57 protein-coding genes (1 of these 57 running past the window's edge) are annotated in these 56,907 nt (G+C 50.7%); 39 read left to right on the top strand and 18 right to left on the bottom strand.

Annotated elements, in window-relative coordinates:
• The 3 genes from BCV73_RS23995 to BCV73_RS23985 all read right to left on the bottom strand — a co-directional run.
• A protein-coding gene (locus tag BCV73_RS23995) for a glycosyl hydrolase (RefSeq protein WP_089548806.1) crosses the window boundary here: on the bottom strand, positions 1–2,462 show its 5' portion. The gene continues 2,017 nt to the left of window position 1, outside the view; only the first 2,462 of its 4,479 coding nucleotides appear in the window; it begins with the start codon at positions 2,460–2,462; its stop codon lies off the left edge, out of view.
• A gap of 362 nt (positions 2,463–2,824) precedes the next feature.
• Positions 2,825–3,775 carry an aldo/keto reductase gene (locus tag BCV73_RS23990; protein ID WP_089548805.1) on the bottom strand — a complete coding sequence of 317 codons (951 nt, stop codon included), beginning with the start codon at positions 3,773–3,775 and terminating at the stop codon, positions 2,825–2,827.
• 107 nt (positions 3,776–3,882) lie between these two features.
• A complete protein-coding gene (locus tag BCV73_RS23985; RefSeq protein ID WP_089548804.1) occupies positions 3,883–4,704 on the bottom strand; it encodes a helix-turn-helix transcriptional regulator in 822 nt (273 codons plus the stop codon).
• A 170-nt stretch (positions 4,705–4,874) separates the two neighbouring features.
• Between BCV73_RS23985 and BCV73_RS23980 the strand changes: the two genes are divergently transcribed.
• Both BCV73_RS23980 and BCV73_RS23975 read left to right on the top strand, forming a co-directional pair.
• Complete coding sequence (locus tag BCV73_RS23980; protein WP_089548803.1) at positions 4,875–5,291, top strand: hypothetical protein; 417 nt, start codon at positions 4,875–4,877, stop codon at positions 5,289–5,291.
• 149 nt (positions 5,292–5,440) lie between these two features.
• Positions 5,441–5,926 (top strand): EVE domain-containing protein, encoded by a 486-nt coding sequence (locus BCV73_RS23975; protein ID WP_179232157.1) that lies wholly within the window; start codon positions 5,441–5,443, stop codon positions 5,924–5,926.
• A gap of 421 nt (positions 5,927–6,347) precedes the next feature.
• Here BCV73_RS23975 and BCV73_RS23970 read toward each other — a convergent pair whose 3' ends face one another.
• On the bottom strand, positions 6,348–6,920 hold the full coding sequence (locus tag BCV73_RS23970; protein ID WP_089548802.1) for a TetR/AcrR family transcriptional regulator: 573 nt from the start codon (positions 6,918–6,920) through the stop codon (positions 6,348–6,350).
• 294 nt (positions 6,921–7,214) lie between these two features.
• Here BCV73_RS23970 and BCV73_RS23965 point away from each other — a divergent pair, with 294 nt between their 5' ends.
• The 14 genes from BCV73_RS23965 (at position 7,215) to BCV73_RS23895 (ending at position 19,969) form a co-directional block, all read left to right on the top strand.
• Positions 7,215–7,991 carry an SDR family NAD(P)-dependent oxidoreductase gene (locus BCV73_RS23965; RefSeq protein ID WP_089548801.1) on the top strand — a complete coding sequence of 259 codons (777 nt, stop codon included), beginning with the start codon at positions 7,215–7,217 and terminating at the stop codon, positions 7,989–7,991.
• Positions 7,992–8,470: 479 nt separating this feature from the next.
• Entirely contained in the window at positions 8,471–9,031 is a 561-nt protein-coding gene (locus BCV73_RS23960; protein WP_089548800.1) for a TetR/AcrR family transcriptional regulator, read from the top strand.
• A 7-nt stretch (positions 9,032–9,038) separates the two neighbouring features.
• A complete protein-coding gene (locus BCV73_RS23955; protein ID WP_089548799.1) occupies positions 9,039–9,362 on the top strand; it encodes a DMT family transporter in 324 nt (107 codons plus the stop codon).
• A gap of 1 nt (position 9,363) precedes the next feature.
• Positions 9,364–9,798: a YvaD family protein gene (locus BCV73_RS23950; RefSeq protein WP_089548798.1), complete on the top strand. Its 435-nt coding sequence runs from the start codon at positions 9,364–9,366 to the stop codon at positions 9,796–9,798.
• Positions 9,799–10,144: 346 nt separating this feature from the next.
• Entirely contained in the window at positions 10,145–10,648 is a 504-nt protein-coding gene (locus tag BCV73_RS23940) for a GNAT family N-acetyltransferase (protein ID WP_076173880.1), read from the top strand.
• Between the two features lie 192 nt (positions 10,649–10,840).
• Positions 10,841–11,119, top strand: a complete 279-nt coding sequence (locus tag BCV73_RS23935) for an ArsR/SmtB family transcription factor (protein WP_076173879.1) — start codon at positions 10,841–10,843, stop codon at positions 11,117–11,119.
• 89 nt (positions 11,120–11,208) lie between these two features.
• Positions 11,209–12,285: an LLM class flavin-dependent oxidoreductase gene (locus BCV73_RS23930; protein WP_089548797.1), complete on the top strand. Its 1,077-nt coding sequence runs from the start codon at positions 11,209–11,211 to the stop codon at positions 12,283–12,285.
• A 104-nt stretch (positions 12,286–12,389) separates the two neighbouring features.
• Positions 12,390–13,538, top strand: a complete 1,149-nt coding sequence (locus tag BCV73_RS23925) for an MFS transporter (protein ID WP_089548796.1) — start codon at positions 12,390–12,392, stop codon at positions 13,536–13,538.
• A 504-nt stretch (positions 13,539–14,042) separates the two neighbouring features.
• A complete protein-coding gene (locus BCV73_RS23920; protein WP_076174015.1) occupies positions 14,043–14,771 on the top strand; it encodes a hypothetical protein in 729 nt (242 codons plus the stop codon).
• A gap of 10 nt (positions 14,772–14,781) precedes the next feature.
• Positions 14,782–16,467 carry a vWA domain-containing protein gene (locus BCV73_RS23915; RefSeq protein ID WP_076173876.1) on the top strand — a complete coding sequence of 562 codons (1,686 nt, stop codon included), beginning with the start codon at positions 14,782–14,784 and terminating at the stop codon, positions 16,465–16,467.
• A 28-nt stretch (positions 16,468–16,495) separates the two neighbouring features.
• Positions 16,496–17,635 (top strand): toxic anion resistance protein, encoded by a 1,140-nt coding sequence (locus BCV73_RS23910; protein ID WP_076173875.1) that lies wholly within the window; start codon positions 16,496–16,498, stop codon positions 17,633–17,635.
• Between the two features lie 151 nt (positions 17,636–17,786).
• Positions 17,787–18,455, top strand: coding sequence for an FMN-dependent NADH-azoreductase (locus BCV73_RS23905; RefSeq protein ID WP_089548795.1), 669 nt, complete (start codon positions 17,787–17,789; stop codon positions 18,453–18,455).
• Positions 18,456–18,535: 80 nt separating this feature from the next.
• Positions 18,536–19,471 carry a sigma-70 family RNA polymerase sigma factor gene (locus BCV73_RS23900; RefSeq protein WP_089548794.1) on the top strand — a complete coding sequence of 312 codons (936 nt, stop codon included), beginning with the start codon at positions 18,536–18,538 and terminating at the stop codon, positions 19,469–19,471.
• Positions 19,472–19,564: 93 nt separating this feature from the next.
• Positions 19,565–19,969: a pentapeptide repeat-containing protein gene (locus BCV73_RS23895; protein WP_089548793.1), complete on the top strand. Its 405-nt coding sequence runs from the start codon at positions 19,565–19,567 to the stop codon at positions 19,967–19,969.
• A 52-nt stretch (positions 19,970–20,021) separates the two neighbouring features.
• On the opposite strand, the gene BCV73_RS23890 is transcribed toward BCV73_RS23895, so the two are convergent.
• Together BCV73_RS23890 and BCV73_RS23885 are read right to left on the bottom strand one after the other, a co-directional pair.
• Positions 20,022–20,894 carry an SDR family oxidoreductase gene (locus BCV73_RS23890; RefSeq protein ID WP_089548792.1) on the bottom strand — a complete coding sequence of 291 codons (873 nt, stop codon included), beginning with the start codon at positions 20,892–20,894 and terminating at the stop codon, positions 20,022–20,024.
• A 148-nt stretch (positions 20,895–21,042) separates the two neighbouring features.
• On the bottom strand, positions 21,043–21,903 hold the full coding sequence (locus BCV73_RS23885; protein WP_256992972.1) for a helix-turn-helix transcriptional regulator: 861 nt from the start codon (positions 21,901–21,903) through the stop codon (positions 21,043–21,045).
• Positions 21,904–22,126: 223 nt separating this feature from the next.
• On the opposite strand from BCV73_RS23885, the gene BCV73_RS23880 reads away from it, so the two are divergent.
• A complete protein-coding gene (locus BCV73_RS23880; protein ID WP_089548791.1) occupies positions 22,127–22,783 on the top strand; it encodes an SDR family NAD(P)-dependent oxidoreductase in 657 nt (218 codons plus the stop codon).
• A 107-nt stretch (positions 22,784–22,890) separates the two neighbouring features.
• Here BCV73_RS23880 and BCV73_RS23875 read toward each other — a convergent pair whose 3' ends face one another.
• Together BCV73_RS23875 and BCV73_RS23870 are read right to left on the bottom strand one after the other, a co-directional pair.
• Positions 22,891–23,850, bottom strand: coding sequence for an aldo/keto reductase (locus tag BCV73_RS23875; RefSeq protein ID WP_089548790.1), 960 nt, complete (start codon positions 23,848–23,850; stop codon positions 22,891–22,893).
• A 40-nt stretch (positions 23,851–23,890) separates the two neighbouring features.
• Positions 23,891–25,087 carry an MFS transporter gene (locus BCV73_RS23870; protein ID WP_089550382.1) on the bottom strand — a complete coding sequence of 399 codons (1,197 nt, stop codon included), beginning with the start codon at positions 25,085–25,087 and terminating at the stop codon, positions 23,891–23,893.
• Between the two features lie 136 nt (positions 25,088–25,223).
• Between BCV73_RS23870 and BCV73_RS23865 the strand changes: the two genes are divergently transcribed.
• From BCV73_RS23865 to BCV73_RS23840, 6 genes are all read left to right on the top strand, one after another.
• Positions 25,224–25,838: a TetR/AcrR family transcriptional regulator gene (locus tag BCV73_RS23865; protein WP_076173867.1), complete on the top strand. Its 615-nt coding sequence runs from the start codon at positions 25,224–25,226 to the stop codon at positions 25,836–25,838.
• Positions 25,839–25,881: 43 nt separating this feature from the next.
• The gene (locus BCV73_RS23860; RefSeq protein ID WP_089550381.1) at positions 25,882–26,829 is read left to right on the top strand and encodes a helix-turn-helix transcriptional regulator; all 948 of its coding nucleotides are present in this window, start codon (positions 25,882–25,884) and stop codon (positions 26,827–26,829) included.
• Positions 26,830–26,895: 66 nt separating this feature from the next.
• On the top strand, positions 26,896–27,438 hold the full coding sequence (locus BCV73_RS23855) for a DinB family protein (protein WP_089548789.1): 543 nt from the start codon (positions 26,896–26,898) through the stop codon (positions 27,436–27,438).
• 273 nt (positions 27,439–27,711) lie between these two features.
• Positions 27,712–27,990 (top strand): ArsR/SmtB family transcription factor, encoded by a 279-nt coding sequence (locus BCV73_RS23850; protein ID WP_076173865.1) that lies wholly within the window; start codon positions 27,712–27,714, stop codon positions 27,988–27,990.
• Between the two features lie 229 nt (positions 27,991–28,219).
• A complete protein-coding gene (locus BCV73_RS23845; RefSeq protein ID WP_089548788.1) occupies positions 28,220–29,389 on the top strand; it encodes an MFS transporter in 1,170 nt (389 codons plus the stop codon).
• Positions 29,390–29,509: 120 nt separating this feature from the next.
• A complete protein-coding gene (locus BCV73_RS23840) occupies positions 29,510–30,934 on the top strand; it encodes a hypothetical protein (RefSeq protein WP_089548787.1) in 1,425 nt (474 codons plus the stop codon).
• Here the strand turns inward: BCV73_RS23840 and BCV73_RS23835 are convergent.
• Positions 30,923–31,567 carry a TetR/AcrR family transcriptional regulator gene (locus BCV73_RS23835; protein WP_218828180.1) on the bottom strand — a complete coding sequence of 215 codons (645 nt, stop codon included), beginning with the start codon at positions 31,565–31,567 and terminating at the stop codon, positions 30,923–30,925. The genes BCV73_RS23840 and BCV73_RS23835 overlap by 12 nt on opposite strands.
• Positions 31,568–31,701: 134 nt before the next feature.
• On the opposite strand from BCV73_RS23835, the gene BCV73_RS23830 reads away from it, so the two are divergent.
• Complete coding sequence (locus BCV73_RS23830) at positions 31,702–32,178, top strand: nuclear transport factor 2 family protein (protein WP_089548786.1); 477 nt, start codon at positions 31,702–31,704, stop codon at positions 32,176–32,178.
• 118 nt (positions 32,179–32,296) lie between these two features.
• Here the strand turns inward: BCV73_RS23830 and BCV73_RS23825 are convergent, their stop codons facing one another.
• On the bottom strand, positions 32,297–33,592 hold the full coding sequence (locus tag BCV73_RS23825; protein WP_089548785.1) for an amidohydrolase family protein: 1,296 nt from the start codon (positions 33,590–33,592) through the stop codon (positions 32,297–32,299).
• Positions 33,593–33,753: 161 nt separating this feature from the next.
• Between BCV73_RS23825 and BCV73_RS23820 the strand changes: the two genes are divergently transcribed.
• Complete coding sequence (locus tag BCV73_RS23820) at positions 33,754–34,182, top strand: MarR family winged helix-turn-helix transcriptional regulator (protein ID WP_089548784.1); 429 nt, start codon at positions 33,754–33,756, stop codon at positions 34,180–34,182.
• An 85-nt stretch (positions 34,183–34,267) separates the two neighbouring features.
• Here the strand turns inward: BCV73_RS23820 and BCV73_RS23815 are convergent, their stop codons facing one another.
• Positions 34,268–34,717, bottom strand: a complete 450-nt coding sequence (locus BCV73_RS23815) for an SRPBCC domain-containing protein (protein ID WP_089548783.1) — start codon at positions 34,715–34,717, stop codon at positions 34,268–34,270.
• Between the two features lie 102 nt (positions 34,718–34,819).
• Here BCV73_RS23815 and BCV73_RS23810 point away from each other — a divergent pair, with 102 nt between their 5' ends.
• Positions 34,820–35,611, top strand: coding sequence for an AraC family transcriptional regulator (locus tag BCV73_RS23810; protein WP_089548782.1), 792 nt, complete (start codon positions 34,820–34,822; stop codon positions 35,609–35,611).
• A gap of 139 nt (positions 35,612–35,750) precedes the next feature.
• On the opposite strand, the gene BCV73_RS23805 is transcribed toward BCV73_RS23810, so the two are convergent.
• Complete coding sequence (locus BCV73_RS23805; RefSeq protein WP_089548781.1) at positions 35,751–36,545, bottom strand: SDR family NAD(P)-dependent oxidoreductase; 795 nt, start codon at positions 36,543–36,545, stop codon at positions 35,751–35,753.
• A 195-nt stretch (positions 36,546–36,740) separates the two neighbouring features.
• On the opposite strand from BCV73_RS23805, the gene BCV73_RS23800 reads away from it, so the two are divergent.
• Complete coding sequence (locus tag BCV73_RS23800) at positions 36,741–37,496, top strand: hypothetical protein (protein ID WP_089548780.1); 756 nt, start codon at positions 36,741–36,743, stop codon at positions 37,494–37,496.
• Between the two features lie 76 nt (positions 37,497–37,572).
• Here BCV73_RS23800 and BCV73_RS23795 read toward each other — a convergent pair whose 3' ends face one another.
• Complete coding sequence (locus tag BCV73_RS23795) at positions 37,573–38,445, bottom strand: LysR family transcriptional regulator (protein ID WP_089548779.1); 873 nt, start codon at positions 38,443–38,445, stop codon at positions 37,573–37,575.
• A gap of 115 nt (positions 38,446–38,560) precedes the next feature.
• Here BCV73_RS23795 and BCV73_RS23790 point away from each other — a divergent pair, with 115 nt between their 5' ends.
• Complete coding sequence (locus tag BCV73_RS23790; RefSeq protein ID WP_256992971.1) at positions 38,561–39,802, top strand: YbfB/YjiJ family MFS transporter; 1,242 nt, start codon at positions 38,561–38,563, stop codon at positions 39,800–39,802.
• Between the two features lie 26 nt (positions 39,803–39,828).
• The gene (locus tag BCV73_RS23785) at positions 39,829–40,644 is read left to right on the top strand and encodes an alpha/beta fold hydrolase (RefSeq protein WP_089548777.1); all 816 of its coding nucleotides are present in this window, start codon (positions 39,829–39,831) and stop codon (positions 40,642–40,644) included.
• Positions 40,645–40,856: 212 nt separating this feature from the next.
• Here BCV73_RS23785 and BCV73_RS35145 read toward each other — a convergent pair whose 3' ends face one another.
• A complete protein-coding gene (locus BCV73_RS35145) occupies positions 40,857–41,030 on the bottom strand; it encodes a hypothetical protein (protein WP_179232053.1) in 174 nt (57 codons plus the stop codon).
• Between the two features lie 181 nt (positions 41,031–41,211).
• Between BCV73_RS35145 and BCV73_RS23780 the strand changes: the two genes are divergently transcribed.
• Positions 41,212–41,925: a class I SAM-dependent methyltransferase gene (locus BCV73_RS23780; protein WP_089548776.1), complete on the top strand. Its 714-nt coding sequence runs from the start codon at positions 41,212–41,214 to the stop codon at positions 41,923–41,925.
• A gap of 141 nt (positions 41,926–42,066) precedes the next feature.
• Here BCV73_RS23780 and BCV73_RS23775 read toward each other — a convergent pair whose 3' ends face one another.
• Positions 42,067–42,576, bottom strand: a complete 510-nt coding sequence (locus BCV73_RS23775) for a tetratricopeptide repeat protein (RefSeq protein WP_089548775.1) — start codon at positions 42,574–42,576, stop codon at positions 42,067–42,069.
• A 131-nt stretch (positions 42,577–42,707) separates the two neighbouring features.
• Between BCV73_RS23775 and BCV73_RS23770 the strand changes: the two genes are divergently transcribed.
• Positions 42,708–43,022: a hypothetical protein gene (locus BCV73_RS23770; RefSeq protein ID WP_089548774.1), complete on the top strand. Its 315-nt coding sequence runs from the start codon at positions 42,708–42,710 to the stop codon at positions 43,020–43,022.
• A gap of 351 nt (positions 43,023–43,373) precedes the next feature.
• Positions 43,374–45,488: an S-layer homology domain-containing protein gene (locus BCV73_RS23765; protein WP_089548773.1), complete on the top strand. Its 2,115-nt coding sequence runs from the start codon at positions 43,374–43,376 to the stop codon at positions 45,486–45,488.
• A 181-nt stretch (positions 45,489–45,669) separates the two neighbouring features.
• On the opposite strand, the gene BCV73_RS23760 is transcribed toward BCV73_RS23765, so the two are convergent.
• A complete protein-coding gene (locus tag BCV73_RS23760; protein WP_089548772.1) occupies positions 45,670–46,578 on the bottom strand; it encodes a LysR family transcriptional regulator in 909 nt (302 codons plus the stop codon).
• A 119-nt stretch (positions 46,579–46,697) separates the two neighbouring features.
• On the opposite strand from BCV73_RS23760, the gene BCV73_RS23755 reads away from it, so the two are divergent.
• Positions 46,698–47,855, top strand: coding sequence for an MFS transporter (locus BCV73_RS23755; RefSeq protein WP_089548771.1), 1,158 nt, complete (start codon positions 46,698–46,700; stop codon positions 47,853–47,855).
• A 58-nt stretch (positions 47,856–47,913) separates the two neighbouring features.
• On the opposite strand, the gene BCV73_RS23750 is transcribed toward BCV73_RS23755, so the two are convergent.
• Positions 47,914–48,762 carry an AraC family transcriptional regulator gene (locus BCV73_RS23750; protein WP_256992970.1) on the bottom strand — a complete coding sequence of 283 codons (849 nt, stop codon included), beginning with the start codon at positions 48,760–48,762 and terminating at the stop codon, positions 47,914–47,916.
• A gap of 352 nt (positions 48,763–49,114) precedes the next feature.
• Between BCV73_RS23750 and BCV73_RS23745 the strand changes: the two genes are divergently transcribed.
• The 4 genes from BCV73_RS23745 to BCV73_RS23730 all read left to right on the top strand — a co-directional run bounded on the left by BCV73_RS23745 (position 49,115) and on the right by BCV73_RS23730 (position 53,185).
• A complete protein-coding gene (locus BCV73_RS23745; RefSeq protein WP_089548769.1) occupies positions 49,115–50,494 on the top strand; it encodes an ABC transporter substrate-binding protein in 1,380 nt (459 codons plus the stop codon).
• An 80-nt stretch (positions 50,495–50,574) separates the two neighbouring features.
• Positions 50,575–51,474 (top strand): carbohydrate ABC transporter permease, encoded by a 900-nt coding sequence (locus BCV73_RS23740; protein ID WP_089548768.1) that lies wholly within the window; start codon positions 50,575–50,577, stop codon positions 51,472–51,474.
• A 15-nt stretch (positions 51,475–51,489) separates the two neighbouring features.
• Positions 51,490–52,347: a carbohydrate ABC transporter permease gene (locus tag BCV73_RS23735; RefSeq protein ID WP_089548767.1), complete on the top strand. Its 858-nt coding sequence runs from the start codon at positions 51,490–51,492 to the stop codon at positions 52,345–52,347.
• Between the two features lie 40 nt (positions 52,348–52,387).
• Entirely contained in the window at positions 52,388–53,185 is a 798-nt protein-coding gene (locus BCV73_RS23730; protein WP_089548766.1) for a histidinol-phosphatase, read from the top strand.
• 86 nt (positions 53,186–53,271) lie between these two features.
• Here BCV73_RS23730 and BCV73_RS23725 read toward each other — a convergent pair whose 3' ends face one another.
• Entirely contained in the window at positions 53,272–53,835 is a 564-nt protein-coding gene (locus BCV73_RS23725) for a GNAT family N-acetyltransferase (RefSeq protein WP_089548765.1), read from the bottom strand.
• A 202-nt stretch (positions 53,836–54,037) separates the two neighbouring features.
• Between BCV73_RS23725 and BCV73_RS23720 the strand changes: the two genes are divergently transcribed.
• Together BCV73_RS23720 and BCV73_RS23715 are read left to right on the top strand one after the other, a co-directional pair.
• Positions 54,038–54,886 (top strand): stalk domain-containing protein, encoded by an 849-nt coding sequence (locus BCV73_RS23720; RefSeq protein WP_089548764.1) that lies wholly within the window; start codon positions 54,038–54,040, stop codon positions 54,884–54,886.
• Between the two features lie 339 nt (positions 54,887–55,225).
• Positions 55,226–56,907 (top strand): hypothetical protein (locus BCV73_RS23715; protein ID WP_218828179.1); only part of this gene is annotated, 1,682 nt, incomplete at its 3' end.

The raw sequence follows: 56,907 nt of genomic DNA, 5'->3' as shown, positions 1-56,907 counted from the left end.
GGAGAGGCGATATGCATGGAGCCCTGTTCGGAGGCGGTGTTGACCTTTTTATCATAGGCGCCAATGACCCCGTCGCTGAACAGCGTGTACGCATCCTGGTAGTACTTTTTAAAATCCGGCAGCATTTCATGCTCCTGATTTGGATCGCCGGTCGGGTAAGGGACGTAAATGGAGTCCGGCCCAAAGTTGGCCCAGGTCAGCATGAACGCCATCTTTTTCGCGTCCGGATCGGATTTGAGCGTGTTTGCCAGCTTCGTGTAGAAGTCGGGCGTCGTATTGCCAGTGACCTTCATTTTCTGGTAGCCGAACTCGGTAAAGGCAGCGACTTTTCCGCGGCTGTCCGCGATGTTGGACACGGTTTTGGCTTCCGTCTTGACGCCGTTAAACCAGGAGTCGCCCTCGCCGTTGTAGTAGCTGTCGAACCCGAGAATGTCGACGTAGTCGTCGCCCGGGTAGGTTTTTAAGTAGGTATCCGCAGAGTCGCCAAAACCGCCGCCCGGCGAGTAGGCGTACAGGAAGTTGTGGACGCCTTTCTTGTCGCGGAGATACTCAACTGTATAACGGTAGATCTCCTTGTATTCGTCAGTCGTTGTAAAAGCAGCCCCCCACCAGAACCAGCTTCCGCTCTGCTCATGGAACGGCCGGAAGATGACCGGAATCGGCTTGCCGTCATCGGTTTTGAGGTGCAAGGCGAAGTCGGCGATCTGATCGAGAAAAGCGTTATACGCTGCGTTCTTGTCCCCGCCAGGCAGGATGTGGGATACGACGTTGCCCTTGGTGTCGTAAAAATCCCCGCCGGTGACGAAGTTCGGCATATGAGAGCTGAGTGTCAGCACGCCGCCGTCGGCGTAGGCTTTCTTCATGACGGCGACGAGGTTGTCGCGGCTCTGTTCGGCATTGCCGGCCACACCTGGCTTTTCTTTGCCTTCCAAGCTCAGCGTATCCCAGCCGAACAGCCCCGGATAGGCACCGACGCTGTTGAAGGTGTCTGATTGGGTTCCGTCCTTCGCCGTGATGGACATACCTTCGGTCGTGGCATGCTGCTGGCCGAACAGGATGTTCTTGCCGCGGAGCTGGTTCAAATAGACGAACAGCGATTTGGTGCGGTCGGTTGCCGCTGCGTCCGTCAGGTTGACGGTCGTGACGTTTTCCACCGGACTGCCGCCGTTGCCACCGCCGCTGCTGTTTCCGTTCCCGCCGGAATTGGAACCTCCGCCTGTACTGCCCGAAGGGCTGCCGCCTGTGCCTGTGGTGCCTGTGCTTCCGGAAGGCGCAGGGCTTGCATTGGCTGCTCCACCTGAGATGCTGGTCGTTCCAGGCGGAAGCGCCTTGCCGTTCAGCGTGACGCCGCTGCCCTGGATCACCGCCTGCTTGATGCTGCCCGTGCCCGTGATTGCGGTGCCTGCGGCTGACGGGTTCACGGTCAGGGAAGCGATGGAGGCGCTGACGCCGAGGGCCAGCTGCATCGGCTGATTGAACTCGGCGCTGTCGATGATCGAGCTGTCACCCGCGTCCAGTTGGGACGGGCTGTTTGCCGTCAGCTGCCCGATATGGGTCGTACCGGACAGCTGTACATGCACCTGGCCGTCGCGGCGGTTGACGAGAACGCTGCCGAGGTCGGAGTCTTTGACGATGACCGTATGGGCGCCGCCGCCTTCGATGAAAGTGGTGCCCTGAACCGTGACATGATCCAGGGTGACTTCGCCGTCGCCAATTCCTGGCGCCAGATATAAATTGCCCTGAATGACGGCGTCCTTCAGGACGACACCCCCGTGGTTCACCACGGCGCTGCTTTGAATCTTCCCGGCGGTATAAGTACCGGCAGCCGGATAGTACGCGCTGACCAGCTTATCGATCAGGGTAACGATTTCCGCGCGGGTAATCGGTTCCTCGGGACGGAAGGTCCCGTTCGGGTAGCCTTGGAAGTAACCGGAGAGGGTCCGGACCGCTTTGCGGGCGTACACCCCGATGTTCTCTTGGTCTAGATAGCTAAGGGAGGAGGCTGTTTCGTTTCCGCTGAATTCAAACGCCCGGGCAAGCAGCACCGCAGCGTCTTGACGGGTTAGCGGTTCGCTGGGCTTGGCCGCGTTGCCGGGATATCCGGTGTAGTAACCGGCTTCTCTGGCAATGGAGAAAGCGCTTGCAAACCAGGTGTCGGCAGGGACATCCGCATAAGCTTCCTTCGACTGGGCTGTAAAGCCGAACAAATGATTTAAGAGAGATACGAATTCTGCACGTGTGATTTCTGCATTGGGGCGGAAGGTGTGATCCGGATAGCCCTGGATCAGCCCGCTGCTCAGCCATTTTTGCACGCTGGCCTGTGCCCAGTGCCCTGTAAGGTCATTGGCGGTCATGCCGCTGGTGTCCGTTTGGACAGCTGCCGATCCGTAGGCAGGAGACAATAGTGAAGCGATCAATACCGCCGATAGGGTAGTGCCCAGCCATTTGGATGACTTTTTCATGAAAACTCCCCTTGATTGATAGAAGATAAAGGGCTAACAAAGCGGTTGTTAAGCTAACAGAATATCATATTCAAGAAATATGTAACCGCTTTATTTATCCCTTTTCGAGTCAATATACTATCATAACGGGGTGCGACTGGCAATATTTAAGTTATGTAAATTTACTAATAAAAATATAACAAATATAAAATTGTTATATTTTTTTCTGAATCATCGTTCAAAAGAACAAGCCCCCACATTCCAAAGGAATGAGGAGGCTGAGGGATTATGCGCTTTTCAATGGAGGGGAGGGAGCATGAATGAGCCCCGTTGGGCGCCCTTCATCTGTTTAAGAATCATATTCTGACCGGTTTTTATATGAGTCAGGCTTGACGAAAACGGCTGCCGGAGGCAATGCCCTTAGGTGAGATTCGCTCGATCTCCGCCAAATCGTCGGCCGTTAGTTTGACATTCAGCGCGCCAAGGTTTTCCTGCACACGGTCAAGCCGTTTCGTTCCCGGAATCGGAACGATCTGCTCGCCTTGGGCCAGGAGCCATGCCAGGCTTAGTTGGGCGGGGGTGCAGCCTTTTTGCGCGGCTAACTTCTCGACCAAGGAGGCAACCTCAACGTTCTTGACGAAATTCTCGCCTTGAAACCTTGGGAAACGATGCCGGTAATCGTCTGCCGGCAAGTCCTCAGGCTTCTTGATCTGACCGGTTAGAAAGCCGCGGCCAAGCGGGCTGTAAGGGACGAGGCCGATACCCAGCTCCTTAAGAACAGGGAGGACTTCATCCTCCACTTCCCGGCTCCACAGCGAATATTCAGTTTCGACTGCGGTGATAGGGTGGACGGCATGGGCTCGCCGGATGATGTCCGTGGGTGCCTCCGATAACCCGATGAAGCGGATCTTTCCTTGCTGAACGAGATCGGCCAGCGTTCCGACCGTTTCTTCGATGGGAGTGTTAGGATCGGGCCGGTGTTGGTAATAGAGGTCGATGTAATCGAGGCCCAGGCTGTAGAGGCTGGCATCGACGGATTTTTTTATATAGGCGGGGTCGCCTTTCGGGCCTTGGCCGTGTGTGATCCCGAATTTGGTAGCGATAATCGCCTCGCCGCGTCGGCTTTTCAGGGCGCGTCCGACAAGCTTCTCGTTCTCACCGAACCGGCGGAATTCCGGGTCGCCGTAAAAATCGGCCGTATCGAACATCGTTACGCCCAGATCCAACGCTCCCTGGATCGTGCGAACGGATTCCTCGTTATTCGGCATCGTCATCGTGCCCAGACTGATGGCTGACACTTCAAGTTCTTTACCTAGTTTTCTTTTCTGTACCATAGAGATTCCCTCGTTTCCTTCGTTAGTATCGCTCGAACATGAACCAATTCTAAGCGATCCAACTTGAGGCAACCACACAGCGTTTTTACTAGTAAAAATATTACCCGTCAGTCTTTCTTATCCACTGCAGCCGGCATATAGACGCAGATGTGCAGATCCGGGCTGTCGGACAGATTCGCGAGCGGCCGGATGTCATAAGCCACAGGGGTATCAGAGGGCGAAGGCTGTAAAATAACCCGGTCTAATTTCTTGAGTCGAATCTCGTACGGCTTCCACAAGCGGTTAAATTCCTCGCTGCTTTGGATCAGATGCTCCACCGTTGTTTCAAACCAAAGATCGTCCCGGTGTTTATCATAATGGGTTCTGAATACCGCAACCCCATAACTCGCGAATTCATCGATATTCACGATCCGTCGGCGCAATTGTTCATTTTCGAAAGCCAACCGAATTAATGAACGCTCCTCAGCTGGAATGGAAGCAAAATCGGTTAACATTCTGCTGGCCGCCTCGTTCCAAGCGAGGACTTCAGTTCTCTTATTGGTGATATATGAGGGGTAGGCTACTTGATCGATGATCTTCTGCAGCTGTGGATCCACGGCAGCGGGAGGCGCCGAACTCGCAGCATTGGGATCGGGCTCATATGGATTCCACAGCTGAAGCAAATGGCCTCTCTCGTCCGGAGACAGTTGAAGAGCATTGGCAATGCTCTCGATGACTTCCCTGGAGGCGGATAGCTCTCTTCCTTGCTCCAGCCACGTATAATAAGTGGCGCTTACGCCTGCCAGGATGGCTACCTCCTCCCGTCGAAGGCCGGGTGTTTTGCGCTGACCGCTGGAGAAGTTTAATCCCGCATCCTCTGGCGAGAGACGTTCCCTGCGCGATTTGAGGAACGCCCCCATCGTTTTGGCCCTACTGTTATGTACCGTCATTAATGTCGATCACCACCTGTTGGTTTGGGTTTCGTTCAAGGTATCAGCATGATCATTGAGGCTGATTTACGATACAAGTATACCATAGAGACCTTTGACGATAGGAAGGGTATAGACTGAATCAAGTAGCCGTCACTCAGGTGTAAGTTTTGTTTTGAAAGGAGCTTAACATGAACATCGATTTTTTAAAACAACTTCAAAGAATCCTAAGATTAAAGGATTTGGAAGCATGGGATGTTGCCATGAACGGTAAAGATTGCAAGATTATCATTGTGGATGAGGGGCGGCCAAGCCGTGATGAGGATTTTCCATGGCTTAAGGATGGAATAGGGGAGGACAAGAGAGAAAATCATATCACGGCGCATGTATTTTCATCTAAAAGTTTGGAGAAAAGTGAAGAACGCATGTTGTACCACATCGCCGAACATCTGACGGATCATGTGGCACTAGCACACTGCCATGTCACGGTACTCTTTCAGCAGGAGGACGATTATGATCTTGCTTTAAGCCGCTTGCTGCAAGCCAAGGGATATCTGGAGTACCACTCCATGCCTCTTAGCAAGTATTTTCGTTTTTCTCAGGATTAGTGAGGACTATTTAGAAGTCATATCATTGGTTTGTACCCAGATGCTAAAACGCTACTGACAGACCGTTGTCAGCAGCGTTTTTATATAGTCATAGGAGATGATTTATTAAGGAGGCACCCATATTGGAAAAGAAAAACGAAGATCAAATCATGCCGGTTACCGCAGATGAGCAAAACAGCCGCTATTGGATTGGCGTTGTATCTGCCTCTCACGTGAAGCGGGGGGTCCAAGGCGGATTTGCCCAGCTCTGTCATGGAAAAGCAGCGCCTTTGCGCCGGATGAGTCCCGGCGATTGGCTCATATATTACTCTCCACGAACCGACATGTCGAAAGGGGAGCCGCTTCAAGCGTTTACCGCCATTGGGCAGGTGACCGGTGACAGGGTCTACGAGTATCCGATGTCCGAATCCTTTGTGCCTTTTCGCCGGGATATTCGTTACCATCCATGCCGTGAAGTGAAGATTGCCCCTCTATTGGACCGGCTTACCTTTACCCGCGGGAAGCGCAGCTGGGGATATGCTTTTCGCTATGGGCAATTTGAGATCGGGTTTGAGGATTTCCAGACGATTGCCGGCATTATGTTAGGTGAAGTAACGTGGGACAATGCCAGCCAAAGCGTGCTTATTGATCTTTAGCGCGAAAAGTCACAGTCACGATCCATGGCTGTGACTCTTTTGCTTTTAAAAGGCAGAAAAAACGACCAAAGCCTCTTCACGAAGAGAACACGTGGGACAGAGAGCGGCATAGTCTTCTGATTAAGCAATGGCATCTGCTTTAGATAAATAGGGCTGACGATTGTAAAGGCAATAGTGGAGAGATTATGGCATTAATGCTGCTTACAGCGAGAGTATGTGATTTACAGATGATTTCAGAATGGTTATGGGGGGGAACGTTGATTTTCGTTGGCTGATTTTCCTTGGTGTTAACCTGGACTTGTTGCAGGCTAAGTGTGCAGTCCGTCAGGACAAGAATTCAGAACGGGTATGTAGCCACAAATTTGAATTGACGATGGGGCGGAACATTCTTGCCAGCCAGGGGCTTCCCCAACGTTACCTTTTAGGCGTATCCGGTTTTAGGAAAAGTTATTTGAATGTTCAGTTTATATAATAGCTGCTTAACTTGCATAGCTACAATTTCGATATCGCTATCTACTTCATCAAGTATATAGGATTCCAATACTCCTATTATTGCCGTTCCTAGAAACTTCAAAAAAATATGCTTATCGGTAATGGGATACGAATCCTCATTAATCTTTTTATTGATTTCCCCCATCGTAAAAGACGATAGCTTTTTGCGAAATGATGAAGCATCTCTGCTTTTAAACAATGCGGCAAAAAATGATTTATGCTGCTCAAAATAAGAAAACCATGAAACAGAATCTTCTATAAGTCCCGTGTCTTTTTTTTGATCACATATTTCTCGCAATTGTGCTATATGGTCATCCACAATCTTATCTAATAGATCATACTTATCCATATAATGTAGGTAAAACGTTTTTCGACTAATGTTGGCTTTCTCCGTCATGTTTCTAACCGTAATCTCGTCAAACCCTTCCTTAACTAACATTTGCAAAAAGGTCGATTGAATAGCCTGTCGAGACTTTAATACTCTTCTATCTATTTTATTCATAGAGCAAGTCCCCCATTATTTTGTACACAATGATAACAATATGTGTATTAATACGCAAATAGCGTATTGTGGCAATAGAATCAATCGAACCTTTATTATAGTGTAAATATACACAGGGCAAATAACACGCACAAGTGTATTTTAAAGATGAAAGTAGTTTTAACTGTGAGGGTTCAGACACGGGCATTTATGCGGAGAAACTTGCTGAGCTAGCGCATTGAACGGGCCTATAGAGGCACTTCAGCCGAGGGTACAACCCGTGGGCAGTTATATTATATGTTTAGGAGGGTTACAGTGAAGCGATTAGAGAGAAAAACAGCAGTGATTACAGGAGGAAGCGATGGGATCGGTTTTGCCATTGCTTCGGCATTTGCCGAAAATGGCGCAAACCTTGTCTTAGTCGCTCGAAATCAAGAAAAACTGTTTCATGCAAAGCAGCTTTTACAGACAAAAGGTGTCTCAGTTGAGACAGTCTCTGCCGATCTTAAAGATCTTTCAAGCATTCCACATGTGACAGCAACACTGCTTGAGCGAACACACGGCCAAATACATGTGTTAGTCAACAATGTTGGAGTGGCCCATTTCAAACCTCTTCCTGACCTTTCCTTGGACCTCTTAGATGAAATGGTGAACCTCAATATCAAAGTACCATTTCTTCTCATTCAACACTTGCTGCCAGCACTGACCGCAACGAGAGGGAATATTCTCAATATTTCAACCTATTGGTCTCAAAAAATGATTGCGGGACGGCCATCATCAGCCTACTCGATGACACGTGGCGCGATCAATACGCTCACCAAAGCGCTCGCTAACGAGTTGGGTGAACTCCAGATCCGCACTAACGCTATCGCTCCTGGTTCTATTGACACATCGACCTTCCGGAAGTGGCTTGATACAAAGAATCAAGAAGAGCTTCTCGAATATCAGAACTACGTTACAAGCGCGTACCCGCTGGGGCACATTGGAAATGAAGAAGATGTGGCGAATGCCGCTGTCTATCTGGCCTCTGACGAAGCAAAGTGGGTCACTGGAACCATTCTCAATATCGATGGTGGTTTGACTGTACGGTGAGGGTGATGGGCATTGAAGTCGTCCCATTCAATCCCATATCTCCCGCCAAATCAACACAACTACTCATCTAGTAATTGACGACAACATTCAAGAGATCGAATATAGCAGACGCAACTAGGAGTTATTTGATTTGCTAATGAACTTGTCAGAAGAAACGAAAGTGAAGTTTGTATTACTGGTCAAATATTCTTAATCGTCAAATAGCTCTCATCTTGTTTCTAAGATGAGGGCTATTTCAAATTATCTGTTCATTTTTATAAATATGCGATAAGCGAGTGGGAGCAATGGCGACCAAGGCAGCAGATTAGCGAGCGTTCGGATCATTGGATCAGACAACTGGGGCAGCTGGGCTCTGTACTTTCCTTCTTGGGTTAATCAGGGGGCATTGTAAGTTGACGAAAGGAAGGGGGATATATTATATTGAATAAAACCAGGAAAATATTATATTTTTATTATTTTCCGCAACAGGAGTGAAATGAATGAATGATCGAATTATGGAAGTGGTGAGACACGAAATCAAGCGAAGAGGTCTCCGTTTCACCATGGCGGAACTTGCGAAGCTTTCAGGGATGAGTACGAAAACACTCTATGGAATATTCTCTTCAAAAGAGGAACTCATTACTGCCATTCTCGATGATACGATGAATGAACTGAAAGAAAAGGAGAAGGCGATTCTTGAAAACAATGAACTGAGTACACTTACTAAATTGAAAAAGTGTTTAGTTCTTGTCCCTGCAGATTTTCAGTTTGTAGATATGAACCTTATAACGGACCTCCAACGTTTCTATCCATTGCAGTGGAAGCTGCTGGATCAATTTCTGAACCAACAATGGGACAGCATCCTTAGCTTGTTTAATGAAGGCATCAGCGAAGGGATTCTTCGCTCTTTTAATACTGAATTATTTATTGACCTATATGTCGGCGGATTCTATCGACTAATAGAAGACCCCTCAGCACGTAAGAGTAACAAAGGTCTGCAGGAAAGCTTAGAAGATATGGTGGACATTCTATTGTCCGGCATTGTACAGAAAGAAGGTTAGGAATGGTATGCACTGGATATTATTAACGTTGGCTATCCTGGCGGAAGTAGCCGGAACGACAACGATGAAATTGTCGGAAGGTTTCAGCAGGCTTACTCCTTCTTTGCTGCTCTTTGTTTTTTACGCTTCCAGTTTAACTTTTTTGAATTTTGCATTAAAAGGAATCGAGGTGAGCATTGCGTATGCGATTTGGTCTGGTCTAGGAACAGCTCTTGTTGTTGTTATCGGCATACTCTTTTTTTCTGAACCATTGACTCTATTGAAGACCATATCGATCATCCTTATCATTGCCGGCGTCATCGGTTTAAATCTTGGCGGGGGGAGAGCGTGATTTGAGTAAGAAATTGAGAGTGCTGTTCTTGTTTACAGATATCGGATTTATGGTGTATTGGATCGTTACGATCTTTGCGTTTATTCCCAAAGCTTACCTATACAAGGATTATAGCAACGAGTTATTAGTCATCTGGAATTGGTCCTTTTTTCCGTTAGATAGTTTCATTTCGATAACAGGAATATACAGTCTATATTTACATAAACGTCATGACCTCAGATGGAGCCAGATGGCTTTGATCTCTCTTACCCTAACCTTCTGTTCGGGTTTGCAGGCGATAGCGTTCTGGATCATTAAAGCGGACTACGACCTGATGTGGTGGATACCCAATCTGTATTTACTGATTTATCCTTTATTTTTTATTCCAAAGCTTCTTCAAGCTCCTACCTCCACGAGTGCATTAAGTAAATCAAGCATAAAAAAGGAGCTGCGCTAGGCAGCCCCTTCTCCGTTTATATGTTGAGTTTCTCGTTTTGCTTTTGAATAAACTCATCCTTGGTTAAGCCATACAAAATAAAATCCATGTATTTGCCATTGATATACACCACTTGTCTCCGCACACCTTCTTGAACGCAGCCAAGTTTCTGCATCATCCTCGAAGAACCTTCATTTCCTTCAAGAACACAACATATTCCTAAAAATGCCATGGATACAGAATAGTCTATAAAAAAATTCAATATAAGTCTATTACTTTTTTTGCATAGATTGTATGTTATTAAAGCGACCGCGGCGCAAAAACGAATCGGTGATCTTGCCGAAGATAAGGAAGGGAGAAATCCTGCATGATTACACTCAGAAAAATCACGCTCGAAAACAGACGCGAAATATTTAAACTAGAGGTTTCGGAAGATCAGCGCCGCTTCGTTGCGTCCAATTTGTCCAGCGTAGCTTCGTGTTATGTTCTTGCGACCAATGGAGGGCATCCTTTTCCGTTTGCGATTTACGCGGATGAGCAGCCCGTCGGCTTTGTGATGATCACGTATAAAATTACCGGTTACGATACCCCATCCATCGCAGATGACGGCTATTGTATTTTGCGGCTGATGATGGATCAGCGGCACCAAAATAAAGGCTATGGCCGGGAAGCCATGAAAAAGGTGCTGGAGTTTATCCGCACTTTTCCGGCAGGTCCAGCACAATACTGCTGGATTTCTTACAAGGCCGATAATGCGCCCGCCAAAAAGCTGTATGAAAGCCTCGGCTTCCGTGACAGTGGTGAAGTGATCGGAGACGAGCAAATCACGGTATTGCGGCTCAACTCACAGGCTTCTATTACTTGTGTCTGAGGACAGACACGTCAAACGCAAAACCAAACCTAAAACCAAGCAGCAGCCGGCCTAAGGACCGGCTGCCTTTTATTGAACTGGCAGGCCATTTGCAGCTCCTAGGTGAAGCCCTTTACTTTCCAACGGCATCATGCTAAACTGGATTTCGATAGTTATAGAACTGCGGAATAGATGGAGGAGGTGAGCATCATCATGGGTGATCATCAAACAGATCTGCAGGCCGTTAAGGTATATAAAGCTCTGGGGGAACCAACCCGGCTGAAGATCGCCTTGCTGCTCTCGAAAGAAAGCGATCTATGCTTCACGGCCATCGGTGAGAAGCTTGAATCCGTTGCGGGTTCGACGCTGTCGCATCATCTGAAGCAGCTGACGGATTCCGGTCTGATTGATTCACGGAAAAGCGGATCGTATATTCACTATAACGTCAATCGGGATGTGGCGGAAAAATTTGCGCCTTATTTAATGGCGTAATTTTTTTAACCAACATTTCGATAGTTCTAGAACTGAGGAATTGATGTACAAGTCATCCTCTATACTCTATGAAGAAGGAGTGCACTCTTATGAGCGACAAAGCAAATACGATGGAGATTGGAATCAGTACGTTTCTTCATGCAGATCCCGAAAAAGGGGGTGTCTCACATGTCGAGCGGCTGCGTCAAGCCATCGAAGAGATCCAATTGGCCGATCAAGTCGGCCTTGACGTCTTTGCCATCGGTGAGCATCACCGTATCGACTATACAAGCTCGTCGCCAGCCGTCATATTGGCTGCTGCTGCGGCGACAACAAAGAACATCCGGCTCTCGAGCGCGGTGACGGTGTTGTCTTCGGATGATCCGGTGCGGGTATACCAGAGCTTTGCGACGCTTGACGGACTGTCGAACGGGAGGGCTGAGATCATGGCCGGACGAGGCTCGTTCATCGAATCGTTCCCGCTGTTCGGCTATGACCTGAAGGATTACGAGGAATTGTTCGAAGATAAGCTGGAACTGCTGCTCAAGATCCGCGCTTCGGAGCGGGTGACATGGCGCGGCGGACATCGGCCTGCGATTGACAATATGGGCATCTATCCTCGTGCTGTGCAGCAGCCTTTACCGGTCTGGATCGGCACGGGCGGTAGCCCGGAATCGGCCATACGGGCCGGCTTGCTGGGACTTCCGATCGTCTTCTCAATCCTTGGCGGACTTCCGCAGCGATTCGCATCCTTGGTGGAGCTCTACAAGGAAGCGGCTGTGAAAGCCGGGCATGATCCAAATCAGCTGCAGATTGCTACGCACTCGCATGGCTTTATATCCGATACGACACAAGAGGCGTCAGAGCGGTATTACCCTGTGATGGCTGCCCAAATGAACCGGATCGGACGGGAACGCGGTTGGTCTCCTTATACACGTGACTCATACGATGCATCCAGCAGCCTTCATGGCGCTCTTTATGTCGGGGACCCTGAATATGTGGCGGAGAAAATCTTATTGCTGCACAAGAATCTGGGCCTAACCCGATTTCTCATGTACGTGGATTTCAGCACGCTCCCCCATCGCGAATTGCTGCGAACGATTGAGCTGCTCGGCACCAAGGTAGCACCGATAGTCCGTCAAGAGCTCGACCGTCAAGCATCAAGCGGTAATGATGGAGCGCAGTGACCCGATCGGGGCGTTAGATGCCTAAGGGCGGAGATATTATTTTTTCACCCACCATTTCTACAGATTTAGAACTATGAAATTGATTGAATTAGGAGAGATACGATATGAGATGGAAAATTTTTATATTGGCGATTGCGAGCTTTTTAGTCGGAACCTCTGAGTTTGTGATTGCCGGCATACTGGATATGCTTGCAAAGGACGTTGGCGTGTCGGTAGCAGCGGCCGGCCAGTTGATTACTGTCTACTCGCTTGCCTATGCGATTGGTACCCCGATACTGATTGCGCTCACAGCAAAGATAGATCGGAAAAAGCTGATGCTGTCGGCTTTGGGCTTGTTTTTCATAGGTAACCTGATCACCATCACATCTACCGGTTACGGCATGCTGATGGGGGCAAGAATCATTTTGGCCATCAGTACCGGGGTATTCATGGTTGTCGCCCTTACCGTTGCGGCCAAAATCGCCCATCCTGGAAAGCAGGGCGGTTCGATCGCCACCGTTCTCTTAGGCTTTAATCTCGCGCTCATTCTGGGGGTTCCTCTGGGACGGGTCATTGCGGGCTCGTATGACTGGAAGGTTATTTTCACGGGAATCGGCGTGCTCAGCCTGCTCGCCATGTTGGTTCTTCTGCTGGCGATTCCCAAATCAGAGGGAGAGGCTCCCGTTCCCATTCGGGAACAGCTCGCCTTGTTCAAAACGCCCCGGATTTCCGCTGCGCTGTCCATCAGCTTTTTCTGGATAATGGGATATACCATTCTGTATACCTATATCACGCCGTTTCTTCTGACCATTACGGGGATGAGCGAACGGATGGTAAGCATCGGGCTGTTTGCATTTGGGCTGGCAAGTCTCCTGGGCTCCCAAGTCGGCGGCTACGGTGCAGACAAATGGGGGATCCCCCGCACGATGGTAGGCGGTCTGATCTTTCACTCGGGTATTTTATTTTTGCTGGCAGCGTTTGCCCATTACTCCATGCTTGTGCTCCCATTGCTGATGCTGTGGTCCTTCTTTGCATGGTCGACGGGTCCGGTTCAGCAAGTGTACTTAATCGGTATGGCTCCCCAGGCTTCGGGGATCATCTTAAGCTTGAACAACTCCATCGTGCAGTTGGGGATGGCTGTTGGGGCTGTCATCGGAGGTGTTATTGTGGACAGCATCTCTCTGACAGCAGCCGGCTGGCTGGGTGGAATAGGGGTCGCCCTTGGGCTGATCCCGGCCGTGTATTCTTTGACAATGCGCCGCCAGGCTGCATGAGAAGAGCTGGAAGCATAGGCTTTGATTTTCGGATTTCTCCCACTTAAGAAGGCTCTATACATTAAGAAGTCCGAAAACAAGAGCGGTCGCAGGAACATTTTACGTACTTGCTCCATTATCCATATGAGTGATTCATCATCTAGCGTAAATGCAATAGCTCCGTCCAAAATGAAGGCAGCCGGCTTGTTGAGCGGCTGTCTTTTTGCGGTTAAGGGGACTTCCATTCGTTCTCGTTCATACTGTCATCTTGCCGAGCATAAGGAAAATAAGTAGCCAGTTAACATAGAATGAACTAAAGAAATGAACGTGTTATAGGCCTCTAGTGAGCCGCCGTAAAAGGAAGCTCAATGCAAACTTTAGTTCAATCTATATAAATGAAGCCAAAACGGAGATCGAACCGTATTAAAAATAAATCGTTACAAAAAATGACATCCCAAAACATCATCATGTAGAATATGGTAAAGGATGAGATTAGTGATGAAGGAGGTGCGAACCTAATTGGGAATGAAATACATAAAACTGCTGGGTATCACTCTGGGGGTCATCGTCGTGAACATCGTTCTGTTCTCCCCGGGGTTTATCGGTCTTAACCTCGGCGGCAGCGCCTTTTCGACGGCATTCGGGATTACCTTCCTTCTGGCGAGTGTTCTGGTCCTCATTTATTCGGTTTACAGTGTTAACGCCAAGACTCCGGCTGCCGTGCCGGTCAAACAGATCCAGACGCATGATGACTACGTAAATGCCTTGCAGTACTACAAGAAAGTAAAAGCGTTAGAAGCGGATATATCCCTTGCTTTAAATCAGCTCGACCGCATCGCACGCAAGAAGTACAAATTGGTCGGCGTGTTGACCCAGCGTTTCGATCCGAGCGAGCTTAGCTACAAAAAATTCATGTCGACGGTCCAGGCGGTAGAAAACGTATTTTACCTCAACCTCAAAAGCATCCTGAACCGGCTGGGCGCATTCGACGAATCCGAGTTTAAAAGTCTTAGTGGATCTAAAGCCTCCCATCTACCTCCAGAATTGCTCCAAGAAAGAAAGCAGATCTACAACGAGTATTTAACATTCACCAAGAACTCCCTGGCGACCAATGAAGAGATCCTGCTCAAGCTGGATAAGCTCCTGCTGGAAATATCCCGCCTGGACAGCTTCGAAGCCGGCGACATCGAGAAGATGCCCTGCATGCAGGAAATCGATCTGTTAATTAATCAAACCAAATATTATAAGAATTAGAGGTGTTCAAGTGAAGAAGGGCAGGTTTATTCTGACTTCAGTGATCGTGTTGATTTTTGTATTTGCGCTCGTGTACGGGGGAATTACGGTAACCTCGAATCTCGGGAAATCGAAAGACCAGGTGACCGCGGAAGACGCAGCCAAACGGCTGGATAAATTGTATTCGAAGATTTCACCCGCAACGGCAACGCCTGTAAAAGGACAAATTGACCTGGACCCGGTGGATGTGGCCTCATCCCTTCCCGATATCAGCAAATTTCCGATTACGGTGCCGAACACGAATGATCATTATGTCGAGATTTTCTCATCGACCGAGAAGTCGGGAACCGGCGTGGACGGCTGGCTCACGGAGGCGGCGACGGAGTTCAATAAAGCGAATGTGGCTGTAAACGGAACTCCCGTATCGGTTAAGGTCCGCAACATCGCTTCCGGTACGGCAGCGGACTATATCATGTCAGGTAAATACGTACCGGATGCCTTCACGCCTTCCAACGAATTATGGGGAGAGATGGTCAAGTCCAGCGGTGTCAAAACCCAATTGGTGTCTAAGCGCCTCGTAGGCAACGTTCCAGGGATCGTCATCAAGAAGTCCAAATACGATGCACTTGTCGAAAAGTACGGTTCCATCAATGTCAAAACGGTAACGGATGCGATCGCAAGCAACGAGCTTGTCATGGGTTATACGGATCCTTTTGCCAGTTCGACCGGCCTGAATTTCCTGGTGACCTCGCTGAATACGTTCGACAGCTCCAATATTTTAAGCGATAAAGCGGTTCAAGGGTTTGAGAAATTCCAAGCCAACGTACCATTCATTGCCTCGACGACGATCCAAATGCGGGATGCGGCTACATCGGGCTCTCTCGACGGGTTCATTCTGGAGTACCAGACGTTCGTCAATGCACCAGACCTGAAAAGCGGCTATGTCTTCACTCCATTTGGCGTGCGTCACGACAGTCCGCTCTACGCGCTTGGCGATACGAAGCCGGAGAAGCTGGCCATTTTGAAAAAGTTCGCAGAATTCGTAACCCAGGATAAGTACGCTAAAGCAGCGAAAGACAAAGGCTTCAACGGGCTGGAGGATTACAAATCCGAGATGGCCCCGATTGACGGGAAGCTGCTGACATCCGCCCAGAAGGTATGGAAAGAGAAGAAGAACGGAAGCAAGCCGATCGTAGCCGTATTTGTGGCGGATACGTCAGGCAGCATGGATGGTGAACCGCTGAACCGCCTGAAGGAATCGCTCATTAAGGGTCAAAAATATTTGGGCAAAGACAACAGCATCGGCATGGTTTCTTATTCCGACGACGTGACCATCCAGCTCCCGATCGGAAAATACGACGTCAATCAGCAGTCGATGTTCGTGGGCGCAGTGAACAGCCTTCAGGCGAGCGGCCAGACCGCGACGTTTGACGGCATCGTGGTTGCCCTCAAGATGCTGCAGGACCAGCTGGCGGCCGATCCGAACATGAAACCCGTTATTTTCGTACTAAGCGACGGTGAAACGAACAAAGGCAATTCGCTCAGCGACATCAAAGGACTGATTGAGAACTACAAAGTTCCGATTTATACCATTGGCTATAACGCCAACATCAAGGCGTTGCAAAGCATTTCCAGCATTAACGAAGCCGCCAGCATCAATGCGGATACCGATGACGTCGTGTACAAGATCGGAAATCTGTTCAACGTTCAAATGTAAGGGTGAAGTCAAAGGGGGAGGATGAGATATGGCGTTTACGATGAGTGTCTCAAGTGCGGAGCAGATCCAGGCTGTGATCGAGGAGGAAGTTAAGCCGGTACCGGAAGAGGTAGCAAAGCTGAAAGAAATCGCCGATGCGAATGTGGCTTCCATTATGGAGCTGGATGTGGAGTCGCTGGACAAACGCAAGGAGATTTTGCAATCGATCGACAGCTTCGGGCTGGATACGATGAAGCTTTCTTCCGAGAAGAACAACCTGCTGCAGGTGTCTGTCGGCAATCTTTCCAAAGGCGGGGATGAAGGGGGAGCCGTTGCCAAAGGGCTGACGGAACTGCATACGCAGCTGAAGGATCTGGACCCCAGTCTGATCGACTTTGCTAAAAAGGGATTCCTTGGCAAGCTGTTCAACCCGCTGCGGGCATACTTTTTGAAGTTTGAGAAGGCAGACGACGTCATTGCTGACATTGTCGTATCCCTCGACAAAGGGAAAACGACGCTCAAAAACGACAACACGACGCTGGAGCTGGAGCAGCAAACGATCCGGGAGCTGACGAAGACGCTGAAGAAAGAAATTCAGCTGGGGACGATGATGGACGAATCGATCGAGGCGCAGATTGAAGCGGCCAAGCAAAGGGGAGAAGATCCCGAAAAAGTCCGTTTTATTACGGAGGAAGTCCTTTTTCCGATGCGGCAACGCGTGATGGATCTTCAGCAGATGCTGGTGGTTAACCAGCAGGGCATCATGGCCTATGAAGTAGTCATCCGCAACAACCGCGAGCTGATCCGGGGCGTGGACCGGGCCAAAACCGTCACGATCTCGGCGCTGAAAATCGCGGTGACCGTGGCCAGTGCGTTGTACAACCAAGGCATTGTGCTCAAGAAGATCGAGCTGCTGAATCAAACGACGAACAATATTATTGCCGGCACCTCCCGGATGTTAAAGGACCAAGGCGTAGCGATCCAGAAGCAGGCCATCGAAACCAGCGTCTCCGTCGATACGCTCAAGCAGGCTTTCTCCGATGCCATCTCCGCCTTTGAAGCGATCAGCTCTTACAAACAGGCGGCGCTTCCGAAAATGCGGGACACGATCAATCAGTTCCGTGCCTTGTCCGATGAGGGGGAGAAGCACATTCAGCGTCTGGAAAAAGGGAAAGCGCTGGGGCTGTGACCGGTTTTCATGAAAACTCTATATTGGAAGTGCGAAGACAGCCGGTTTTGTGACCGGCTGCTTTTTTTTGAATAATTTCTCCATCTTGTCACAAAATCAAATTGTGGATTGTCTTCAATAGTGTTGAAACTAGGAGGGAGAGATAGAATTTATGGAAAAGCTGCTTGTCATTAATGCGCATCCGAAAGTGGAGGACGCTTCATCCGTAAGCTTGACCGTGCTCCGGCACTTTTTAGAAGCTTATCGAAACCTGAATCCGGAGGGGCCTATCGAACAAATTGATCTGTATTCGGAAGATGTGCCCTGCATTGATCGATTATTTTTCAGCGCACAGGAAAAAATGCAAAAAAATGAGCGCTTAACGGAAGAAGAGCAGCGGCTCACTTCCCGGATGTCGGATATCCTTCGGCAGTTCAAGAGCGCCAAGAGGTACGTCATCGCCATGCCGCTGCATAACTTTAATATTCCTTCGAAGCTCAAAGATTATATGGATAACATCCTGATCGCCAAAGAGACCTTCGCCTATACGGACAAGGGATCGATCGGCCTGCTGACCGACGGACGGAACGTTGTCGTCATTCAGGCAAGCGACGGGATTTATACGAACCAGGACTGGTACACGGAAGTCGAGTACTCCCATCGTTATTTGAAATCGATGTTTAACTTTATGGGCGTCGACTATCAAATCATCCGGGCACAGGGCAATCATTCCTTGAAGAGGGATGAGGTGCTGGCTAAGGCATTTCAAGAAGCCGAATCTGCGGCGGCTTCTTTGGCACATCAGGGAATGCAAGTGTCCAATCAGGCAGGGAGCAAGTAATTCATCGTAAGGGCGTCAGCCCCGGATTCACGTAGGCTATGTTACAATAAGCGGAAAAGAGCGGGGACGGAGATGGATAGATGACAACAGATACATCCAGTTTATATGTAGAGTATAAGCCGCTGCTGAGCAGCATCGCCTACCGAATGCTGGGGTCGCTCACGGACGCCGAGGATATTGTGCAGGACATCTTCATTGAGCTGGAAACGATGCAGACCGATCATATTTTAAACATGAAGGCCTATTTGCTTAAAATGGTGACCAACCGGAGCATCAATATGCTGAAGTCGGCCCGTAAAACACGCGAAGTATATACCGGCCCTTGGCTGCCGGAACCTGAGACGGCTGATGCAGGTCAGACTCCCGAAACGGCAGCGATCCAAGCCGAATCGGTCTCCTACGCGCTGCTCGTCCTTCTGGAACAGCTGTCGCCGGTGGAGAGAGCCGTCTTCATTCTCCGGGAAACGCTCGATTACGATTACCGGGATATCGCCGAGCTGCTGGACAAAAGCGATGCGAACTGCCGAAAGCTTTACAGCCGGGCGAAGCAGAAGGTCAGCACCGCGCCGGTTCCGGGGCGGGAGGAGAGAGCGGCCGCCGAGCCGCCGATTGCAGTGCCTGTAGAAAGTACTCGCGTCACTTCCGACCAGGCCAAGCATGCGGAAATACTATCCCGCGCTTTTATGGCAGCGGCGAATTCCGGCGATTTCAGGGAATTTGTCGGCATGCTTGCGGATGATGCCCGATTGTACACGGATGGCGGCGGCAAGGTTCGCTCGGCGATCTTCCCGATCATCGGCAGCCATCGTATCCTGGCCTTCCTTCAAGGGATTGCCCCGGGAAATATCAAGCCGGAGAATCAGCTGCTGATCGACGTCAACGGGCAGCCTGGCCTGCGGTTGAACCGTGGCGACGAGCTCTTTGCGGTGTTGTCCTTCCAGTTTGACAGCGACTCGCGGCCTGTCCGTATGTTTATGGTCACGAATCCGGATAAACTGCAGCATGTGACCCCGTAACGGCTTTTTTGGCAGATATAAAAAGGGTTTCGGAAACAACATGTAGAATATCCCATATGGTTAAAAATTCCAGATGGGAAAGAGGTATGCATTTTGAAATTTGAACAACAAAATTTAAGCCATTCAAGCTTCAATTGCTGCGACCTCAGTGAAACAGAAATTCAATGCTGCAATGGCAGCGGGATGAGCATGAACGATGTGAATTTGACGGGAATGCATATTTCCGATGCGAATTTGAGCGAACTTGCCATTGACGGTGCTCAATGGGGCGGCGCACATTTTCAATCCATCGGCTACGGAGATCCAAGCCAGCCTGATGCAGAACACAACAAGGAGGGCGTCCGTTTTTCAGACTGCAGCTTCCAGAACGGGCGGATCACCGACTGTGATTTTACGAACGCCAATCTTCAAAACTGCGACATAACGGGATTGGTCATCAATGGGATCAACATCGAAGAATTAATCCAAAAGTATGTTCCTGCGGAACAAAGAGAGTAGGATACAGATAAAACAACGAAAGCCACCCCAGACCCTGGGGTGGCTTTCATGGTTATGCCTGCCGTACCACATCATCCGCGTCCGTGGAATAAGCGAGTTCTTTCTGCGCGTCAAGCGCGGCCAATCTGTCCAGCAGAGCTTCCCGGATTTGCTCATAGGCATCACTGCCCAGTGCCATCCGGATCGGACCGTCTCCCTGATCGACGCGGCGGATGATCTGCTGCGCCATTTTATCCGGATCGCCGACAACCATTTGATTGAACATGTTCATATCGATGCTCGGCAGTTCCCCTTTCATCAGGCTGACGAACTGGCCAACCTCCTTGTCCCGATATGCGTCCATCCGTTCTCCGAATACCGCATTGCTCGTAATGAAATTCGTACGGATTCCGCCCGGCTCCACGATAGTCGTCTTAATATTGAACGGCGCGGCTTCCTTGGCCAGCGCTTCAAAGGCGCCCTCGACCGCCCATTTGGAAGAACAATACAGCCCCATTCCCGGCGTGGAATAATGCCCCGCCATGCTCGATATCTGCACGATGTGCCCGCTGCCCTGTTTGCGGAAAAAAGGCAGGACGGCACGGGCCGCGCGCAGTGATCCGAGGACGTTGGTCATGAACAGATGCTCGATCTGCCCGTCGCTTGCTTCTTCCACTGCACCGTATAATCCATAGGCTGCGTTATTGACAAGCACATCAATCGTGCCGAGTTCCTCCCATGCCCGTTCGATCACCTCAACAATTTGCTGCGGGTTCGTCAGATCCAAATGAGCCTGCCATAATCGGGAACCATATTGTGCTTTCAGATCGTCCAGCACGCCCGGCTTGCGCACCGTTACGGCTACACGGTCGCCTCTTTCAAGCAACCGTCGGGTGATGCGCGAAGCCAAGCCTCCTGACGCTCCTGTAATAAACCATGTTTGCATGCTAAATGCCCTCCAATCGCTGTATTCCTCTGTATCATACGAGCAGCGGAAGGGCACTAGCCACAGCATGTTTATACTATTAATGGGAGTAACAGTCTACGATCATAAGCCAATGTCCACCTGCAATCCAGGCGAGATAGGTTCTGCTCTATTGAGGCAGCCGGTCTTGTTCCAGCATAGACATTAACCTCTCCTCCGTGCCTGAACCGGGTACCGGTACGAAGAAACACCAGTGAAGGTCCGGGTCGCCGTCAATGACGGCCGCCGAATGGAGCATAAACTCCATTTCCTGACCGTCCGGAAGGCGGAACAAAGCGGTGGTTACACGCTTTTGCTTGATTTCGTAGAGGTTCCAGTAGTACTCGAATTCCTCACTTTCCCGTCTCAAGCGTTCGAAACGTTCCATATACAACGGGTTGTCTTGGCTTCGGTCATAGCTTGCCCGCAGCACCGCCGCCGAGTAGCGGGCGAAATTTTCCCAATTCACAAGCCGTTTACGGTAATCCTCTTTGAAAAATATAATGTTCAGCATATATCTTTCATTCTCCGGCATACGGCCAAAGTCGGCGATGATCAGTTCTGCGGCGCGATTCCAGGCGATCACATCCGTGCCCGCATCCGTGATGAACGAAGGGTACCACAGTTGATCGACGATTTGCTGCAGCACGCCGGAATCCGGCTCCTCGCTGTTCGGAACGGCGCCGGCGCTTGCCGGGTCCACATGGGCCAAATCGAACAGATGCTTCTGCTCGTCTTCGTCGAGCTGCAGCGCATGGCTGATATTTAACAGCACTTCCGGCGAAGGATTAGCTTCTCTGCCTTGCTCCAGCCAGGTGTAGTAAGTCACGCTCATATTGGCAAGATAAGAGACCTCTTCCCGCCGAAGCCCTGGGGTACGCCTTCTTCCGGGCAGCGGCTGGATCCCCGCTTCAGAAGGCTGCAGCCGTTCCCTGCGCGATTTGATGAAATCGCCCAATGGAGAAGAAGAACGAGTTGTTTTCATTTTCATGTACGCCACCATCCTTGCGTTTCCAAGTAGGCCGACAACAGCCATTTAGAACATTGTAATCCTTTCAACCTGTTGATTTCCATCTTCCGCTTCTGAACGGTTTAACTGCATTGAAAAAAATAGAATTAAAGGGTTTGACGAAAAATCTTTATATTTATATTATTAGAAATATAGAAATAAAGATCACGAATGAAGCCAATATCTGAAAGAAGGTGTGGTAAGGATGAGTCATAAACCTCTATTGGTCATTGTAGGGGCCGGTTCGGGCGTAAGCGCGGGTATAGCCCGCAAATTCGGGAGCAATGGCTTCCGGGTGGTTCTTCTATCAAGAACCGAGACTTCGCTGCAGCGCAGCTTGGAGGAACTTCGTCAGGTGCATATCGAATCGTATGGAATAACTGCAGATGCTTCAGATCCGGATTCCATCAAAGCAGCCTTTACACAGATTGAAAACTTATATGGAATCACCGATGTTCTGGTATATAATGCGGCGCACATTGCGCCAGGAGATGCGTTATCGTTAACGGAACAGCAGCTGATCGATGATTTGAAAGTAAATACGGTCGGCGCGTTGACCAGCGCGCAGCAAGTCATTCCGGACATGGTCGAACGGAAACAGGGGACGCTCTTTTTCACAGGGGGCGGTATTGCATTGAACCCGAATCCACTGTATGCTTCTTTATCCATTGGCAAAGCCGCGGTCCGCTCACTTGCGCTTTCCCTGGCCGAGACGCTGGGGCCCCATGGAATTTATGTGGGCCAGGTTCTAATCGCCGATCATGTTCAGCGAGGGACTTTTTACGATCCGGACCGGATCGCCGATGTATATTGGGAATTGTATACCAATAGAGACCGAAAGGAATATTTATTTAAGGAATAATCATAGGCGCTTATTCATGGGCAAGGATCGTTTCATAAAAAGGACAGCTGCAAAGCGCTCGCAGCTGTCCTTTATTTTACCTCAATAGTGGTAAGTATAGACCAAGCTTATATCATGCTCTTTTCCCATGCACCCCGAATTTCCACGCCGGTTGACTTGGCGGACCTTTCCAGTTCTTCGATTTCAACAACCGATAATTGGACGTCCATAGCCGACACGGCGCTGGCGATATGGGACGGTTTCGTCACGCCGATAATCGGCACCGTTCCTTTGGCGATCGCCCAGGCAATGGCGGTTTCAGCAGGTTCAACATGGTGACGGAGGCTGATTTCTCTCATGACCCCGATCAGATCTTCCAGCTTGGCAAGTACCTTCTCATCAAAGGCGTCTCCTCGGCGGGTCCCTGCTTTAAAAGGATGTTTTGTATCATATTTCCCGGTTAACGCCCCTTGCTCCAGCACCATATAGGAGAAGAAGATCAAATCATTGGCATTGCAGTATTCAATAATGCCGGCTTCTTCCGAGGAACGGTAGAGCAGACTGTAGTGGTTTTGAACCGCTGAGAGCTGAAGCCCCTCTTGAGCCAAAATGTCCGCGGCGAGCTTGATTTCCTCCAAATTATGATTGGAGACCCCGGCGTATTTAACTTTTCCGCTCTTCATCAACGGGATCAGCTTAGAGGTCCACCGCTGGACGTCTTTCGGATTGTGGATCCAATACACGTCGGCATGATCCCTTTCAAGCCGCTGCAGGCTCCCGGCGAGAAATTCTTCAACAGCCTCATCCGTCTGCTCGCCGCGGGGCGTGAATTTTGTTGAGATCAGGACGTCATCTCTCCCACGAATGAACTGACCCAGAATCGTCTCCGAAGCGCCCATGCCGTAAACTGCGGCCGTGTCCCATAGATTTAATCCGGCATCCATCGCCGCATCAAATACGGGCTTCAGATCCTTGGCAGTCAGGTCATTCCCGAAAACCGCATCTCCTCCGTTGGCGCCGTTCCCCCAGGACCAGGTACCGAGGGCTACAGCCGGGATCGTTATGTTTTTTAATTGAAAAGTTTTCATCGTTTATTTCTCCTTTAACAATGGGATAGGACAAAGACGATTATCTTTTTCCGGGAAAGCCATGCCGCTTCGCGCTCCATGCGATGATCCAAGCGATCAGCAGCAGAATCAGCAGCACGGCCGGAAACGACTGGACGCCGATGAGCTCCAGCAAGGCTCCGCCGACGATGCCCCCGCCAGCGATGGCCAGATTCCATACGGTCGTATTGATGGGCATCACGATGTCCACGCCTTCTTCGCCGCTTGCATTTACCTGGGCGGTTTGCAGCAGCGTAGCTGCTCCGCCGAAGGTAAGTCCCCACAATGCGACGGCGGCATAGACGACCGGTACCGATGTGCCGCCCACCCATAATGCGGCCGAAACCAGCGCAAAACCGAGCAGACTGAGCAGCGTCAACAGGCGCAGCTTGCGGTCGATGAGCAAACCGACAATCCAGATCGACACAATCGCCGCGAGACCAAAGACCAGAAGGACCAGATCAACGCGGCTGCCCAGCCCGGAACGCTCGAGAAACGGCGCAATATACGTATATAGGATATTATGGGCCAACATCCAGGTGAGTACCACCATAAGAATGGGGCGGATGCCGGGCAATACAAACACTTGACCCATCGTCATGCGCTCGTCTGCGGGCTGCCCGGGATAATCCGGCACCTTCCACAGCACCCAAACCATGAGAACAAGGGTCAGAAGGGACATAAGCCCAAATACGGCCCGCCAGCCGATCAGGTCGCCGAGCAAGGTTCCAGCCGGTACGCCGAAGGTGAGAGCAATCGGCGTTCCTACCATGGCGACTGCCAAGGCGCGGCCTTTTAAAGCATCCGGTACCATTCGCCGCGCGTACCCGGCGATCATGCCCCACGCCGCGCCGGCGGCCACACCGGCAAAAAAACGGGCTGCAAGCGTCAGGGCATAACTGCTCGAAATAGCGGTAATGGTGTTGAATACCAAAAATCCGGCAATAATGGCGAGCAGCAGCGGACGCCGCCTCATCCCGGCGGTAAACATGGCGAACGGAATGGCTGCCACAAGCGAGCCGAGGGCATACAGGGTGACGAGCTGACCCGCCATTCCTTTGGAAATATTCAGCCCTTCCACGATGTGCGGCAGCAGCCCGGCCGGAATGGTTTCCGTGAGAATACAGATAAAACCGGTCATGGCAAGCGCCAGCAGCGCCAGCCAGGGAAGCCTGGCTGGGACGGATACCGGCTGGACCACTTCCGTGGAAGATGACATATGGGACAAGTGAGTGACCTCCTTCGAATGGTAACCTAATTTCTGGATCGATCATTCCATATACTAAGTTCAGCTGGGCTGACTTGTCAAGAACTTATGGATCGATTAGTATAAAATTCATGAAGGGGGTAATCGTATGCCACGAACAGGACGCCCCCGTGCGTTTAATCGGGACGAGGCCGTACTTGCTGCGATGTTTCTGTTCTGGGAGCACGGCTTTGAATCCACTTCGCTGGCCCAATTGCGCGCGGCGATGGGGCATATATCCGCTGCTAGCTTTTATGCGGCGTTTGAATCGAAAGAGGCGCTGTTTCGCGAGACGGTGGAACGGTATAAAGCAACTTACGGCCGGGTGATGGAGAGCTTTCATGATCAACGATTGGCACCGAAGGCTGCCATCGAACAAGGGCTGCGCCGCTCGGCGCGAATGCAGACCGAAGGCTCTCATCCACTGGGCTGTTTGGTGGTGTTATCCGGTATAAGCTGTTCGCCCGAGAACCAGCATATCCAAGAAATGCTGGCCAAGGAGCGGGAAAAAAACCGGGACGGGATTAAGGACTGCATCGAACGGGCAGTTGCGAATGGTGAGCTGCCCGACACGGTCGATGTTCCCATGCTGGTGTCTTTGTTCAACACCTTTCTCCTTGGCATATCGACGCAGGCGCGAGACGGTATCCCGTTCGAACAAATTGATGCAGCTATCACTCAGTTGATGAGCATCTGGGATGCCCTGTCTCGAAAAAACGGATGACAAGGAATACAAATCGTCTGATGATAGCAGCGGGGGAGAGAACATGAACAAAACGGAACGGCAGCTCGCCATTACGCTGGAGCTGCAGCGAAACAAGCTGGTCAGAGCAGAGGATTTGGCGGCCCGGTTCGAGACGAGCGTCCGGACGATCTACCGCGATATTCAGGCACTAAGCGAAGCGGGGGTTCCGATCGCCGGGGCTCCCGGGCAGGGCTATTCCCTGATGGAGGGTTATTTCCTGCCTCCGGTCAGCTTCACGGCGGAAGAGGCCGTGGCCCTGCTGATGGGCGCGGACTTTATCGAGCAAAGGCTGGATACGGACTACAGCCCGGTGGCGGAGGCGGCCAAACGCAAAATTGAAGCGGTTCTGCCGGAGCCGGTACGCGCTGAGTCGATGCGAGTGCGGGAAACGATGCGCCTTCTCCAAGCCGGCGAGCCGGTAACCAGCCGGAAGGAAAAGGACTATCTCGGACAAATTCGGCGTGCGATTCTGGAGCGCCGCAAAATCAGGTTTGCGTATTTAAAAAAATACCCGGAAACGGACGGGAGCCGGATGAATATAAGGGAGGCGGCTCCATACGGACTGACGCTCGTTCAGGGGAATTGGACATTGGTCGCGCACTGCGACCTGCGGCAGGATATCCGCCATTTCCGATTGTCGCGGATGACGGAGCTTGCTGTGCTCGAGGAGGGCTTTGCCATGCCGGCCGGATTCGATTTGAAGCGTTACCAGCCGCCCGATGACCGCAACTTACGGGTGGTGGTTCGGGCGAATCCGGATATCGCCGACAAAATCGCCGAGACCACGCATTTTTATATGGAGGAAATGGAAGAACGGGAGGACGGACTGCGGGTCACCTTTCGCGTGCGTCAGCCGGAGGAGCTGCTCCCCTATATCCTCGGTTGGGGCGGGGCGGTTGTCGTGCTGGAGCCGGAATCCTTCCGCCGCCAAATTCAGACCGAGGCCGAAAACATATTAAACCGCTACTGACACGCTGTTGTCAGGAGCGGTTTTTTATAATGGGAGAAAATCCATAAATAAAGAGGAGTTGTTCCCATGTTGAAAAGCACAGCGAACGCGTTGCAGGATTTGGAGACGTCGGTAGAACGGTATTTGATTGAACTGGAGAACTTTGATATGGAGCAGTTGCTGATAAAAACGAACGAGGAAGAATGGTCGATTGGGCAGATGTATATCCATTTGATTCAAACGGCGCAGTTCATGCATCTGCAGCATGTCGATAGCTGTCTGGCCGGCAACGGGCCGGCACTCGCCACCGCGGAGGACAAGACGGAGATTGGCAGGAAGGTATACGAGCTGGGTAGCTTTCCGCCGGTCCGCGTCCGGGTCCCGGCATCACCGCAGTACACTCCGCAGCAGCCGGAGAGCAAGGAGCAGATTATCGAAGGGCTCCGGAGTGTAGTGGAACGGATGAAGCGGACGGAGCCCGCTCTGGCCGGAGCGTCTGAGCAATCTAAGATCCCGCATCCGCGTTTTGGTCCTTTAACCGCCGCGGAATGGTTTTTGCTGGTTGAGATGCATTACCGGCACCATTTTATGCAGCTGGAGCGGTTGAAAGGCGAGTTTAGCCTGGTTTAGCCCGTTAGCGTTGCCGCCTGTATTCTGAGGCCCAAAAAGCAGAAAATACAGCCGCAGTCCAGGGCTTGTCATCTTCCCTGGCTGCGGCTGTTTTTTTTCTTAACGGTTGCTCCATTTAAAAACACCACAGTCAGCGGGGCATTTGCTCTAGGGAAAGGGATTTGGTTTAGAAGGAATCATATTTATTCTAGATCGCTGTTGACAAAGGAAATTTCATCGCTTAGTATATCGATAAATATAGAATTATAAACCTATGGAAGGAGGGCAACCCCCATGAACAAGGAGCAGTCACATCAGGAAGCTGTAAAAATATACAAAGCACTCGGAGAGCCAACCCGGTTGAATATCGTCAAGCTCTTATGCAAGCATGATGAATTAAGCTGCAGCCAGATTGAGGAGCAGCTGAATTATAAAGGTTCCACCCTGTCGCATCATCTGAAACAGCTGGTGGAGTGCGGGGTGTTGAGGCTGGCGCGCAAGGAAGGGACTTATCACTTTTATCGGGTCAATCAGGATACATTAGATCGTCATGTCGTGCTTCAGCCAGATTAATTTTTATTAGGCCCTATATTTCGATAAATTTAAATATATTAAGATAAGATCCAAATGAGTGTGCTGTCATTAGCGGCAGTTTCTTTTTTGGCCAATAGATTGATAGTTTTAAATCTATAAGAACAAAAGAAGGATGTGGTTTAACATGTATGTATTTTTATGATTTATATTTCGATATATATAAAAACATCAATCTATTCATGGTAATAACCTAAAAGGAGAGGAATCAATGAATAAAATGGGACTCGTTTATCTGCTTGCTTTCGGCGCCTTTGTCATGGGGACGGCTGAAATGGTCGTCATGGGGATTTTGGGGATGATCTCGAATGATTTGAACGTATCCGTAGGCACAGCCGGGCAATTAGTTACGCTGTATGCCGTTGTATTTGCGATCGGAACCCCGATCCTTGTATCGCTTACCGGCAAAATGAAGAGAAAAAGGCTGCTGCTGCTGACCTTTACTTTGTTTGTCATTGGTAATTTGGTCGCCTTCTTTAGTCCAAATTTTACCGTCCTGATGATTTCCAGAATGATTCTGGCAGCCAGTCAAGGCGTATTTACGGTGGTGGCCCTCATGGTCGGCTCCAGCCTGGTGGAGCCTCAAAAGCAAGGGAATGCCATCGGCATCATTTATATGGGATTTAGTACTGCCTTGGTTGCAGGCACTCCGCTCGGAACCATCATCGGCGAATATTGGGGATGGCGGCCGGTGTTTATGCTCATTGCGGCATTGAGTGTGCTTGCCATGATCGGAATCGCCGTGTGGATGCCGAAGGTACAAGAACAGAAGCCGACTTCGATTCGGGACCAACTGCTTGCGCTGAAGGATCGCCGAATGGTCAGCGGCTTGATGATTACTTTTTTCTGGATTGCCGGGTATCAGTTGATGTTTACATACATTGCACCTTTTCTTGAGACAGCCGTGGGCATGAATACGACGATGATCAGCACAGCGCTCTTCGTATGCGGCCTGTTCGCTGTCATGGGATCACGCCTTGGCGGGTACGGCGCGGATAAGTGGGGAATTGGCAAAACGCTGCTCATCAGCCTGCTTCTTCATGCAGCCGCACTGGCCGTACTTCCGCTTGCCGCAGCCACGATGGTGAGCGCGCTGATCATTCTGGCGGTCTGGTTCGGAGCGGCTTGGATGACGACTCCCGCTCAGCAGTATTACCTCATCTCCCTTTCCCCGAAAACTTCAGGTCTTGCGCTGGGACTGAACAGTTCCATGCTGCAGCTTGGAATGGCGGTAGGCGCCGGGGTAGGCGGATGGGTGGCCAATCAGACGTCTCTGATGCAGCTGGGATGGGTAGGAGCAGTAAGCATTCTGCTTAGCGTGATCACTGCGCTATACTCTTTTTCGCTCAAAAGCAGAAAAGAATCGGTACTGAGCAATTAACCTCTGGAACTCACCGTGAAAGGGGGGATGCCTGGTCTTGAAATATGCCTGCTGGGATCATTTGAACAGAACAATTTGCTGTCGTATGCGACCACAAAACTTTAAAATGAGGTGGAAAATATGTCTGATTATCAACTTAATTTGAATGATAACCGTATCGTATGGGGAAAGGAAATCGATGTAGAGCCGCGAATTGGAAAATCTCCGAATGACTCGATCCGGCAAGGGGCGGGCAGCGCCTTGGATTGGAACTTGCCTGCCGGTATATATCGGGCAAAAGAGGTCGTCAGGGCGCTCGATCCCCTGCTTGAGGCGATGCTGGTCCAGCTTGGCGAACCGGTAAACGGCGATCCGGCGGTGCTGCTGGACAGCCTTCAGGCCAACTTGGCGATTTCCGGACGCGTGTCATCTCTGCCGCTTGGTCCCCTGGCTTTAGAGGATAAAGCCGGCGTCGAACTGACAGCCCAGGCGGTACGCATCGGCGAGCAGCTGGTAAGCTGGGCGCGGGAAATGAATGCGGAGAAGAGGACGCTCGCGAGTTATGGGCCGGAAACGCTTGGCCAGCTGGAATTTAGAAGCCACTGCTACGGTCATGCCCTGATCCCTGACGCTGTTGCACAGGTTTGGGGACCCTTTGGGGGCCCAAGAATCATGCAGATCTATAATGAATACCTGCACCAAATGGTTTTGCTGCGGGATGCCTTGCTTCCGTTTGCCAATTGGGAGCAGGTTCCGTTTGAAGTGAAGGAACATACGGAGTTTAAAGGGCTCCGTTTTCTGGAACCGGCCCGGGAGGTCTTTTTAACTCAGCTGCTTGGGAAAAAGTTGACACACAAATCGATTGTCCAGTATGCGCAAAGTGTGGTCAGCTCGGGTCTGTCCGCAGCCGGTTACGGATTCCAATATCAACTGGGCACCGTATTGCCTGCCGGGCTGGGAGAGCCGGCCGGGACGGCGGCGCGGTACCTGCTGAAATGGCATCCGGTACAAACGATACAGGCAGAAGAAACGCAGGATATGGCTGCGATCTCGTTCGATTACGAATATGACGATTATTATGCGGCACCGCGCACCGATGCGGGAAGCGGTACGCCAGGGAATAAAGATACGCTTCCTGTCTCTTTAGGGGAGATCGCTGGTCCGAACGTCGCGCGTTTACTGCCGATTACTGCTTCTGATCGAACGACCCTGCGATTGAGCTTGGAAGTGGACGGACGTGAATTTTCGGTGGATCTCGGTCAGCTCTTTAGAGGGCATCGCTTTATGTACCGGCCCGAAGGAAACGACAACGCCGATGTCGCTATTGTGAAGCGTACCTCTGTCAGCCTGCATTCGGCAGCGGACATCCTTGCGCTTTCCGGATTGGTGACAAATACAGACGGAATCCACTTCATTCCAACCGATGGAAACGAGCTTGTTCGGTGGGCATTGCTTGGTAAGCTGTATCCCGAAAATGTGGTTATATTAGACAACGGCCATCCAGAAGAACTGGAAAAAGCTTATGTTTCCGGCAAGGGCTTTGGAACGCAGTTTTTAGTGTTGTAAGTCCAGCAATCCGGGTGATGATTTGCCCCGTAGACCGTCACATATAATCGACACGATGCGCTCGGGATATGGTGCACTCCCGCTGTGCGCTTGCAGGATACCGACAAGCAGGGCCCGGATGTCCCCAACGCTGGCATCAGGCCGGACGGATCCGTTTTGCTGGGCCCGGGCTAGCAGCTTGCCGAGCTCGCTCCAGAAGTCTCCCGCAACTTCCTTGAGCGCGGCGTCCTTGTCCAAACCGCTGCCCACAAGGGCGTCGGTTATCGCCTTGTTGGCTACTGCTTCACGGATCACGATTCTAAAATAGCTGAAGAATGCTTCGCCCGGATCCTCGTGGCGGAGCCATTTTTTTGCTTCCTCAACAAGACGCGCCTTGTAGCTGACCATCACCGCTCCAAACAATTCCTCCTTGGTCGGGAAATGCCGATAGGCGGTGCCTACGCCAACCCCGGCATGTCGGGCAATTTCATCCATCGAGACGGTGATGCCCTCAGTAGTAAAGAGTCTGTGCGCAACATCGAGCAGTTTATCCCGATTTCGTTTGGCGTCGGCACGCAGTGCTTTGGAAGAAGACATGGCACCGTTGGAGTCGGTATCCCCACTGTGATCAGCCGGTAAGTTCTGTTCTGACATCTTAGGATATCACCTCGCTTGAATCCATATTACACAATGAACGTATCGTTGACAAACGGAGAATATTCTCCGTATAATAATAAACGGAGAACATTCTCCGTTTAAAAATAGTAATTTCTAATTCATGAAGCGAGGTGATCAGCTTGATAGAACAGACACAATCAGCCGGCACCAGTCCGCGCGAAATCATTGAATGTTTTATACGGGCTACAGCTGACAATGCATGGGATGAACTTGCAGATTTATATGCTCCCGACGTGGTTATCGAAATCCCGTTCGCTCCACCTGGGGTTCCCAAACGGACGGAAGGAAGGGAGGTACTACGCGAACGATTTAAGAGCGTCGCCGGAATGAGACGGTTCGATAATGCTGAGTTACTCGCCTTGCACGAGACCCGGGATCCGGAAGTCGTTGTTGCTGAATGGAATGTTCACGGTCATGTGACAGAGACCGGCCGCTCATTCACCTTTTCGTATATTATGGTGGTCAGGGTCCGGAACGGACAGATCTTATCCTCCCGTGATTACTCCAACCCGATCGACGGGGCGGAGGCGTTTGATAGACTGCCACAGTTATTCCAGGCGCTTACGGACCAGACGTCATCGAATTGAGCACTAAGCTGTGCAGCCCAGCAACAGGCCTAGTACCTTCATATAGGCAGAGAAGCTTTTCCCGGTAGGGAAAAGCTTCTATTTTGCAGAAGGTTTAGTTAATGAATATTTCTCCTTGTTAACATTGCTGCTGCACGCCTCTGAGCCACACGGATTCGATCGACAAGGTATCCGAGATATGACTTGTTGGGTCGCCATTCACCAGAATAAGGTCTGCGCGCGAACCTGCGGCAATCCGTCCGCGATCGTGAAGCCCGAAGCAGCGGGCCGGTTTCGAGGTGGCGGACTGAAGCGCTTCGATCGGAGTGAACCCGGATTGAACGAGCAGCTGCATTTCATGATGGACGCTGGCACCATGCGCAAGGCCGCCGAGATTTGGAACGGGAACAGGGGAGACATCCGTTCCAACCAGAATGTCGACGCCGGCCCGATGAAGATCCATCACGTTCTTAAAGCTGTTCTCCATATCGCCTTGCGGGAACGTATTGAAGCTGGAGTTCAGAATATCGATCCATTCCGGGCTTAATCTGGAATGCACCCGCGGATCATTGGCCAAATCGGAGGCCGGATTTCCAAGGATGGACGAGTTCAATACGAGGCATGGCGTCACGAACGCGCCAGAATCTGCAATAGATTGGACCAAATCGGGCGTGAGTTCAGGTCTGTCGATAAACAGGTGGCCCAATCCGTCCACTCCGAGAGCGATGGCGGTCTGCGAAGAGCGAGCCGTCAGGACGTGGGCGATGACGATTTTATCAAACTTGTGGGCCTCTTCCACGGCAGCTTTAAGAATTTCGTCGCTCAGGACAGGCAGGCCGGGGGCGCCCATGACCGTGCCTTCTTCAATCATGATTTTAATATAGTCCGCGCCATTCTCCACTTGGGTATGCACGTGCTTGATCGCTTCTTCCACCGTCGTCACCTGGGGCACTTCTTCGTGATCGTGGGCGTATGCCGCCAGCATCGCTTCCCGGTCTTCCTTCGATAACTTCTCCAATTCCTTTAACACGAACTCGGGGATATCGTCCCCATCGGGCAGCAATTCATCCGGATGACCGCCCGGAGCGGTGATCGCGGTTCCGGCGGAACGGACATCGGCGGCGCCTTCCACATTTTTCAGCTGAATCGCCCGTCCTCTTTCCGTAAAATCACCGTTCATTTCGAGTTCGGTCGTCACACCGAATTTTACTGCATCCCTTAATCCTCCAATGGAAGTGTGAACATGGGCATCAATCAAGCCCGGCAATAATGTAGCATGATTTGCATCCACGATGACTGCATCCTCCGGAACGTCAGTGCCCACGGCAATGATGGTCTCCCCTTGAATGAGCACATTTCTTGCCTCAATCACTTGTTCCCCGTCGAAAATCCGTGCATTTATAATGGCCGTAACCTTGTCCAGCGTATTCTTCATTTCGTTATTCCTCCTTGGATGTGTGCTTGATGACAGTTCGAAGTATAACAATTAGTTTTCTAACAGTCAATAAACTAATGTTTGAATTGACAAGCCTATGGAATCCCCGTATAGTTTAAATGTTAAAAGTTAGTCTCCTAACATTTTGAGGAGGGACAGTTATGAAACCTCGCAAGGATACACTTTATCTGGACTTGTTTCAGATTATCGGCCTGAAGTTGAAGAAAAAGGCGGATGAAAGCATTAAAGAGCTGGGATTAAACGCACAGCAAGGTAAAGTCCTTGATTATATTCATAAAAACCAGGATAAAGATATCATTCAAAGGGATTTAGCCGATCGGTTTCATTTACAGGGGGCCAGCATAACAAGCATGCTCCAAGGCCTCGAGAAAAAAGGATATATTGAGCGGAAAATTCCGGCCAATAATGAACGGCAGAAAAACATCTATGTTTTGCCAAAGGCCGTTGAACTGATTGATGCTTTTAACGAATCCTTTCAGAAGGTGGAGGACGAAATTGTTCAGACCCTGACCGAAGAGGAGAAGCAGCTGTTAAAGGGACTGCTGGTCAAAATTAATGAACGCTTATAATCCGTTTGCGAGAGCCAATCGGGCAGCCCAAAAAAGACGATCATCCCCTTTAAATGGCGATCGTCTTTTGGTGCTGGATGCGCGTTTAAAAACCGAAATCGAGGGAGCTTCCCGTCTCGGCGATGGACTTGATATTGCTTAGAATCATCCACCAGAACTTCTCGGTTTTCAGGAACAAGGGGTTGCTGTCGGTCCATTGATCATTGATGAGGTGCAGTTTGGTGCACGATCCCACCGGCTCTAACCGGATCGTCACCCGGCTCTGCATCATCTCGTGTTCGGCGAAGTGGGAGGGGCCGGGATGGTCGGTGTAGCTGAGTACCCTGTATTTTTCATAGGCCAAAATTTCTCCGTAAATGTGCACCGTGTTTTCCCCGTCAGGCCCAGGGCCGACAAACCGGATCGGGTCGCCTGCCTGCAGATTTGATTGAATGACGCCTCCCATAAAAGCGCGGAACGATTTCTCAGGGTTGAACAGCACGTCCCAAACCTCTTCGGGGCTGGCTCCAATGTAGAAGGTGTACTCTAACTGCATGTCGAATCCTCCTTGAAACAAAAATATTTACGTTGTATACATGTAACGTACCATTTCCGTCCTTCAGGTTTCTTGTAAAAACGCGCCATTAGGGGGAATTCGATGCGCTATCAGGTGAACCCTAACCGAGGGATTTTGCATTTTGACCCGGCACAAACGAACGTCAGAATTACACGTCATCTGCCATCAGAACAGCTTCGACATTTGATCCAGCATTACTGGTTCGTCGAATGGAATTTAGAGGGGCAGCCGCCGTATACGCAGGAGGTATTGCAGCATCCCGGGGTCAACATCGTGTTTGAACAAGGAAGTTCGTACGTCTGCGGAATCGAAAGCAGGAAAGCGGCGTATACGCTGCAGGGAAAGGGGATGATTGTAGGAATTCTTTATCGTCCAGGTGCTTTTTACGGTTATAGCTCAGAGCCTATGTCGGAACTGGTGGACCGTAAAGTGGATATCTCCAGGTATTTTCCGTTTGATGCGGAAACGGCAGAGAAGGGGATATTTGCGTCGAACCGTCTGGAAGAGAGGGTTGCCTTTATTGAAGGACTGCTGTCCATTAACATTCCGGAGCCGGATGACAAAGTGGACGAGCTGAACAAGATCGTCAGGGCGATCATGGAAGATCGTTCGTTGACCAGCGTAGATTTGCTGGTGAACCGGTTCAACGCATCCAAACGCACGCTGCAGCGCATGTTTAAACAGTACTTAGGGGTAAGCCCCAAATGGGTCATTCAGCGATACCGCATGCACGAGGCCAGCGAGGCGATTGAAAATGGAGCCGATATCACGACGGTGGCCTTGGAGCTCGGTTATTTTGACCAAGCGCATTTCAGCAAAGATTTTAAGGCGATCGTAGGAACGTCTCCTCATGCCTACCGGCGGGGGGATTAAGGCATTCCATTTTATTTACAGATTTTGAAATATCATTGAACAGGCTGTTCAGCCTGCAAACGTAAAGCGCCGGCAAGACGTTGTCTTGACCGGCGTTTTTGCAGATATATGAAAGTATGCGCTTTGGTGGCTTGGAATTTTATTGCATGAAGTCAGCAAAATCGGGAATGCTCGGATTCGCGATATAGTGCCCGCCTTCGACTTGAATGGTCTGGCCCGTAATGAATTTCGATTCATCCGAAGCCAGGAATAGGACGGTGTATCCGATATCGTCCGGTTCTCCGTGGTACGGGAGCTTGTTGTACTTGGCGAAAATGTCCAGCACTTGCGGCGGTATGTTGTTTTTAGCGGCGGGAGTGATAATTAAGCCAGGTGCAACCGCGTTGCAGCGGATGCCGGAGGCGCCGTATTGGGTGGCGATATATCTCGTCAGGTTCACGACCGCGGCTTTGGAAGCACCGTATGCCGAACGAATGGAATCGCCTGTAAAGCCTGCCATGGATGCCGTATTGATGATAGTTCCGCCGCCCGCCTCGATCATATGGGGGATCGCGAAGCGGCTGCCGAGCAGCACGCTTTTCAGATTGACATTCATGAGCCGGTCCCACTCCATCAGATCCATGTTCACAACATCCAAATCCTTCTGAAGATTGGTTAAGCCTACATTATTGAACAGCACCGTAATTGTGCCAAAGTGCTTGACGGTAAACTCGACAGCTTCCCGGATCGAGCTCTCGTCGCCTGCATCGAGGAACAGGCCGTAGGCTTCTCCGCCTTGTGCGTTGATCTCAGCAGCCGCCTGCTGTGCTCCTTCCACATTGAAATCCGCAATCACCACCTTGGCTCCCTCTTTAGCCAACAGTCTTGCGGAGGACAACCCAATTCCCGAAGCTCCTCCCGTAACAAGGGCAACTTTTCCTTCTACTCTTGCCATATGAAATGAACACCTGCCTTTTTGTTTAGAACATTAATATTTAGACATCTAAATAATATCAAATTTTATTGGGGCAGGCAAGTTTAGGGCGCTCGCAGGACTGGAAAGTCATGGCTAATTATTAAAATTTAGTAAATCAGTTTTTGATTTGCTCTGTTAACATGATTCGTAGACGACCGGAAAGGGGCCTTAGGATTGAAAAAGGGAATAGGATTTGCTGCATGGTTTTTGTCTGCTGCTTTTGTGTGTTCAGGATGCGCTTCGGACAAGCCGGAGAGTGGTTCACAAGACGTCGAACAGTCCGCAATTTCTTCGATTGAAAAAGAGCAAGAGCCATCTAAGCTGCTCAGTGCTTCTGAAAATGGAGAGGTAAAACTTTTTGAAACTACAGATGGAGTCATTGTAGACGTTAACGGCAGCCAAAAGAAATTCGATTGGAACATACTTAAAGGTGTTTCTAATCCACAGGTGTCTTATGTTGATCTGACAGGGGATGGTAAAGAAGAAGCGGTCATCATTCTGGTTACGGGATATGGTACTGAATTAGATACGAATGAAGCCCATATTTTAAACGGGGAAAACCTTGCGGAAATAAAGATACAAAGTGTTGAGGAAATTCTTTCGGGTATAGAAACCGAGGTCAACCAAAAGGGCGATGAGCTCCTAATTAAGACCAAGGCTCAAGGGAAAGAATACAAATTCAGTAAAAAAGTCAGCGAGTTAGCGTTAATGCATAATTCAGATGGTCAATATGAAAACAAACTTTACTTTGGTAATGTCATTCTAAACAATGTAAAAGATCAGAAACTGACCGTTGATATAGTCGGATCTGTTAGACCCATTGATGGCGTGCTTCCAGACTACGTATGCACTGTTCATGTAACGTATAAATATGATCAAGACCTACATGAGTTTGCTGCAGAGCAAATACAAATTACCTCTGATCAATAAAAAAGAAGCTGGCCCCAATTGGTCAGCTTCTTCTTGGCGTCGTACTTTACATCAAGTTATTTCTATAGTGCAGCTATTAAATTGCCCTGATCGCATCCATTAATAATGACGTCGCTTTGCCCAAGAGGTGTTTATCTTTATAAACGATGCCCAGCGGAACGATAGGGTGGATGTCGGAGAAGGGGCGAATGACCAGAGACCCCTCCAGTTCGAGACCGCTGTACATCGGAACGACCCCCACGCTGGATGCTTCCTTAAGCATTTGCTGAATGACAAAGAAACTTCCTACCTCCATACAAGAAAAAGGATGGGGTTCCGTTTGGCTCACCGCCCTCTCCCAAAGCTTCCGATAGATACAAGTCGGTTCTTTGACCAGAACCGTAAGTCCCGCGAGGTCGCTTACCGCAATCTCATCCCGTTTGGCAAGCGGATGATCCACATGCATCATGACCCCGAGTTGATCCTCGAACAGCGGTTCAAAATCCAGCATGAATTTCGCCGAGGGAACCGAGCATATCCCAAAGTCCAGTTCGCCGGACCGAACCCTGTCCGCAATCGGCTGGCTGCCGCTCACTTCCATCGTTAACTGCACTTTCGGATGCAGCCTGCAATAATCGGCCACGACCGCCGCCAATCTTTGGCTTGCGATGGGTTCGATCGCGGCGAAACGGACGGTCCCGCCTTCTCCCGAAGCGATTTCGGAGACGGTCTGCCTTATGGATTGGACGGACTTCAGCAAAGTCCCGGCTTCTTGATGAAGCCATCGGCCAGCCTCGGTGACGATCACACGTTTGCCATCCCGAATAAATAAAGAAACACCCAGGTCGGCTTCCAAACGCTGGATCTGAAGGGTTACCGTAGAAGGTGCATACTGAAGCTCCTCGGCAGCTTTCTGGAAGTGGCCGAGACGTACGCAGGCTTCGAACGTTGTTAAGGCTCGCAAATCCATCTTCGTCCCCTCCTTAGTTTAAGATAATTAAACAATTCATTCATATAATTCAATTTTACAAAATAATCGCGCTCTTTTAAACTAATTTCAAACCAAACAATGGAAGGAAAATCAAATGATGGGCCAAAAATCGGCATGGAACGGGATCACCTTGTGGGCATCGCTGTTATTTGTCGTGATCCTCGGTTTTTCCCGGCTCTCTTACGGCATGTTTCTGCCGGGAATTCAGCGGGAAATCGGGGGGAGCTACAGTCAATTGGGTATGTTGGGGACGATCAATTTTATCGGTTACTTGGTGGGGACCTTGTGCCTGCCTCCATTGATCTCGCGGTTTCCGGACCGGAAGCATGGCATCAATCGAACGACATGCTTTTTGCTCGGATTGGCCATGATCGGCTCGGCATTCAGTGATCATTTGGCCCAACTCGGTTTATGGCGTTTTGCCATAGGATTTCTATCAGCTCTCGCCACGGTGCTCGTCTTGTCTATTGCAATGGACGCCGTTCGACCGGCTGAGCAGGGAGCGGCTTCGGGCTTGATTTGGCTGGGCGGCTCCGCCGGCATTCTGCTCACGGGTTTATCCGCACCCTTTACGATTGACCCGTCCCATTTGCAGGGATGGCGGTATGCTTGGGCAGCCATGGGCGTATTTGGCATCGCGGCGGCGTTCGGTTTTGCGGTGGTCACGAGCAAGCGAAGACAGGGAAGTTCATCGTCCCAGGCAGAAGTGAAAACTCCGGATCAACAACGCGTCAAAGTATACCGGCTTCTATTCAGCCCCGAGAAGCTCTTGTTCTTAATCGGTTCTTATTTTTTCTTTGGTGCGGGATACATTATTTACTTCACGTATCTGATCCCTTATCTGGTAAGCAGGGGCATACCGGCCCTCTTTGCCGGATTAATCTGGTCCGGTATCGGCTTGGCGGGCATGTTTAACGGCTGGGTCGGCGGCAGGGCTATCGACCGGTGGCCGAGCGGGTATACGCTGGCGGCGGGGCTGTCCTTGGGAACCGTCGGGGTGCTCGGCATAACGACCGGGAATTTGTTCTTTACCGCACTAGGAGCAGTGATGATCGGACTTGTTTCTTTTATTACTCCGCCGCTGATGACGACTTCGCTGCTTCGGCGCCACGTTCCACATCGCGCCTATGCGGCATGCCTCAGCATCGCCACCGCCTTTTTCGCGGCAGGACAAATGCTGGGACCCATCGTCGGCGGGGTAGGAGTGCAGCAGTACGGTTTGCAATTCGGCGCGGCGTCAGGCGCGATCTTTATGGGAATATCCGCGGGGTTGGCGGGCTTGTATGGACAGAAGCAGCGAAAAACGAAAACACGCGACCTGCATCTTGGCGCCTGAATCGTATAAAAGGAGGGAACAGTACAATGACGGAGCATACTCCATGGGCACAAAGGAAATATTTTAAATCGGGAAATCTTCAGCTGTCCTATCTTGATTTTGGCGGCGACAGCAGGCAGGTGCTGGTGATGCTGCATGGGTACATGGCTAATGCAAGGACCTTCTCGGAGCTGGCGGCCCGATTCAAGGATTGGCGGGTGATCGCTCTGGATCAGCGGGGACATGGATGGAGCGACCATCCTCCCGCACAGGAATACGCCAGGGAAGATTATGTAATGGATATTTGGAATCTGGTCCAGTCGGAGCTCGGGGGACAGCCGGTTACGATTTTGGGGCATTCTTTGGGTGGATTAAATGCTTATCAATTCGCGGCCCGTTATCCTGAACTGGTGAGTTCCTTAATCGTGGAGGATATCGGCGCGGAGATTAGCGCGGACTTTTCCTTTGCTGCCAAGCTTCCGTTCCGGTCGCCTTCCTTGAAGCAGCTGAGGGAATCGCTTGCAAGCGCAGGACTCCGGGCGATCGACTACTTTGCCGAAAGCGTGCTGGAGGATGAATGGGGTTGGGGCTTCCGAACGGATTTGAAAGGGCTGCAGGTATCCGTCTCCCAATCCAACGGGGTGTGGTGGGACGACTGGATGCGCTCAAGCTGCCCGATCCTCCTGATTCATGGCGGCAGGAGCTTCATCCTGGATACCGAACAGGCAAGACGCATGCAGGCAAGAAGACCAGGCACCAAGCTTGTCGTTTTCGAACAATGCGGTCACGGTGTCCACTCCGATGATTTAAATGGTTATGCTCAAGCGGTGAACGACTTTCTGGCTGACCCGTATGGCACCTGAAAAAGCGCAGTGAGATGGGCGGGACAGAAGCAATCCCAAGAAAGCGGGAGGTCGTGACCTGCTGTTAATGCCAGCCGCAGAGCCGGCATCCAAATACAAGAAGGTTAACCTTAGGAGCGCTTCTTGCGCTTCAAGATTAACCTTATTTTTTGTTACTTGGTTACGACACCCAAACTCTTGCACCGAACGTTGATTCCCGGTATAGCGGAATTTTAATATAACCGTTCTTCGCCGGTTATTGGATTTTTGAACGCGGACTTGATGTCGCTGCGGCTGAGCTCTCCGGCGAATTCGGTGTCCGGGGCTTCCGGACCCTTGTTACGGTTTGCTTTGGCCGCTTGTTCTTTCGCTTCGGCTTCGTTGGCTAAGTGGTTATCCTTTTCCATTTCGTTTCGATGCCTCCTTTGTCTAAATTCCGTTTATCATTAGGATGCAACTTCCAGTCTGCGTCTATGCATCCTTGCACGGATATTAAACGGCTATATTTTTTCTTTCCCTATCCTCCTAAAGGCCAATGAACTATGATCAGAATAACGAAAATTCAGGAAGCGAATCGGGAGGGAAAAGATGTTCGAATCGATTTACGATCAATTGAACCGATGGGGGAAGGACGACACGTTTTTCGTACGCATCATTGAGCGGATCAAGCCTGACGGAATAGCTGATTTAGGCTGCGGAACCGGAAGGCTGACGCTGCATTTGGCGGGTAAAGGTTATCACGTGACCGGTTTGGATCCCGACGAGGCGTCGATTCGGATTGCCGAGCAGAAGGACATAAAGAACGCCGTGCTATGGGAGATTGGAACGTCCGAGAAACTGGGGGCGGAGCGGTTTGATGTAGTGATGATGACGTCCAACGTGGCACAGGTTTTTGTGACGGACGCGGAATGGACAGCCACGCTGCACAACATTTTTCAGTCCTTGAGGCCGGGAGGGTATCTTCTGTTCGACACCAGAAATCCTCTCGCACGCGCTTGGGAACGCTGGACCAAGGAACACTCTCTTGGTGAAGTCGTGGATCCGGCAACGAAGGCGAACATCAGAACCTGGCATGAGACGACCTCGGTTCATCTGCCCCTGGTGACGTACGATACTTTTTATGAAAATTTGGATACTCATGAAGTTCGGAGCGAAGACGACACGCTGATTTTTAGGGAGAGGGAGACGCTCAGGCAGGATCTGCTTGCTGCAGGCTTTCAGCTGGTGAATATATACGGAGACTGGGATTTCCAGCAGGCGGGGCTCCATGCCAAATCCTTTATCTTTGCTGCTAAAAAGTAAAAAGAAACAGCATATCCGCATGGTTTCTGCAATGAAACAGCCTGTCGGCCTATGCCGGCAGGCTGTTCTGCTAACGTGCGAGATTCATGAGAACGCCGAGGGTTAGATGCTGAACCGCCCCGGATTTTACGAAAGAGCTGCTTACTCTGCGGTTTCGTCCAAGTCTTCCGTATAGGCCAAAATGCCGCGTTTGAAATAAAGCAGCTTTTCATCCGTAGTCGATTCCATGAGATTGGTTATCAGGAGTTCGACGCTTTCTTTATACTGCTGGCCGTTGTACAGCGCCATGGCCAGAAAAACCCGGAGTGCCCGGTCGTCAGGGAACTCCTGAACGCCCCTGCGGAGCGTTGCGATCGACTTCTCATATTGGCCCCAGTACCGGTAGGTGCTCCCCAGACCGAGCAGACAGCGCTCCAGATCGTTACCGGAAAGGCCGAGCTGCAGGGCGCGTTCGTAGTAGGGGATGGCTTCTTTCCCCAATCCCGAGTTGTCATGGGCGATTGCGGTCTGGTAGTTCACCTGCGCATCATTCGGATCTTCGTTCAGCAGCTCCAACAGCCGGGCGCGCACATCGGCCAGAAGCTCTTGATCCTGATTGGCCCGTCCCTGTTCGCGAAGAGCAATTAATTGCTGCAGCTGGTCTTTTGGCACGTTGCTTCACTCCTCTTTTTCCACATGAAGGAATTCTAACACAGCATCTGAAGGGCGTCTATTTGAAGTCTGGTTAAAATGGTATGATGACGAATAGAAAGCTTGCTCTTTGGGTTAGAGAGGGTGAAATGATGCGAGTAATCACTTTATGCGGGTCTACTAAATTCAAAAGGCAGTTTGAACAGGCCAACGCTTATTTAACACTTAAAGGAAATATTGTGATAGGCCTAGCGTTCTTTGAACAAAGCGAAGGAATCGAATTGACGACAGAGCAGGCTGAACTGCTTGGCGAACTTCATTTTAAAAAAATTGATTTGTCCGATGAAATCTTTGTCATTGATGTCGAAGGTTATATTGGGAGCAGCACAAAAAAAGAAATTGAGTATGCTGAAAGAACCGGGAAGACGGTTCGGTATTACTCAAAGACGGATATCCCTGAGAAATAGATGGGGGGGGGGAGCACACATAAATAATGAGAATTACGATATTCCCCCTTTTCCTTCTCCCGGCGTCCCCCTTACGGGTAATTTTCTATTATACAAAATCGTTTTATAGTATTAAAATACAGCTCAAACAATCAAAAAGGATGCAAAGGAGGGGGATCATGAATATGCGCTGGAACCCATGCGTTAGAGGAGTGAACCATGGGGGATTAACATGACGTTAGTCTATCGGCGCTAGAATGAGAGGCAGCATCCGCATGGATTCGATCGCATTGTTATAGCCCGTGGGCTTATGCCGTCGGCAGATCAACGCGTTGATTCTAGCGATTTTATTATTTGGGAGGAAATATCCTGATGAGTTTAAAAGGGAAATCGATATCGATTCTATCGGCGGCTGCCCTGCTGGGCGCCCTGGTGCCGCATGTATCCGCAGATGCGTCCCTGTCCGACATTTCAAACAGTCATGCCAAAGACGCGATAAATGAGCTTGTCAGCAAAGGAATCATCCATGGAACAGGCGATGGAAAATTCAATCCGGCTAGCGGTATCCAGCGGCAGGATTTTGCGATCATCATGGCCAGAGCGCTCCAATTGGATCTTAGCCATCCGCCGGTAACGCCGACCTTCAAAGACGTACCGAAAGAAAACTATGCCTATGCTGCCGTGGAAGCGGCGTTCAAGGCAGGATTGTTCAAAGGCATGGGGAACGGGATTTTCGGAGCGGGCCAAAACCTCACCCGCGAGCAAATGGCAGTGATTTTCGTGAACGCCCTAGGCGTCAACCCTGCAGGAAAAGGAAGTAATTTAACGTTCTCCGACGCTGGATCCATCTCCGCATGGGCCAAGGATGCTGTCGCCGCTGCCGTTGAATTAGGACTCATACATGGTTACCCCGACGGTACATTCAATCCCGGAAATCAGGCGACCCGCCAGGACGCAGCCCTGGTGACGGTCCAGTTTCTGAATGACAAGGCAAAGGCGGACGAAGGCAGCACCCAGCCGCCCGTAGTACCGCCCGCAACGCCAACGTCGCCCACAACTCCTACCCCCACACCAAAACCAACACCGACTCCGACTCCGATTCCGTCGACGCCATCTTCCGGCGGGGGCGCTCCCTCAAATGGAGGAGGAGAAACTCCTCATCAGAATCCGGATCAAGCCGCTGCAGAACCGGTAAAAGCTGAAATCGCAGCATTGCCTGCAAAAGCAAATATCAAGTTATCCGACAAACCGGCTGTCGTCCAAGCCCGCGCCCATTACGATGCGTTAACAGATGCGCAAAAAGCCTTGGTAGGCGATATTGCTAAGTTGACGGAGGCTGAACAAACGATTGCCGAACTGGAAACCCAAGCAGCGCTGGATGAGCAGGCCGCAGCGCCGGTCCGAGCCGAAATCGCAGCATTGCCGGCGAAAGTGGATATCAAGCTGACCGATGAACTGGCTGTAACGGCAGCCCGCGCCCATTACGAAGGTTTAACGGATAGCCAAAAGACGCGGGTAGGCGATATCGGCAAACTGACGGACGCCGAGGACATGATCAGGGATTTGAAAATCGTGGCCGCGGCCAAAGGGAATTTGCAGGTCGTTTACAACGGCGTTGCGGAGAAGATCGAGCTGCCAAGCTCCCAAGACGGCGCGACAATTACTTGGATCCTGAAAAACACGGGGCAATCAACGATCGTGGATATAACGACCGGCAGCGTGCAGCGTGAAGGATTGAACGAAAACACGGACGTCGTCCTCGTCGCGAACATCGCCGCAGGAGCTGCTTCCGATACGAAAGAGATTAGTATTCGGGTGGAAGCTATCAAGGACGAACCAGAGGTGATCACGAGCAAAACCATCGCCGATTTTGACTTTTCCACCATCTATGCAACGCAAGCCCGAGGGGAGAGCTTTCAGGTCCAAACGACTGACTTCCAAAGCGCGCCCAAGCATTTTACGATCAGCGACGGGACGATAACGATCCCTGTCGATTTGACATGGAATATCCCCCTAGGGGAGTTTACTGCAGGGCAAGTCGTTGGCTCGGCCGTCGACAGTTTTATTCAGGATTACTGCAATGCGCATGGAATCGACCTGGGGAAGCGAACTTTGGGTGCCGTCGGATTCGGGGATACGTTCTCGATCTTTGCATTCAGCACCGGCTCGGAGTCTTCCGTTACGTTAGGCGGACCTGACTGGCAATATTTCTTTCCACAGAGCCAATATAACGGAAGCGATATCGACCATAGCAAGAATCGAACGTTTAACGTGAGCGATGGGGAGCATACGGCCGTCGTCACGTTAGTTTCGCGGTATGCCACCATGGATGCCTTAGTTGGAGCCATTAATCGCCAGCTGCAAGGTGCCTCTGTAGCCGCAGCGGCGGAAACGGTGAACGCCAATCAGTTCAGGCTGGTTGCCAACTCGGCGGACATTCTGCTAACCGTTTCTGGAGTGGATAAAAATCAGTTTTTCGAGGAATAAGCATACAAATCCCGATTCTACCGGCAGGTGAATCGGGATTTTTTTCAGTACCTCATGCCAATCGGACTTGGTAGAAAGGCCTGCAAGAGATGGAAATCGCTTGATAAAAGCCATTCCACTCGGTGTCGGTGCCTAGTAAATGCCATCTTGGAGCCTGGGATCGTTATGATGTGCCTCCAGCCTAACCGTCATGCGGATTTTGCCCTATGTTGGCGTTAAAGTAATCGATCAGCCAATTCGTCAATTGCCGCTGGGAGCCGCTAATAAATCGATCCGCATAGTACATCAGCTCCAGATAACGCACCGGTGTCGGTCCAGTAATTGGGATCGATGCAATTTCGGGACGCTCCGGATTTTGTCTGAGCAATCCAGCCGGTTGAATCGTCGCGCCTACCCCTGCTGATACTAATTGCAGCAGCGAAGTGGCTGAACTGGCCTCCATCACCGTCGTTAATTCGAAACCCTCTTGTCTGCATACGTCATCAACCAGATCGCGGCCGAGATAACCTTTTGGATACATCACTAAGGCATGCTCCTTCAGTTCCTCCAGCGTGATCTCCTTCCTGTCGGCGAGCTCGCTTGCCGAATTCACGAATAGATGATAGGGTTCGCATCCAAGCGGAATTTGGGTCAGCCTTTTATCGACCGGCCCGCGCAATCCAATGCCGAGATCTACTTTATGATTAAGCACTTCGTCCTGGACGAAGATCGTTGAGAAGGCTTGCAGCTGGATGTCAGGATAGGTGGATTTGAACTGGACAAACAGCGGAACGAGCTGAAAATCCAGGTCAGAAGGCAGCACGGCCAGCCGAACGGTGCCTTGTTTGCCGGACTGGAGCTCCTTGATGGCATTTTTGGCGTCCCGTTCCGCCTGCAGCATTTTCGTTCCGTACTCCCGCAGAAGCCTACCGGCTTCCGTCGCAACCACCTTTTTGCCGATGCGGTCGAAGAGCGGCATGCCGAACTCCGCTTCAAGGATGCGAATCTGCTGGCTTAGTGTGGGCTGGGAGATGCCTAGCTCATCGGCGGCTTTCGTAAAATGAAGATGCTCATATACGGCCATAAAGTACTGTATATTTCGAGTGTCCATGCAAGGTCTCCTGATTTTAATAGTATTTTACTATCATAATAATATAAATTATAGGATTGAACAATGAAAGGTGGTTCCATATACTGAATGTACATAAAGCAGATGGGTGGAGGAAATCGATGAGAAAGTTCTATTTATTATTAGCTATATTTATCGCGGCGTTGAACCTGAGGCCAATTCTTACGTCTGTTGCCCCTTTGCTCGGTACCATACAGAGCGATTTGGGAATGAGCGGGTTGACCGCAAGTCTGCTCACGACGCTGCCTGTATTATGTATGGGGATTTTTGCTCCTGCAGCGACGGCGCTGAGTGATCGGCTGGGGCTGGAACGCACGATTGCCTTCGCCTTGCTGCTTATTACAGGAGGCACTGCTTTGCGAGGAATCGTCGGCTCCGTCACGATCCTGGTGGTTACAGCGTTGGTAGGCGGGATCGGGATCAGTTTGGCAGGGCCTTTATTGTCCGGTTTTATTAAAAAATATTTCCCGACGAAGCCCGGCATCGTCAGCATCTATTCCGCATCAATGACTGTGGGGGCAGCATTAGCATCCGCCTTCTCCATTCCGATATACGACCGGAGTCATCACAGCTTAACGTTGACCTTGTCATGCTGGGCTATTTTGGGTGTTATTGCCCTCTTGATCTGGTCGGCATTTCTCCGGAACAAGGCCGAGCGGAAGAGATTGGTTCGTTCCAGGCTGCCCATCCGTAATAAAAGAGCGATATTATTAACGTTATTTTTCGGTTTTATGGCAAGCATGTTCTATTCCATTACCGCATGGATTTCACCGATTGCGCACAGCTTCGGGTACAGTCCGTCGAGCTCGGCGATGTTCCTTACCTTGTTTACGATTATCCAAGTTCCTGTCTCCTTAATCGTTCCGGGTCTGGTGTCCCGCTTTGGCAAAAGAAGATTGTTTCTGGTTTTGTGCAGCGTGTTTGAGTTGATCGGTATTGTAATGTTATTGTTCCACCTGCCGATGCTGCCGGCTATCATCTGTTTGGGAATCGGAGCAGGCGGATTATTTCCGCTGGCGCTGATGCTGCCGATTGTCGAGACGAACACTTCGGAGGAAGCGGGGGCGTGGGCCGCGATGTCTCAGTGTGGAGGTTACATTATCGGCGCATTCGGTCCGCTGCTGGTTGGAACGATCCATGATTACAGCGGAAGCTTTCACGCTGCGCTTCTCGCGATGCTCGTAGTCATCGTGGCGATGATCGGGGTGCAGCTGCTGATCGCGGGCAAAGAGGCTGAGGAGGGGGCAACAAGTTCGTGATGAGTTGCAGCTATTATGAGTAGGCAAAAAGAGGGCACTCAGCCCTCTTTTTTCATGCTCAATCCAGCTCCGCCTTATATGTCTGGCGGTATTTAAGCGGTGAGAGGCTGGTAATGTCTTTGAAAATGCGCCCGAAGTGCGTCATGCTCTCAAAGCCGACCCTCTCGGCGATATCGGCGATTTTTAAGGTGCTTCCGGTCAGGAGGCGGCGCGCTTCCTTGATCCGGACATTGTTCAAATACTCGGTGAAGGTGAAGCCGGTATTTTCCCGAAACGTCTTGCAGAAATAAGAGGGGCTGATGAAGAACTTGCTGGAGATGCCTTGGATCGTCTGGGTTTCATGGTAGTTCTGGTTCAAGTAATCGACGATATCGAAAATCTTCTTATGAATCGGATTGCCCCCGGTATGGTCGACTGCCGGCAGCGTGGACGACTTACGGTAAATGAAGATAAGCAGCTCAAATAGCAGCGTTTTCAAATAGTACTCGTAGCCGGGAGGCTGCTTGTTGTACTCGGCAATCATTTTGTCGAAAAGCTTCTCGATAAAGCTCTGTTCCTGCCCGTTCAAGGGCATGAAATGCTTACCGCTGGCAAAGCTGGACAGCACGTGAAAGCTGTCGTTGTAAGGAAACATATCCTCGAGAAATTCCTCCTGAAACAGCAGTGTAATCCGCTCGAAGCTCTCCTTGCTGGAGTTGACCAGCTTGTGGATCTCGTTCATGTTGATGATTAGCAAAGCCCCGCCAACCACTTGGTAGCTTTGATCCTCGATGAAATAGCTGATATCGCCGGAGACCAGATAAAAAATCTCATAGCCATTATGATAATGGCGTGTCGGCATGCTTGTGTTATATTTCCTCTCACGACTAATGTCGAATTTAGATGCTTCATAGAAATTTAACTCCACAATTCTTCCACCACCATGTCAAGTTGTGATCCTCAAGATCATGATAACATATGTAGAAAAAATAGAAAATAGATAAGATACGTGCAGAAAAATCGTAATATCCTATGCTATATTTGTAGTCGACAAGGCACAAACCATAGGAGGTAGCGGATAACAGGAGAATAAAACAGCCTATTTTTCGACGTGGTTCGAGTTAGTTTTGTTAACATTATGTAAAATGAAACTTCGTTTTTGTTAAGTTTTGAGTCAGCTTTGTTAACTTCGTGTTAAAACGCTTAGATTTTCGCAGGTCCGAACTGGTTTTATTCAGTTTTCTGTAAATTTGGCACAAAAAACGGAGGCAGGGGTGTCCATGAAAAATCCACTCACGAAAAATCGTTTTCTGATGAGCGTACTTCTATTGTTTTCCCTCTCAACGGTACTAGCCGCATGCGGGAGTGCAGACGATTCGAATCCTACGGCCACAGCGGATGCGAAGAGCAATGGCAAAGAAAAAGTAGAGATTGTCTGGATGATGGCGACAGACCCGGATAAGAAAGCTTGGCAGGACGCCATGGTCTCGACCTTTGAGGAGAGTCACCCCAACGTCAAAGTGCGGCTCGAAAATATCCCATACGACCAATTTGATCAAAAACTGGCTACCTTGATCGCCAGCGGGAATGCGCCGGATGTTTGGAATCCGAACCAGGCGGACAGCGGATTTGCGACTTATATGAAGATGGGGGCCTTAAAGGACCTGACCCCTTATATCGATAAAGGGGCTCCCGAGCTCAAGACGATGGATCCGAACCTCCTCAACATTTATAAAATCGACGGTAAGTATTACGGCGTCCCGCTCGTAAGCAATGCCACCTATCTGTACTACAACAAAGACTTGTTCGACGCGGCCGGAATTCCTTACCCGCCGACGGACTGGGACGACAAGTCCTGGAACTTCGATACGATGCTCGAAACGGCAAAAAAATTGTCCCATGACGTAGGCGATGCGCGCAAGCAGGTTTTCGGCTTTTCCAGCGCTCTTAGTGCCAATGAGATGACCTGGCTCTTCGGCGGGGACATGTTCAAACCGGAGGCCTATACGACCGGCGTCATGGGAGAGCCGGATCTTATGAAGCCTCTGAATATCGAAGCGCTGCAGTTTAACGTGGACTTGATCCATAAGTACAAAGTTGCTCCGGACGCCGAGACGGTAGCCGCATCTGCACAGCTCGGGGATCCGTTCCTTACCGGCAAGGTCGGCATGTACATTTCAGGCGGGTGGGGGCTGGGCTCCTACAAAAAGGCGGATTTTAAATGGGGGGTAGCGGCCGTTCCGTATCACGAGGGGCGGAAAGTACCGCTGTACGTCGACCCGTGGAGCATTTCGGCGACAAGCAAACACCCTGATGAGGCCTGGGAGTTCGTCCGGCATTTAGCGAATCCCGCAGAGGGCGGCGGCGCTTACCGGTATATGAACGATGTGGGTAGAACACCGGCGGATTCAGGGCTGTTCAAACTTTGGTATGACAAAATGGGCGGGGAAATCGGCATGGATGCCGCGGCGTTCAAGCAGGTACACGAAGGCTCGATCCAAAATGGTCGCGAAGCGGAAAATCACTTGATCGTCAAATTTAATACCGTGCTCGAAACGATGAACCAGTCGCTCTATCAGGTATGGGGAGGCAATGAGAGAGTGACGAACGGATTGAAGAGCTTGAATGAGAAGCTTCTGTCCCTCAACTTGAATCAATAACAGCCACAGCTTGGAGTCAATTACACCTGGGCGGACGTGCTGTGCAAGCCCGCGTCCATCCCATCCTACGGAGGTTGCTCATGAGTAAGCGTACGCTGGCAATGAAGCGCGAGGAGCGGTCGTTTTGGATTTTTATAGCTCCTTGGTTTATCGGTTTTATATGCTTTACCGGGGGACCGATTCTCATCTCGCTGCTGCTCAGCTTCACCGAATACAATGTCATTTCTTCTCCGAAATTTACGGGAATCAGCAATTACCTCCTGCTGTTCAAGGACCGGCTGTTCTACAAGTCCCTGTCCGTGACGCTGTATTACACCGTGCTGGCCGTACCGTTCACGATCCTGACTTCTTTGGTCATTGCGGTGCTGCTGAATCATCGAATCAAGGGGCAATCCCTGCTTCGCACGCTGTATTACGCACCCAGCATCGTATCCGGGGTAGCCGTTTCTTTTCTATGGTCGTGGCTGCTGAACCCGCAGTTCGGTGTCGTGAATTCCGTCCTTTACGATTGGTTCGGCATTCAAGGACCTGGTTGGTTTACGAGCTCCGGCACCGTGGTCCCGTCGATGGTGCTCATGCAGCTGACGGCTTCGGGCAGCACGATGGTGATCTTTCTGGCTGCGCTGCAGTCGCTGCCGGCCGATTTGTATGAGGCCGCTTCAATGGAGGGGGCCAGCGGCTTTACGAAGTTCCGGAAAATTACGGTTCCGCTCATTTCACCCGTCATCCTTTTTAACACGATTATCGGCATGATCGGAGCGCTGCAGATTTTTACGGAAGCCTACGTGATCACCAAGGGCGGGCCGGACTGGAATTCGTATTTCTACGTCTACTATTTATTCGATACGGCGTTCAAACAATTCAGGATGGGGTATGCGTCCGCTCAAGCCTGGATCCTGTTCCTGCTCATTTTTGCGCTCACCCTCGTTTCGCTGCGAGGTTCGAAAAAATACGTCCACTATGAATATGACTCGAAGTAAGGAGATGCCTTCCTCATGAAGCCAAAAAAGTCATACAACCCCGGCGATATGCGTCCCGTAAACAAAGTCATCCTTTACGTCCTGTTATACGGCGGCGTTCTGTTGTTCGCGTTTCCGTTGTTTTGGATGCTCTCCACTTCGCTGAAGACGATCGCCGAAATCCATCGCGTCCCGATGACGTGGTTTCCGGGCCGTCTGCAGTGGAGCAACTTCAGGCAAATTTTTATCGATGCCCCGCTGAGCCGCTTTCTTTGGAACTCGGTATGGTACTCGGCTGTGACGGTAGCGGCGGTCGTATTCTCCTCCGCGATGGCCGCATTCGCTTTTGCGCGGCTGCGGGCGCGGGGCAGCCTATTGTTATTCGGGCTCGTCCTCAGTACGATGATGATCCCGTCTCAAGTGACCTTGATCCCGCAGTATTTACTGTTTACGAAGCTGCACTGGACCGGAACATATTTGCCGCTTGTCATCCCGGCATTTACGGCGAGCTCCTTTACGATCTTCCTGATGCGCCAGTTTTATCTGGGGATCTCGAAGGAGCTGGACGAAGCGGTCAAGATCGACGGGGGCGGCCAATTCACGATGTTCTTCCGCATCCTGATTCCGCTCTCCAAGCCGGCTTTTGCAACTGCGGCCATTCTGGAGCTGATCTCAAGGTGGAATGACTTGTTCGGGCCGCTCATTTACTTGAACGATATGAATAAGTACCCGGTTTCGCTCGGCTTGGCCAATTTTACGGCAGCTTACGGGGCAACACCGTGGAACCTGCTGATGGCGGCTTCGCTCGTCGCGATTTTGCCGCTGCTGCTCATTTTCTTCTTTGCCCAGAAGTACTTTATTCAAGGCATTGTGATCACAGGCTCCAAAGGCTGATTGTATTCATCTTGATGAACCAATGAATCGGAGGGATTCCATGAAGTTTGATTTTCATACCCATCACGAGCGCTGCGGACATGCGGCCGGCTCGGTGAGGGATTATATTGAATCGGCCATTGAACAGGGGCTGGATATGATCGGCATCTCGGACCATACGCCGTTTTTCGCATCGGCCGAAGACCGCCCATCCTTAACGGGGAGTATGGCAAAATCAGAGTTTCCAACGTATATTCGGGAGGTTGTGGAGCTAAAGAAGCAGTATCATGGGAAAATCGAGGTGCTGCTCGGCATCGAAGCGGATTTCTTGCCGGAGCATTTGGAATTGTACCGATCGGTGATCGCCGCTTATCCGTTGGATTACGTCATTGGCTCCGTGCATGAGTTCGCCGGAATCGGCATTTATGACTCGGCGTATTGGGAAAGCCTGACCGCGGCACGAAAAATGGAAGTAAAAAAGTTGTTTTATGATTATATCGCCCAGTCCGCGAAATGCGGCTTGTATGACATTTTGGGCCATGTGGATTCCTTGAACCGCTATTTCAACGGATACTCGGAGCTGCGTACCGAAGCGGTCGAGGTCATGCTGAAGGCCGTTGCGGAAAGCGATGTAGTGATTGAAATCAATTCCTCCGACAACCACTGGGTGCCGGACGGTGATTTGCTGGAACGCGCGCACCGTTACGGGGTAAAGGTGACCTTTGGTTCTGATGCGCACGAACCCGAGCGCGTAGGCGAGCATTTCGCGGCGGTCGCCGGCCATTTGTATGACATTGGCTACCGCGAATGGGCCATATTCCGCCATCGCGAGCGGTTCATGGTTCCGATCGCCCGGTGAGTATGCCATTGAAAGGCAAGGATTGAGTAGGAAGCCGCGGATCCCAGTCATGAGGAACCGCGGCTTTTTTGGTGAACGGAAGATTTTTATCCCCTATCTAAATTCAGAAAATCCTCTTTCAAGAGCCCCATCACGATATTGTCAACGTACTGTCCATCAATATAGGAATGCTCGCGCAGCCTTCCCTCAATAACGAAACCGCACTTCTCGTAGGCGCGGATAGCCCTTGGGTTGCCGCCCCAAGTTTCGAGCTGAACTCGCCGCAGGTTCATCGTCTGGAACACATACCGGATCAGCGCTTTCAGCGCATCCGATCCCCAGCCTTGTCCCCAGAAGTCCTTGTTTCCAATACCGATGCCGACGGTACAGCGGCGGGAGACGATGTTCACGTCTCGGTACTCAATGAAACCGATATGCTCGGGTTGTTCGCCGCGCGTATAAATGGAGAATCGTCCTTTTTCCCGCTTATCCAGTTCCAGGATTTCCTTTCTGTATGCATCCTCCAAATATTCCAGTGGAACATGGCTGAACAAGAACAGGGCCGAACCCGCTTCCAGCTTGGCTGTTTCCTCATCATTCCTCCAGGCGTATGCCCGTCTGTAATCATCCAGAGAGACGGGGCGCAGTTCGACCTTTTCACCAGTAATCAATGGGATCTCCCTCCATAACCGTTTTTGATCGTCGCCATCTTGATGAATTAATTATTACAGAAAGGGGAGCGAGGGACAAATGCTCTTGAATGGCTGTACGGATGAATTGCCTGTTTACCCTTAACATTAATAATGGAAATTGATAGGATAAGGGATGGGGATTGGATAAGATAGAAACTTATAGAAGGAGCGATGACAAAACATGAAGAAGATCATCCCAAGCATCATTTTTGCATTCATTCTTGCGATCGCATCGTCGCCTGCTTATGCAGCGAACCATCCCATCCAAATTGACGGCGTCGCGGTGGCGTCCGATGTGAAGCCGGAGACGAAAAACAAGCGTACCATGGTGCCTTTGCGCGTGGTCAGTGAGAATTTGGGGGCCAAGGTCGATTGGTCGAATTCGAAAGTGACGCTTACCAAAAGCAGCATGAAAGTGACGCTGCAAACGAACAGCACGGCGGCCGTAAAAAATGGTGAAGCGGTGCAGCTGGATGTCAAGCCGTACATCAAGAACAATCGCGTGATGGTTCCGCTTCGCTTTATCGCCGAAACGTTCGGCTGTAAAGTGAATTACAGCAATTCGAAGGTTACGGTCGAAACCGCGCCACTTGTCATTCACAACGTGAAAGTAAAAGCACTGCAGGAAGAATACCACATGACGATGGGCGGCGTCGTTCAGCAGGTTAAAGGAAATGCTTATAACGCAGCCATTTATGATGCTTTTGTGCGTAACAAAGGCGCCAAAGTCGATGCCCCAGCCAGTTACTCGTGGATGGTAAACATCGACGTGCCCGGGTCGTATTACAAAAATGCGCAGTATGATTTTCTGGATGAGAAAGGGAACAGCGTGCAGCGGTTTGATGTCTATTCTCTCGTTAACGCCTTTCCCGACGAGCTGTTGACGGGCTACCCGGAAGTTCTCTTGTATGATGCTACCGAGGATCAATGGTATCTGTTCAGCGGTGCAGCAAGAGACTCCATTCAATCGATGGTGGAGACGGCCGGAAAGAACGGCTTTTTGACCGTAATTAGCAATACAGTAGTATAAACAAAGGCAAGCATAGGGCCATCCTGCAAAGGGTGGCTTTTTTGCGTGATCATGCTCCTCCGACAATTATTAAGTTTCATGAACGATATTTAATTCCCAAGGGTGTTTCTTACGAAAGTACTGCCTATGTGAAAAAATGGAAGTGTACGCTGCCGGCTGAACCGCTTTAGACTCATTTTTGAAAGCGCTTTATTCATTGGCGAAAGGTTCTGACTGCTTTAATAGCATTCAAAGCATGAGCAAACAGTCGAGTTCATCTTGCGCCAAAAGGAGGTGGGGAAGTCTCCCGGGACGGGGAGGAGGTGTGTACCATACCTAGACAGGAGGTTATTCAATTTGATGCGTAAAAGATGGAAAGCAAAGCTCGCGGTGCTTAGAGCCATTCCCGCCATCGTGCTGGCTGCCGGTACGGTTCCGTTCGGAACGCAGCCGGCCAGTGCAGCCGCGGAGAAATTCCCGACCTTCGTTCAGCACGCTGTCCCCAGTCTCACCTCTGGTACGGCCGATATCGCCGGCACCGCGTTTGTGGATCAGGACGGGGAGTTTCACTGGATGTATTCCGTCTCCAACTATGAGCAGGCGGACGACGGGGGATCCTGGATCAAGTACAACACCAGCACAGATCTGGGCAAGCTGAACACGAACTGGGGCACCCCTGTGACTTATAATTCTTACTGGAACCGGCCGGGGACGATCAATTACAAAATCGACGAAACGTACGGCATTCCGACGCCTTATCAGGATGATCACAACGACGGTATCGGCATTTGGGTCGATCCGGATACCGGTTACTGGTACTCGCTCACCAATGATGAGTATCAATTTAATCCATTTGCTACCGGGAACCCGACGAATAACCAGCGGATCGCCACGGGCGTGCACAACAACCGCGTTCTCTCCATGTACTCGACCGATAAAGGCAAAACATGGAACCTGATCGGACAGGTGGCGACCTCGCCGTGGAACGACAGTGACGAAGCGGTCACCGCGAACGGTTTTCCGGGGAAGACCTGGTCGTACGGGGTGGCCGGGACGCGCTTCTTCGTCGATAACGTTAACGGTTATTTTTACGTTTTATACAACAACCATATTAATTGGAAAACGGGCTACAGCAATGTCCTCACCTACTTCCACCTCGCCCGCTCGCCAATCAGCGCAAAGATGGCCGAAGGCTCGTGGGACGTATGGTACAACGGCACGTGGACGCGCTCTGCCCTGAAAGGGTACGCCGGTTGGATCGGAAGTCCGATGGGCGCAGGCAGCGATCATAACCTCACAGTCAACTATACGCCAGAGACGGATGACCTGAGGCTGACCGGCATCGGGATGGATAACTCTTCGCTCGATATCGGCTATACGAAAGTGCCGAGCAGCGGTGATTTCACTTTCAAAGACCCGGCAGGCAGCACATATACGGCGAATACGGTGAGCGGAACGATCACCGGTCCTGGCGGCAGCGTTCCTTCGGTGACGTACTCTGATCCCGCACTGGATGCAACGGTAACGGTCTATGTCGAGAGCGGCGCGGTATGGATCAAGCAAGAGAACAACGCTACCGGCTATGTGACCTCGGTCAAAGTCAGCGCAGGCAATCCGATCTTTAAAGATGCCGTGACGGAACGGCTTTTTGTTCCGGTCAATACGCAGTACGAAAACGCCTTTTCGTATAACGTGTACAGCGGCAAATACCGCTCTGTCGGCTATGATGGCTACGTTTACGAAACCGACGATCTCGGCAAGCCGGACACCTTCCGCCTCGTCGGCAAGCTGCCTGCCACGGTGGGGAGCTATATGTCCCAGATCGATTCCGGAAGCCTGACGAACCAACAAGTCAGCGGCTATTCGTTCCGGGCGATCTCCGACTTGTCCGGCAAGCAGATCAGTTATTCCCTGCCAGAACCCGATGCCGGCCATACCTACTATTCTTCCTACAATCCGCCGAAGGACAACGATGGAACGGATATCTCACCGCTGTCTGCCTATACGGTCTCCGTTGGCGGCAGCGACCTGAAGGACGGCAC

This window comes from Paenibacillus sp. SSG-1, assembly GCF_002224835.1.
GTDB lineage: Bacteria > Bacillota > Bacilli > Paenibacillales > Paenibacillaceae > Paenibacillus_AQ > Paenibacillus_AQ favisporus.
The sequence above is the reverse complement of the archived record's forward strand: the minus strand, read 5'-3'. Positions and strand labels throughout refer to the sequence as shown.

Excerpts from the sequence above, each read along its gene's own strand:
- BCV73_RS23990 (WP_089548805.1), bottom strand. The coding sequence starts at position 3,775 with ATGGTACAGAAAAGAAAACTAGGTAAAGAACTTGAAGTGTCAGCCATC.
- BCV73_RS23985 (WP_089548804.1), bottom strand. The coding sequence starts at position 4,704 with ATGACGGTACATAACAGTAGGGCCAAAACGATGGGGGCGTTCCTCAAA.
- BCV73_RS23980 (WP_089548803.1), top strand. The coding sequence starts at position 4,875 with ATGAACATCGATTTTTTAAAACAACTTCAAAGAATCCTAAGATTAAAG.
- BCV73_RS23975 (WP_179232157.1), top strand. The coding sequence starts at position 5,441 with ATGCCGGTTACCGCAGATGAGCAAAACAGCCGCTATTGGATTGGCGTT.
- BCV73_RS23970 (WP_089548802.1), bottom strand. The coding sequence starts at position 6,920 with ATGAATAAAATAGATAGAAGAGTATTAAAGTCTCGACAGGCTATTCAA.
- BCV73_RS23960 (WP_089548800.1), top strand. The coding sequence starts at position 8,471 with ATGAATGATCGAATTATGGAAGTGGTGAGACACGAAATCAAGCGAAGA.
- BCV73_RS23955 (WP_089548799.1), top strand. The coding sequence starts at position 9,039 with ATGCACTGGATATTATTAACGTTGGCTATCCTGGCGGAAGTAGCCGGA.
- BCV73_RS23940 (WP_076173880.1), top strand. The coding sequence starts at position 10,145 with ATGATTACACTCAGAAAAATCACGCTCGAAAACAGACGCGAAATATTT.
- BCV73_RS23935 (WP_076173879.1), top strand. The coding sequence starts at position 10,841 with ATGGGTGATCATCAAACAGATCTGCAGGCCGTTAAGGTATATAAAGCT.
- BCV73_RS23930 (WP_089548797.1), top strand. The coding sequence starts at position 11,209 with ATGAGCGACAAAGCAAATACGATGGAGATTGGAATCAGTACGTTTCTT.
- BCV73_RS23925 (WP_089548796.1), top strand. The coding sequence starts at position 12,390 with ATGAGATGGAAAATTTTTATATTGGCGATTGCGAGCTTTTTAGTCGGA.
- BCV73_RS23920 (WP_076174015.1), top strand. The coding sequence starts at position 14,043 with ATGAAATACATAAAACTGCTGGGTATCACTCTGGGGGTCATCGTCGTG.
- BCV73_RS23910 (WP_076173875.1), top strand. The coding sequence starts at position 16,496 with ATGGCGTTTACGATGAGTGTCTCAAGTGCGGAGCAGATCCAGGCTGTG.
- BCV73_RS23905 (WP_089548795.1), top strand. The coding sequence starts at position 17,787 with ATGGAAAAGCTGCTTGTCATTAATGCGCATCCGAAAGTGGAGGACGCT.
- BCV73_RS23900 (WP_089548794.1), top strand. The coding sequence starts at position 18,536 with ATGACAACAGATACATCCAGTTTATATGTAGAGTATAAGCCGCTGCTG.
- BCV73_RS23890 (WP_089548792.1), bottom strand. The coding sequence starts at position 20,894 with ATGCAAACATGGTTTATTACAGGAGCGTCAGGAGGCTTGGCTTCGCGC.
- BCV73_RS23885 (WP_256992972.1), bottom strand. The coding sequence starts at position 21,903 with ATGAAAATGAAAACAACTCGTTCTTCTTCTCCATTGGGCGATTTCATC.
- BCV73_RS23880 (WP_089548791.1), top strand. The coding sequence starts at position 22,127 with ATGAGTCATAAACCTCTATTGGTCATTGTAGGGGCCGGTTCGGGCGTA.
- BCV73_RS23875 (WP_089548790.1), bottom strand. The coding sequence starts at position 23,850 with ATGAAAACTTTTCAATTAAAAAACATAACGATCCCGGCTGTAGCCCTC.
- BCV73_RS23870 (WP_089550382.1), bottom strand. The coding sequence starts at position 25,087 with ATGTCATCTTCCACGGAAGTGGTCCAGCCGGTATCCGTCCCAGCCAGG.
- BCV73_RS23865 (WP_076173867.1), top strand. The coding sequence starts at position 25,224 with ATGCCACGAACAGGACGCCCCCGTGCGTTTAATCGGGACGAGGCCGTA.
- BCV73_RS23860 (WP_089550381.1), top strand. The coding sequence starts at position 25,882 with ATGAACAAAACGGAACGGCAGCTCGCCATTACGCTGGAGCTGCAGCGA.
- BCV73_RS23855 (WP_089548789.1), top strand. The coding sequence starts at position 26,896 with ATGTTGAAAAGCACAGCGAACGCGTTGCAGGATTTGGAGACGTCGGTA.
- BCV73_RS23850 (WP_076173865.1), top strand. The coding sequence starts at position 27,712 with ATGAACAAGGAGCAGTCACATCAGGAAGCTGTAAAAATATACAAAGCA.
- BCV73_RS23845 (WP_089548788.1), top strand. The coding sequence starts at position 28,220 with ATGAATAAAATGGGACTCGTTTATCTGCTTGCTTTCGGCGCCTTTGTC.
- BCV73_RS23840 (WP_089548787.1), top strand. The coding sequence starts at position 29,510 with ATGTCTGATTATCAACTTAATTTGAATGATAACCGTATCGTATGGGGA.
- BCV73_RS23835 (WP_218828180.1), bottom strand. The coding sequence starts at position 31,567 with ATGTCAGAACAGAACTTACCGGCTGATCACAGTGGGGATACCGACTCC.
- BCV73_RS23825 (WP_089548785.1), bottom strand. The coding sequence starts at position 33,592 with ATGAAGAATACGCTGGACAAGGTTACGGCCATTATAAATGCACGGATT.
- BCV73_RS23820 (WP_089548784.1), top strand. The coding sequence starts at position 33,754 with ATGAAACCTCGCAAGGATACACTTTATCTGGACTTGTTTCAGATTATC.
- BCV73_RS23815 (WP_089548783.1), bottom strand. The coding sequence starts at position 34,717 with ATGCAGTTAGAGTACACCTTCTACATTGGAGCCAGCCCCGAAGAGGTT.
- BCV73_RS23810 (WP_089548782.1), top strand. The coding sequence starts at position 34,820 with ATGCGCTATCAGGTGAACCCTAACCGAGGGATTTTGCATTTTGACCCG.
- BCV73_RS23805 (WP_089548781.1), bottom strand. The coding sequence starts at position 36,545 with ATGGCAAGAGTAGAAGGAAAAGTTGCCCTTGTTACGGGAGGAGCTTCG.
- BCV73_RS23795 (WP_089548779.1), bottom strand. The coding sequence starts at position 38,445 with ATGGATTTGCGAGCCTTAACAACGTTCGAAGCCTGCGTACGTCTCGGC.
- BCV73_RS23790 (WP_256992971.1), top strand. The coding sequence starts at position 38,561 with ATGATGGGCCAAAAATCGGCATGGAACGGGATCACCTTGTGGGCATCG.
- BCV73_RS23785 (WP_089548777.1), top strand. The coding sequence starts at position 39,829 with ATGACGGAGCATACTCCATGGGCACAAAGGAAATATTTTAAATCGGGA.
- BCV73_RS35145 (WP_179232053.1), bottom strand. The coding sequence starts at position 41,030 with ATGGAAAAGGATAACCACTTAGCCAACGAAGCCGAAGCGAAAGAACAA.
- BCV73_RS23780 (WP_089548776.1), top strand. The coding sequence starts at position 41,212 with ATGTTCGAATCGATTTACGATCAATTGAACCGATGGGGGAAGGACGAC.
- BCV73_RS23770 (WP_089548774.1), top strand. The coding sequence starts at position 42,708 with ATGCGAGTAATCACTTTATGCGGGTCTACTAAATTCAAAAGGCAGTTT.
- BCV73_RS23765 (WP_089548773.1), top strand. The coding sequence starts at position 43,374 with ATGAGTTTAAAAGGGAAATCGATATCGATTCTATCGGCGGCTGCCCTG.
- BCV73_RS23760 (WP_089548772.1), bottom strand. The coding sequence starts at position 46,578 with ATGGACACTCGAAATATACAGTACTTTATGGCCGTATATGAGCATCTT.
- BCV73_RS23755 (WP_089548771.1), top strand. The coding sequence starts at position 46,698 with ATGAGAAAGTTCTATTTATTATTAGCTATATTTATCGCGGCGTTGAAC.
- BCV73_RS23745 (WP_089548769.1), top strand. The coding sequence starts at position 49,115 with ATGAAAAATCCACTCACGAAAAATCGTTTTCTGATGAGCGTACTTCTA.
- BCV73_RS23740 (WP_089548768.1), top strand. The coding sequence starts at position 50,575 with ATGAGTAAGCGTACGCTGGCAATGAAGCGCGAGGAGCGGTCGTTTTGG.
- BCV73_RS23735 (WP_089548767.1), top strand. The coding sequence starts at position 51,490 with ATGAAGCCAAAAAAGTCATACAACCCCGGCGATATGCGTCCCGTAAAC.
- BCV73_RS23730 (WP_089548766.1), top strand. The coding sequence starts at position 52,388 with ATGAAGTTTGATTTTCATACCCATCACGAGCGCTGCGGACATGCGGCC.
- BCV73_RS23720 (WP_089548764.1), top strand. The coding sequence starts at position 54,038 with ATGAAGAAGATCATCCCAAGCATCATTTTTGCATTCATTCTTGCGATC.